Source organism: Metabacillus malikii (assembly GCF_030813355.1).
Lineage (GTDB): Bacteria > Bacillota > Bacilli > Bacillales > Bacillaceae > Metabacillus > Metabacillus malikii.
Genome location: NZ_JAUSUD010000003.1, coordinates 1 through 57,671 on the forward strand (window position 1 = coordinate 1; position 57,671 = coordinate 57,671).

The 57,671-nt window shown below is 37.1% G+C and carries 47 protein-coding genes, 1 other RNA gene and 1 riboswitch (1 of these 49 running past the window's edge); of the genes, 43 read left to right on the plus strand and 5 right to left on the minus strand.

What is annotated here, in order from left to right:
• Window positions 1-681: 681 nt before the first annotated feature.
• From secG to ssrA, 5 genes are all read left to right on the plus strand, one after another.
• Window positions 682-915: a preprotein translocase subunit SecG gene (secG, locus tag J2S19_RS03920; RefSeq protein WP_307337572.1), complete on the plus strand. Its 234-nt coding sequence runs from the start codon at window positions 682-684 to the stop codon at window positions 913-915.
• A gap of 243 nt (window positions 916-1,158) precedes the next feature.
• Window positions 1,159-1,902, plus strand: a complete 744-nt coding sequence (locus J2S19_RS03925; RefSeq protein WP_307337576.1) for an alpha/beta hydrolase — start codon at window positions 1,159-1,161, stop codon at window positions 1,900-1,902.
• Window positions 1,903-1,914: 12 nt separating this feature from the next.
• Entirely contained in the window at window positions 1,915-4,248 is a 2,334-nt protein-coding gene (rnr, locus tag J2S19_RS03930; protein ID WP_307337578.1) for a ribonuclease R, read from the plus strand.
• Window positions 4,249-4,373: 125 nt separating this feature from the next.
• Window positions 4,374-4,844 carry an SsrA-binding protein SmpB gene (gene smpB, locus J2S19_RS03935; RefSeq protein ID WP_307337581.1) on the plus strand — a complete coding sequence of 157 codons (471 nt, stop codon included), beginning with the start codon at window positions 4,374-4,376 and terminating at the stop codon, window positions 4,842-4,844.
• 209 nt (window positions 4,845-5,053) lie between these two features.
• Window positions 5,054-5,416: a transfer-messenger RNA gene (gene ssrA / locus J2S19_RS03940) on the plus strand.
• 389 nt (window positions 5,417-5,805) lie between these two features.
• Here the strand turns inward: ssrA and J2S19_RS03945 are convergent.
• On the minus strand, window positions 5,806-6,615 hold the full coding sequence (locus J2S19_RS03945; RefSeq protein ID WP_307337583.1) for an AraC family transcriptional regulator: 810 nt from the start codon (window positions 6,613-6,615) through the stop codon (window positions 5,806-5,808).
• Between the two features lie 124 nt (window positions 6,616-6,739).
• Here J2S19_RS03945 and J2S19_RS03950 point away from each other — a divergent pair, with 124 nt between their 5' ends.
• From J2S19_RS03950 to phoU, 9 genes are all read left to right on the plus strand, one after another.
• Complete coding sequence (locus J2S19_RS03950) at window positions 6,740-8,668, plus strand: right-handed parallel beta-helix repeat-containing protein (protein WP_307337586.1); 1,929 nt, start codon at window positions 6,740-6,742, stop codon at window positions 8,666-8,668.
• A gap of 205 nt (window positions 8,669-8,873) precedes the next feature.
• The gene (locus tag J2S19_RS03955; RefSeq protein ID WP_307337588.1) at window positions 8,874-9,869 is read left to right on the plus strand and encodes an ABC transporter substrate-binding protein; all 996 of its coding nucleotides are present in this window, start codon (window positions 8,874-8,876) and stop codon (window positions 9,867-9,869) included.
• Between the two features lie 351 nt (window positions 9,870-10,220).
• Entirely contained in the window at window positions 10,221-11,237 is a 1,017-nt protein-coding gene (locus J2S19_RS03960) for a FecCD family ABC transporter permease (RefSeq protein ID WP_370875048.1), read from the plus strand.
• Window positions 11,230-12,270 (plus strand): FecCD family ABC transporter permease, encoded by a 1,041-nt coding sequence (locus tag J2S19_RS03965; RefSeq protein ID WP_307337591.1) that lies wholly within the window; start codon window positions 11,230-11,232, stop codon window positions 12,268-12,270. Before J2S19_RS03960 ends, J2S19_RS03965 begins: the two co-directional genes overlap by 8 nt.
• 369 nt (window positions 12,271-12,639) lie before the next feature.
• Window positions 12,640-13,476: a phosphate ABC transporter substrate-binding protein gene (locus tag J2S19_RS03970; RefSeq protein WP_307337594.1), complete on the plus strand. Its 837-nt coding sequence runs from the start codon at window positions 12,640-12,642 to the stop codon at window positions 13,474-13,476.
• A 51-nt stretch (window positions 13,477-13,527) separates the two neighbouring features.
• Window positions 13,528-14,427, plus strand: a complete 900-nt coding sequence (pstC, locus tag J2S19_RS03975; RefSeq protein ID WP_307337597.1) for a phosphate ABC transporter permease subunit PstC — start codon at window positions 13,528-13,530, stop codon at window positions 14,425-14,427.
• Window position 14,428: 1 nt separating this feature from the next.
• Window positions 14,429-15,253 carry a phosphate ABC transporter permease PstA gene (gene pstA, locus J2S19_RS03980; RefSeq protein ID WP_307337601.1) on the plus strand — a complete coding sequence of 275 codons (825 nt, stop codon included), beginning with the start codon at window positions 14,429-14,431 and terminating at the stop codon, window positions 15,251-15,253.
• 13 nt (window positions 15,254-15,266) lie between these two features.
• Window positions 15,267-16,079, plus strand: a complete 813-nt coding sequence (pstB, locus tag J2S19_RS03985) for a phosphate ABC transporter ATP-binding protein PstB (RefSeq protein WP_370875049.1) — start codon at window positions 15,267-15,269, stop codon at window positions 16,077-16,079.
• 12 nt (window positions 16,080-16,091) lie between these two features.
• Window positions 16,092-16,751: a phosphate signaling complex protein PhoU gene (gene phoU, locus J2S19_RS03990; RefSeq protein ID WP_307337604.1), complete on the plus strand. Its 660-nt coding sequence runs from the start codon at window positions 16,092-16,094 to the stop codon at window positions 16,749-16,751.
• Window positions 16,752-16,880: 129 nt separating this feature from the next.
• Here the strand turns inward: phoU and J2S19_RS03995 are convergent, their stop codons facing one another.
• The 3 genes from J2S19_RS03995 to J2S19_RS04005 form a co-directional block, all read right to left on the minus strand.
• Entirely contained in the window at window positions 16,881-18,260 is a 1,380-nt protein-coding gene (locus J2S19_RS03995) for a Glu/Leu/Phe/Val family dehydrogenase (protein ID WP_307337607.1), read from the minus strand.
• A 57-nt stretch (window positions 18,261-18,317) separates the two neighbouring features.
• Window positions 18,318-18,953, minus strand: coding sequence for a hypothetical protein (locus J2S19_RS04000; RefSeq protein WP_307337610.1), 636 nt, complete (start codon window positions 18,951-18,953; stop codon window positions 18,318-18,320).
• A 68-nt stretch (window positions 18,954-19,021) separates the two neighbouring features.
• The gene (locus J2S19_RS04005) at window positions 19,022-20,650 is read right to left on the minus strand and encodes a Na/Pi cotransporter family protein (protein ID WP_307337613.1); all 1,629 of its coding nucleotides are present in this window, start codon (window positions 20,648-20,650) and stop codon (window positions 19,022-19,024) included.
• 488 nt (window positions 20,651-21,138) lie between these two features.
• On the opposite strand from J2S19_RS04005, the gene J2S19_RS04010 reads away from it, so the two are divergent.
• The 3 genes from J2S19_RS04010 to J2S19_RS04020 all read left to right on the plus strand — a co-directional run bounded on the left by J2S19_RS04010 (window position 21,139) and on the right by J2S19_RS04020 (window position 24,149).
• On the plus strand, window positions 21,139-21,978 hold the full coding sequence (locus J2S19_RS04010; RefSeq protein ID WP_307337617.1) for an undecaprenyl-diphosphate phosphatase: 840 nt from the start codon (window positions 21,139-21,141) through the stop codon (window positions 21,976-21,978).
• A 119-nt stretch (window positions 21,979-22,097) separates the two neighbouring features.
• Entirely contained in the window at window positions 22,098-22,787 is a 690-nt protein-coding gene (locus tag J2S19_RS04015; protein WP_307337620.1) for an AIM24 family protein, read from the plus strand.
• A 744-nt stretch (window positions 22,788-23,531) separates the two neighbouring features.
• Complete coding sequence (locus tag J2S19_RS04020) at window positions 23,532-24,149, plus strand: hypothetical protein (RefSeq protein ID WP_307337622.1); 618 nt, start codon at window positions 23,532-23,534, stop codon at window positions 24,147-24,149.
• A gap of 195 nt (window positions 24,150-24,344) precedes the next feature.
• On the opposite strand, the gene J2S19_RS04025 is transcribed toward J2S19_RS04020, so the two are convergent.
• Window positions 24,345-24,494: a hypothetical protein gene (locus tag J2S19_RS04025; protein WP_307337624.1), complete on the minus strand. Its 150-nt coding sequence runs from the start codon at window positions 24,492-24,494 to the stop codon at window positions 24,345-24,347.
• A gap of 468 nt (window positions 24,495-24,962) precedes the next feature.
• On the opposite strand from J2S19_RS04025, the gene J2S19_RS04030 reads away from it, so the two are divergent.
• The 26 genes from J2S19_RS04030 to J2S19_RS04155 all read left to right on the plus strand — a co-directional run.
• A complete protein-coding gene (locus J2S19_RS04030; protein WP_307337627.1) occupies window positions 24,963-26,366 on the plus strand; it encodes an aldehyde dehydrogenase in 1,404 nt (467 codons plus the stop codon).
• A gap of 26 nt (window positions 26,367-26,392) precedes the next feature.
• The gene (locus tag J2S19_RS04035; protein ID WP_307337630.1) at window positions 26,393-27,373 is read left to right on the plus strand and encodes an LLM class flavin-dependent oxidoreductase; all 981 of its coding nucleotides are present in this window, start codon (window positions 26,393-26,395) and stop codon (window positions 27,371-27,373) included.
• Between the two features lie 38 nt (window positions 27,374-27,411).
• On the plus strand, window positions 27,412-28,407 hold the full coding sequence (locus tag J2S19_RS04040; RefSeq protein ID WP_307337633.1) for an LLM class flavin-dependent oxidoreductase: 996 nt from the start codon (window positions 27,412-27,414) through the stop codon (window positions 28,405-28,407).
• A gap of 95 nt (window positions 28,408-28,502) precedes the next feature.
• Window positions 28,503-28,631 (plus strand): hypothetical protein, encoded by a 129-nt coding sequence (locus J2S19_RS04045; protein WP_307337635.1) that lies wholly within the window; start codon window positions 28,503-28,505, stop codon window positions 28,629-28,631.
• Window positions 28,632-28,852: 221 nt separating this feature from the next.
• The gene (locus tag J2S19_RS04050; RefSeq protein WP_307337638.1) at window positions 28,853-29,152 is read left to right on the plus strand and encodes an iron-sulfur cluster assembly accessory protein; all 300 of its coding nucleotides are present in this window, start codon (window positions 28,853-28,855) and stop codon (window positions 29,150-29,152) included.
• Between the two features lie 53 nt (window positions 29,153-29,205).
• Window positions 29,206-30,123, plus strand: coding sequence for an alpha/beta fold hydrolase (locus tag J2S19_RS04055; protein WP_307337641.1), 918 nt, complete (start codon window positions 29,206-29,208; stop codon window positions 30,121-30,123).
• Window positions 30,124-30,454: 331 nt separating this feature from the next.
• On the plus strand, window positions 30,455-31,627 hold the full coding sequence (locus J2S19_RS04060) for an AGE family epimerase/isomerase (RefSeq protein WP_307337644.1): 1,173 nt from the start codon (window positions 30,455-30,457) through the stop codon (window positions 31,625-31,627).
• 3 nt (window positions 31,628-31,630) lie between these two features.
• A complete protein-coding gene (locus tag J2S19_RS04065) occupies window positions 31,631-32,815 on the plus strand; it encodes a glycoside hydrolase family 130 protein (RefSeq protein ID WP_307337647.1) in 1,185 nt (394 codons plus the stop codon).
• A gap of 348 nt (window positions 32,816-33,163) precedes the next feature.
• Window positions 33,164-34,180, plus strand: coding sequence for a LacI family DNA-binding transcriptional regulator (locus J2S19_RS04070; protein WP_307337650.1), 1,017 nt, complete (start codon window positions 33,164-33,166; stop codon window positions 34,178-34,180).
• Window positions 34,181-34,324: 144 nt separating this feature from the next.
• Window positions 34,325-34,921: a YesL family protein gene (locus tag J2S19_RS04075; protein WP_307337652.1), complete on the plus strand. Its 597-nt coding sequence runs from the start codon at window positions 34,325-34,327 to the stop codon at window positions 34,919-34,921.
• A gap of 500 nt (window positions 34,922-35,421) precedes the next feature.
• Entirely contained in the window at window positions 35,422-36,777 is a 1,356-nt protein-coding gene (locus J2S19_RS04080; protein ID WP_307337655.1) for an ABC transporter substrate-binding protein, read from the plus strand.
• 175 nt (window positions 36,778-36,952) lie between these two features.
• Window positions 36,953-37,831 (plus strand): carbohydrate ABC transporter permease, encoded by an 879-nt coding sequence (locus J2S19_RS04085; protein WP_307337659.1) that lies wholly within the window; start codon window positions 36,953-36,955, stop codon window positions 37,829-37,831.
• 2 nt (window positions 37,832-37,833) lie between these two features.
• Window positions 37,834-38,664: a carbohydrate ABC transporter permease gene (locus J2S19_RS04090; protein ID WP_307337662.1), complete on the plus strand. Its 831-nt coding sequence runs from the start codon at window positions 37,834-37,836 to the stop codon at window positions 38,662-38,664.
• Window positions 38,665-38,791: 127 nt separating this feature from the next.
• Entirely contained in the window at window positions 38,792-39,724 is a 933-nt protein-coding gene (locus J2S19_RS04095; protein ID WP_307337665.1) for a glycoside hydrolase family 113, read from the plus strand.
• Between the two features lie 611 nt (window positions 39,725-40,335).
• On the plus strand, window positions 40,336-42,798 hold the full coding sequence (locus J2S19_RS04100) for a beta-mannosidase (RefSeq protein ID WP_307337668.1): 2,463 nt from the start codon (window positions 40,336-40,338) through the stop codon (window positions 42,796-42,798).
• Between the two features lie 133 nt (window positions 42,799-42,931).
• The gene (locus tag J2S19_RS04105) at window positions 42,932-44,011 is read left to right on the plus strand and encodes a LacI family DNA-binding transcriptional regulator (protein WP_307337673.1); all 1,080 of its coding nucleotides are present in this window, start codon (window positions 42,932-42,934) and stop codon (window positions 44,009-44,011) included.
• A 1-nt stretch (window position 44,012) separates the two neighbouring features.
• Complete coding sequence (locus tag J2S19_RS04110; protein ID WP_307337675.1) at window positions 44,013-45,002, plus strand: aldo/keto reductase; 990 nt, start codon at window positions 44,013-44,015, stop codon at window positions 45,000-45,002.
• Between the two features lie 39 nt (window positions 45,003-45,041).
• Window positions 45,042-46,427 (plus strand): MATE family efflux transporter, encoded by a 1,386-nt coding sequence (locus J2S19_RS04115; protein ID WP_307337678.1) that lies wholly within the window; start codon window positions 45,042-45,044, stop codon window positions 46,425-46,427.
• 182 nt (window positions 46,428-46,609) lie between these two features.
• A complete protein-coding gene (locus J2S19_RS04120; protein ID WP_307337681.1) occupies window positions 46,610-47,575 on the plus strand; it encodes a glycoside hydrolase family 113 in 966 nt (321 codons plus the stop codon).
• Window positions 47,576-47,588: 13 nt separating this feature from the next.
• The gene (locus tag J2S19_RS04125) at window positions 47,589-48,203 is read left to right on the plus strand and encodes an SGNH/GDSL hydrolase family protein (RefSeq protein ID WP_307337684.1); all 615 of its coding nucleotides are present in this window, start codon (window positions 47,589-47,591) and stop codon (window positions 48,201-48,203) included.
• A 61-nt stretch (window positions 48,204-48,264) separates the two neighbouring features.
• On the plus strand, window positions 48,265-49,614 hold the full coding sequence (locus tag J2S19_RS04130; RefSeq protein ID WP_307337688.1) for a GH1 family beta-glucosidase: 1,350 nt from the start codon (window positions 48,265-48,267) through the stop codon (window positions 49,612-49,614).
• Window positions 49,615-50,470: 856 nt separating this feature from the next.
• On the plus strand, window positions 50,471-51,733 hold the full coding sequence (locus J2S19_RS04135; protein WP_307337690.1) for a coiled-coil domain-containing protein: 1,263 nt from the start codon (window positions 50,471-50,473) through the stop codon (window positions 51,731-51,733).
• A gap of 363 nt (window positions 51,734-52,096) precedes the next feature.
• Window positions 52,097-52,287: riboswitch (cobalamin riboswitch) on the plus strand.
• Window positions 52,288-52,447: 160 nt separating this feature from the next.
• Window positions 52,448-54,496 (plus strand): DUF4430 domain-containing protein, encoded by a 2,049-nt coding sequence (locus J2S19_RS04140; protein ID WP_307337693.1) that lies wholly within the window; start codon window positions 52,448-52,450, stop codon window positions 54,494-54,496.
• 166 nt (window positions 54,497-54,662) lie between these two features.
• A complete protein-coding gene (locus tag J2S19_RS04145) occupies window positions 54,663-55,562 on the plus strand; it encodes a DUF4430 domain-containing protein (RefSeq protein ID WP_307337695.1) in 900 nt (299 codons plus the stop codon).
• Complete coding sequence (locus tag J2S19_RS04150; protein WP_307337697.1) at window positions 55,555-56,478, plus strand: energy-coupling factor transporter transmembrane component T; 924 nt, start codon at window positions 55,555-55,557, stop codon at window positions 56,476-56,478. The genes J2S19_RS04145 and J2S19_RS04150 overlap by 8 nt, the downstream gene beginning before the upstream one ends.
• Window positions 56,415-57,671, plus strand: partial view of an ABC transporter ATP-binding protein gene (locus J2S19_RS04155; RefSeq protein ID WP_307337699.1) — the 5' portion only. 372 nt of this gene lie beyond the right edge of the window; the window shows 1,257 of its 1,629 coding nt (coding positions 1-1,257); the start codon lies at window positions 56,415-56,417; its stop codon lies off the right edge, out of view. Before J2S19_RS04150 ends, J2S19_RS04155 begins: the two co-directional genes overlap by 64 nt.

Consider the following 57,671-nt stretch of genomic DNA (forward strand, 5'->3'; position numbering starts at 1 on the left):
GAAAAAGCATCCAAAGGTAAAATAGAACCGTTTTAAAAGCCCGTCGGAGTGGGAAAAAGCATCGAAAGGTAAAATAGAATCATCTTAAAAGCCCGCCGGAGTGGGAATAAGCAACGAGAGGTAAAATAGAATTGTATTAAAAGCCCGTCGTAGCGTGAAAAAGCATCCAAAGGTAAAATAGAACCGTTTTAAAAGCCCGTCGGAGTGGGAAAAAGCATCGAAAGGTAAAATAGAATCATCTTAAAAGCCCGTCGGAGTGAGAAAAAGCATCCAAGGTAAAATAGAATCGTTTTAAAAGCCCGTCGGAGTGAGAAAAAGCATCGAAAGGTAAAATAGAATCGTTTTAAAAGCCCGTCGGAGTGGGAAAAAGCATCGAAAGGTAAAATAGAATCGTTTTAAAAGCCCGCCGGAGTGAGAAAAAGTAGCCAAAGGAAAAATAGAAACATTTTAAAAGCCCGACGCAGCAGAAAAAAGAAGTCCAAGGTAAAATAGAACCGTCATAAAAGCCCGACGCAACAGAAAAAAGAAGTCCAAAGTAAAATAGAATCATCTTTTTAGCAATAATACATACACACAATCATCAACCGTTAAATTAACTTTTTTTATCAACTATTGTGAATAACCACCAATTATGATACATTTAAACTATCTAGTTGTGCGTATTTCAGGAGGTGTCTTTGCATGCATACAGCATTAATTATCCTACTTGTTTTAGTATCAATCGCATTAATCACAGTTGTATTATTACAATCAGGTAAAAGTGCAGGATTATCAGGTGCAATTTCTGGTGGTGCTGAACAGCTTTTTGGAAAACAAAAGGCTCGTGGTCTTGATTTAATTTTACACCGTGCAACCATTATTTTGTCAGTGCTTTTCTTTATTTTAACAGTATTAGTTGCATACATCGTTAAGTGATGATAAACAAAGGGTCTGAGGCTTCAGGCTCTTTTTTTATATCCTTTATTAAAAGGGAGCAGACATTTCTGAGTCTAGTGCGATAGAAGTAGGACGCTTTCTAGTATTCGTCATACATACTTATCATAAGCAGTAATTTGGTAAATTAATTAAACGTTTGTTTAAATGAAAGAGAGTACATATCTTATTGAAAATAGCTAGAAAATAGGTTATACGAAGTTAATGAAGAAGGAGTAATGAGAAATGAAAAGAGTGTTACCGAAACCATTTACTTTTGAGGGAGATGAAGGAAAAGCAATTTTACTTTTACATGGCTTTACTGGGAATACTGCAGATGTCCGGATGCTTGCCCGTTTTCTAAATGAGAGAGGCTATACATGCCATGCACCACAATATAAGGGTCACGGTGTTCCACCCGAGGAGCTCGTTCATACTGGTCCTGAACAATGGTGGCAGGACGTCATGGATGGATACAATCATTTGAAAAACTTAGGCTATGACCAAATTGCTGTTGGCGGATTATCACTAGGCGGTGTGTTTTCCCTTAAATTGGGTTACACTGTTCCTGTAAAGGGGATTGTTCCGATGTGTGCCCCAATGTATATAAAAAGTGAACAGGTTATGTATGAAGGTGTTTTAGAATATGCAAGAAATTATAAAAAATTTGAAGGGAAATCCCCTGAGGTAATAGAAGAAGAAATGAAGGAGTTTGCGAAGACGCCGATGAATACATTAAAAGCATTACAAGAGCTAATCGCAGATGTTAGAAATAATGTCGATATGATCTATTCGCCAACGTTTGTCGCACAAGCTAGACACGACCACATGATTAATACAGATAGTGCAAATATTATTTACGAAGAAGTAGAAACTATACAAAAGGAATTAAAGTGGTATGAAGAATCAGGTCACGTGATTACCCTTGATAAGGAACGTGATTTGCTACATGAAGATGTATACCAATTTTTAGAGACACTAAATTGGTAAAGGAGGATTTAAATGGAACAAGAAATACAAGTACATATTAATAAGCTACTTGATTTCATGAAGGAAGAGGCCTATAAACCGCTAACAGTTCAGGAACTTGAGGAGGCCTTTGGAATTGAGGATTCGGCAGAGTTTAAAGACTTTGTCAAAGCACTCGTTGCGATGGAAGAGCAAGGTTTAGTAGTCAGAACACGTAGCAATCGCTATGGCTTGCCTGAAAAAATGAATTTACTAAAAGGGAAACTAATTGGACATGCAAAAGGTTTCGCATTTTTAGACCCAGAGGATGCGAGCTTAGATGATGTGTTCATTCCTCCTACAGAGTTAAAGACAGCGATGCACGGTGATACGGTTCTTGTGAGAGTTAGTTCTTCTAATAGTTCAGGCTCACGCCAAGAAGGAACAGTCGTCAGAATCATAGAGCGTGGCGTCCAAGAAATCGTTGGAACGTATACAGAAAGCAAAAACTTTGGCTTCGTTATTCCTGATGACAAAAAGATTATAAATGATATTTTTATCCCGAAAAATGCAAAAAACGGGGCGATTGAAGGCCATAAAGTTGTTGTGAAATTAACAACGTACCCTGAAGGCCGCATGAGTGCAGAAGGTGAAGTCGTCCAAATTCTTGGTCATAAAAATGACCCTGGTGTTGATATTTTATCGATTATTCATAAGCATGGTCTTCCTGGCCTTTTTCCTGAAGATGCGCTTAAACAGGCAAATGATGTCCCTGACACTATTCACGAGGATGATTTAAAAGACCGCCGTGACTTACGGGATGAAGTCATCGTCACAATCGATGGAGCAGATGCTAAAGATTTGGATGATGCGGTCACTGTCAAAAAATTAGACAATGGCAACTATAAATTAGGTGTCCATATAGCAGATGTCAGTCATTATGTTACCGAGGATTCACCAATTGACAAAGAAGCGTTAGAGCGTGGGACAAGTGTCTATCTCGTCGACCGAGTTATTCCAATGATTCCACACCGTCTCTCAAACGGAATTTGCTCGCTAAACCCGAAAGTTGACCGTTTAACGCTATCATGTGAAATGGAAATAGATGAAACAGGAACGGTTGTCAGCCATGAAATTTTCCAAAGTGTCATTAAAACAACAGAACGTATGACGTATTCTGATGTCCGGAAAATTCTTGAAGATCGTGATGAAGAAGTCATGAAAAGATATGAGCCGCTTGTACCGATGTTTGAAGAAATGGGCGAGCTAGCGCAAATATTACGTACGAAACGAATGAATCGTGGTGCGATTGACTTTGATTTTAAAGAGGCGAAAGTACTCGTAGATAAAGAAGGCAATCCACATGATGTCGTTATCCGTGAACGCTCTGTTGCTGAGCGGTTAATTGAAGAGTTCATGCTGTTAGCGAATGAAACAGTTGCCGAGCATTTCCACTGGATGAATGTACCGTTCATCTATCGTATTCATGAGGACCCAAATACAGAGAAGCTGCAACGATTTTTAGAATTTATTACGAACTTCGGCTACACGGTGAAGGGGTCAGCAAATGAGATTCACCCACGTGCTTTACAAAGTATCATTGAAGAAGTTCAAGGAACACCTGAAGAAACAGTTATCTCAACAGTCATGCTGCGGTCCATGAAGCAGGCGAAATACGACCCGAATAGTTTAGGTCACTTTGGTCTATCAACGGAGTATTATACACATTTCACATCACCTATCCGACGTTATCCGGACTTAATCGTTCACCGTTTAATCCGTACGTATTTAATCAACGGAAAAGTAGACGAGGAAACACGTTCGAAATGGGGCGAGCTTTTACCAGAAATTGCTGATCATGCTTCTAATATGGAACGCAGAGCAGTTGAAGCAGAACGTGAAACAGATGAATTAAAAAAGACTGAATATATGCTTGATAAAATTGGTGAAGAATATGATGGTATGATTAGCTCTGTTACGAACTTCGGAATGTTCGTCGAGCTGCCGAACACAATCGAAGGACTTGTCCATGTCAGCTATATGACAGATGACTATTACCGTTATGACGAAAGACATTATGCCATGATTGGTGAGCGAACAGGTAATGTTTATCGAATTGGTGATGAAATAACCGTACGAGTTGTTAACGTCAATAAAGATGAACGGGCAATTGACTTTGAAATTGTCGGAATGAAAGGTACGAGAAGACGTCCACCTAAAGAAGCTCCAAAAGTCATCAAAATCGGTAAAAAGGGAAATCATGCAAAAAGTCGCGGTGGCGATAAAGAGTCTAGTGAGGAATGGTCAACACGACCACCAAGGAAGAAGAAAAAGAAAAAGCATTTTGAAAATGCACCAAAAGCTAAGCGTAAAAAGAAAAAACGGTAATCAAAAAAGCTGGCACATAACGTTGTGCCAGCTTTAATACTAGGGTAAAGATTTGAGTATCTGTCCATTATTTGTTAAAATAGAACATACGCAAAAGGTAAGATGCTTGGAGAGGGGGAGTTACAATGCCAAAAGGAATGGGAAAAGTAGTCGCGCAAAATAAAAAAGCGAACCATGATTTTTCAATTGAAGAAACATACGAGGCAGGCATTGTCCTTCAAGGTACAGAGATTAAATCAATCCGTAATGGCCGAGCAAACTTAAAGGATTCCTATGCACGAATTGATAACGGAGAAGTTTTCCTACACAATATGCATGTTAGTCCTTATGAGCAAGGCAATCGTTATAACCATGACCCGCTAAGAACTAGAAAACTATTAATGCATAAAAAAGAAATCGCAAAGCTTGTCGGTGCAACGAAAGAAGAAGGCTATGCACTTGTACCGTTAAAAATGTATTTAAAAAATGGCTATGCAAAGGTATTAATCGGCCTCGGTAAAGGGAAGAAGAAATACGATAAGCGTGAGGATTTAAAGAAAAAAGAAGCAAAACGTGATATCGAACGTGCCTTTAGAGAACGCCAAAAGGATTATTAGGAAAAACCTTACAATTGCATTTTTGTCCACATTTGTTATAATAGATTTTGTAAGGCAGTCACCTACAAGGATGAACGAAAGCAAGTAATCCTTTACTCTTACGTTCTTCCGATTTTAAAATGTTTAACTGATTATACAATTTCATAAGCAATTAAGCTTATTTCTGCTTCATCTCCCGTATTCCCTAGCTGGTATATACGGCTTAACATGGGGACGTTACGGATTCGACAGGGGTAGTTCGAGCTTAGGTTGCGGGCCGAAGGGATCGTCTTCGTAAAAACGTCACGCCAATAATAACTGGCAAATCTAACAATAACTTAGCTTTAGCAGCTTAATAACTGCTTAGCTGTTCCTCCCTCCATCGTCCATGTGGTAGGGTAAGGGACTCACTCTTAGTGGACTACGCCTAATTCCTCCGTCTGGGGATGATGGAAGAGACCAATCAGACTAGCTGCTCCGACGCCTGTCGATAGGCATAAGAGTTAGCGAAACCGCAAATATGTCGACTACGCTCGTAGACGCTTAAGTGCCGATATGTCTGGACGTGGGTTCGACTCCCACCGTCTCCACCAAATACATAATTTTGGTGGTTTTTTTATTTTGTAACATCTATAAAAAATGACCTTATTCCACTCATAAATGGATTTTATAAAAAGTTATTCCTAGTAAACTCATCTTTCGTAATCCTCAAACATCATCTGGACTATTAATTATTCACATCATAAAATAAATGTTCTTATTTCACATTAGGTTATTTAAGTACTCGAAAAAGCAACTGTTTGTTGTAGTGTTTCTACCTAAATGATTTTTAAAGGGAAAGTATAGGCTATTCTTGCGTTCCTAAGCTGAATAATAATTTTTAAAACTAGAGTGTGCTCTACTTGAAAGGTTATTAATCTTCAATCAATAGACTAATAACCTTTTAGGAAATAGTAATACTGTTAAATAATTTTTATTTCCACTAAGGCTTAGAATCAAATCTATGCCCATCACCAATCCCAACATCACCCTCATCCCGATGAAATTCCCGATAACTCCTAGGTGAATCATTCGTTATCATTCTAAAGTTCCGGTTAAAGCTCCGCAAATTAGTATAGCCGCAAAGACTGGCAATCTCGCTAATCGAATGCTCGCTGTTTTTCAATAAATAACACGCTTGGGATGTACGATAATGATTTAAGTATTCGGTAAACGTCATCTTTGTCATTTGCACAAATAGCTTTGATAAATAAGCATAGTCATATTGCAGCTGTTTTGCGATAACCTTTAACGTGCACTCTTCATGATAATGTTTATCAACATAGAGTAATATTTTGTGCAGCACTTTCGTTTTTGTCGAGTGTTCTACTGGAATAAATGTCGTGTTTTCCACTAATGTACCGCAAAGATTATATAGAAAACCTTTTTGCCGATAAATCGAATCAAGCTTCGTTAAGTTAGGGAGCTCATCTAGATGAATGACATTATTTTCTGGGATATACCCTTTATAGTTCAGAAAAAAGTGGCCGATAATTTCGGGTGAGAAAATTGCAATCGAAATATCGGAATTTGTCATCGTTTGAAATTCATGCATTTGGTTATTAAACACAATCGCAGCATCTTGTTTATGCAGGACATACTCTTTTTGGTCAATTGTAACGTACAATTCTCCTTCATTAACGATAATCAACTCGTAAGCATGGTGAAAATGGAGCGGAAACGTAAAATTACTTAGTCTAGATGTATGAAAGGATTCTCGCTTTTCAACTCCGTGATGTTCAAAGAATACCATAAGCTCACACTCCTAAAATAAACACGAATATTGTCTACTATTATACTATTTTTCGAATAGAAAGTAAGCGTTTTTTCACTCTATAATAATCGTAGTAGGACAGATTATATGGGGAGGTTACAAAATGTCATTTGAATACCATGTAGCAAAGAATGGGTCTGATCAAGCAGAGGGAACAAAGGAAAATCCGTTTTTAACGATAAATAGAGCTGCAGCTGTTGCTGTTGCGGGTGATACGATTATTGTCCATGAGGGCGAGTACCGTGAATGGGTAAAACCAAAAAATGGCGGATTAAGTAAGTATCGTAGAATTACGTATCAAGCTGCTGAAGGTGAAAAGGTAGTCATTAAAGGTTCCGAGCGGATTCAAAAATGGGAACAGCATGAAGGAACTGTATGGAAAGCTGTTTTACCGAATGACTTTTTCGGAGACTATAACCCTTATATTGAAGAAATCTTTGGCGATTGGGTAGTCTATAATCCTGGTAGACATCTCGGCGATGTTTATTTGAATGGAATGTCGTTTTATGAAGTTGAAAATGTAGAACAATTACAGAATCCTGAAGTGAGAACAGAAGTGCTAGACCATTGGACGAAAACAACTGTATCTGTCGTTAATCCTGAACAGACAAGATACGTATGGTTTTCAGAAGTAGATGAGCAACATACAACGATTTATGCAAATTTCCATCAAGCAAATCCAAATGAAGAATTAGTCGAAATCAATGTACGGAAAGCTTGTTTTTACCCAGAGCAAATAGGGATAAATTATATTACGGTGAAAGGCTTCGAGCTGTGCCAGGCGGCTACCCCTTGGACACCACCAACAGCTGACCAACCGGGGTTAATTGGACCACGTTGGAGTAAAGGCTGGATTATTGAGGATAATATCATACATGATTCAAAGTGTAGTGCGATCAGTATCGGTAAAGAGGCGTCAACAGGTGATAACTATCGTACAAAACGAAAAGACAAACCAGGTTATCAATATCAATTAGAATCTGTCTTTTCAGCAAAACAAGTTGGCTGGAGTAAAGAAAAGATTGGTTCGCACATCATCCGCAATAATACAATCTATGATTGTGGCCAAAACGGAGTCGTCGGCCACCTAGGCTGTGTATTTAGCGAAATATACAACAACCATATTTATAATATCGGTATTAAGCGTGAGTACTACGGTCATGAGATTGCAGGGATTAAGCTGCATGCAGCAATCGATGTCCAAATCCATAACAACCGTATCCATAATTGCTCGCTAGGAACCTGGTTAGATTGGCAAACGCAAGGAACAAGAGTGAGCAGTAACCTGTTTTATCAAAACAGCCGCGACCTGTTTGTTGAAGTGAGTAGCGGTCCATACATTGTCGACCATAACATTTTAACAGCAGACTACGCGTTAGATAACCATGCCCAAGGTGGAGCTTATATTAATAATCTCATCCGAGGGAAAATGGTCCACCGCAAAATGCTCGACCGTGCGACACCATATCATGTGCCACATAGCACAGAGGTAGCCGGATTCGCAGTTACATATGGTGGCGACGACCGTTTTTATAATAACCTGTTCATCGGTGATGATGCTTTAGATAACGTCGGTACGACTCATTTTAACGGGTATCCTGCGTCACTTGAAGAGTATATTGAAACAGTCCATCAAGATGAGGGTGACCATGAAGCATTTAATAAAGTAGAGCAGCCTGTATATATTAGCAAAAATGTATACTTTAATGGTGCACAACCTTATGAACGAGAATATGAAAAGATCGATGCAGCTCACTATAATCCGCAAATAAACATTATCGATGAAGGAAATGAAGTGTATCTTTCTTTAGAACTTCCTGAAGAGTTTGAAGCATTCCTTGGAGATACTCATTCGACAGATACCATGGAAAGAGCTCGCATTGTCGATGCAGAGTTTGAGAATCCAGATGGAAGTAAAGTTGTCCTTGATAAAGATTTCTTTGGGAAACAAAAGGAAGAAAAAAGCGTAGTTGGACCAATTACGAGTTTAAAAGCAGGTAAGAATTATTTGAAAGTTTGGGATAAAGATTAATTCAATTATATGTTGATAATATTGCGGTTCAATAAGAATATCAGTTGGAAAAGCTAACTCTGTAAGTAGAGATTAGCTTTTTTGCTATTTTATAATAACTTAATGAAAATTATTTTCAATTACCTATTGTCTAAAGGGAAAAAATAGGATAAAATCCGAAAAGTAATGATAACAATTATCATTATCATTTAAGGGAGGAAGAGACATGAAAACAAATACATACAAAGTTAGCAGACGGTTTATTACGATTTTTTTATTAGCAGTTTCTTTACTGATTACGCTAGTAGGTTGTGGGAATCAAACTGAAAAGACAGCTTCTGAGGGCAGCGGAAAAAAAGAAGAAAGTCAAGTTAGAGAAATTGCTCATGCAATGGGAAAAACGAAGATAGAGGGCACACCGAAGAAAATCGTCACTTTATATCAAGGTGCAACAGATGCTCTAGTTGCTTTCGAGATGACCCCAGTGGGTGCTGTGGAATCTTGGTTAGAGCAGCCAATCTATCACTATTTAAAAGAGGATATTGGTGAAGTTCAAATTGTTGGTCAGGAAACCCAACCAAACCTTGAGGAAATTGCAAAGCTAAAGCCAGATTTAATTATTGCTTCAAAAATTCGTCACGAGGAAGTGTATGAACAGTTATCTGAAATTGCTCCAACTATCGTACATGAAACAGTATTTGATTATAAAGGTACTGTTCAATTAATGGGTGAGGCGATGAATGAAGAAGCAAAGGCGAAAGAAATTATTTCTGCTTGGGAGATGCGCGTAGCAGATTTTCAAACAAAGGTGAAAGAAAAGCTTGGTGACAAATGGCCACTCCACGTCTCTGTCGTTAACTTCAGAGAGGACCATGCACGAATATATCTGACAGGCTTTGCAGGGTCAATTTTAAATGAACTTGGTTTTAAAGGTCCAAAAGACTTATCTGATGATTCACAGGATATTTTGCAATTAACAGATAAAGAGAGTATTTCAGAAATGAATGCAGATGTTATTTATCTATTCATGGAGGACAATGAAGCAGTAAAGAAAACGTATGAACAATGGACCGGACATCCGTTATGGGAAAACCTTGATGCTGTAACGAATGACGAGGTACATCAAGTAGATGAAATCATCTGGAACATGGGTGGCGGAATTACAGCGGCAAACTTAATGCTTGATGATTTATATAAGAAATTTGAATTAGAGAATGAATAGATTGTTAAATTAAAAGACTATAGAGGCAGGGAAAAAGGTTATAAATATAAGAAAAGACCGATTTATTAGATGAGATTTCAATTTATTCTTGTTGTTTTTACATGGGAAACGTTCTGGTTGATTGCAGCACGAGTACTCGCTTTCCGCGGGGTGGGTGCTGAGCCTCCTCGGCGCAAACGCCTGTGGGGTCTCACCTCTCCCACGCATCCCGCAGGAGTCTCGCACTTCCGCTCCAATCAACCTTTACAGAATTTGTAGCATAGAATCCCTAATAACAATGTTCGTATTTAACTAGGTTGTATTTAGTTATGTACCAGCCTCTATTTGTCAAAACGGAAAGGAGGATTTGATTTGACAGGAATGCTAAAAAGCGTTCGTTTGAAAATAATAGGATTAATCATCCTTATTCTCCTATTGACCATCTCATTTATAGGTAGCATTGCACTTGGGCAGAGGTCAATTCCTTTACAAACGACATTCGACGCTATCTTCCATTTTGATAAAACAATAACTGAACATATTATTGTTACAACATCTAGATTAACAAGAGCGATTATTGCAACAATTATTGGTGCAAATCTTGCTATTGCGGGAGCTTTAATGCAAGCTTTAACAAAAAATCCTTTGGCGTCACCTGATATTTTAGGAGTAAATGCGGGAGCCTTATTTTTTATTGTCTGCTCAGTAACATTTTTTCAAGTCGAATCCTTAGTCCATTATATGTGGGTCGCATTTATAGGAGCAGGAATAGCAGGGGGACTTGTTTATTTTTTAGGCTCATTAGGAAGGCAGGGGCTAACACCTTTGAAAATTGTCTTAGCGGGTACAGCAATTTCAGCTTTGTTTGTATCCTTTACACAAGGATTATTAGTCATTGATGAGCAAAAACTGCAAAGTATTTTATTTTGGTTAGCAGGTTCAGTTGCAGGACGTAGTCTTGATATGTTGATACCCGTTTTACCATTTATGGTTGTTGCTACACTTCTAGCATTTAGTTTAGGGAATTCTATTAACATATTTATGTTTGGAGATGAAGTTGCAACAGGTTTAGGTCAACAAACAATCATAATAAAAATACTAATTGGCATTTCAATTATCCTTTTAGCAGGCGGTTCAGTGGCTGTTGCTGGTTCAATTGGTTTCGTAGGCTTAATCGTTCCACATATTGTTCGAGGATTAGTTGGACAGGATTACAGATGGGTACTACCGCTAAGTGCTTTAGCAGGGGCTAGTCTATTATTACTTGCAGATACGACTGCACGATTTATCATTATCCCTCAGGAAATCCCAATCGGGGTGATGACTGCATTTGTCGGTACACCATTTTTTATTTACCTCGCACGTAGGAGGTTATCAGGAAATGAATAATGTAATATCGTTAAAAAGAGAGACAAAGCAGCCAGCAACAAGTATCGCGGAAAGTTTTTTTCGAACTATGCTAGTACTGTGCACGATCGCAATTATCCTTTTCATTGTCAGTTTATCAGTGGGGAGCAGTTTTATTCATCCTATACAAATAATAAAAGAGCTCATCGGTTTTAAATCTGGAGAGTTTGATTATGTACTTCATACTTTAAGACTACCTCGAGTTTTATTGGCATTTTTAGTCGGGGGTGCACTAGGAGTAGCGGGTCTTATTTTACAGGCAATTATTCGAAATCCGCTTGCTTCTCCAGATATTATCGGGATAACTAGCGGAGCATCTGTTGGGGCAATCATGTTTATCGTCTATTTGACGGGGACGGTAAGTATCCACTTTCTCCCTGTGGCAGCTATAATTGGTGCAGCAACTGTTTCGTTCGTCATTTACTTGCTGTCCTGGAAAAGAGGAGTCACTCCGTTTCGCCTTGTCTTAATCGGAATCGGTGTAGCGGCAGCAATGAAAGCGATCGTAATGTTGATGCTAGTCGTAAGTGAAACCGCGATTGCTACTAAGTCTTATTTATGGCTTACTGGAAGTTTATACGGTGCGAATTGGAATGATGTTTATGCAATGTTGCCGTGGCTTCTATTATTTATACCAGTTGCTTTATATTTATCTAGAACAGTAGATGTCATGGAACTAGGCGATTTACTAGCAACTGGACTTGGTGTACATGTACAAAGGAAACGAGTTATTCTTTTAGTCGTAAGCGTTGCATTAGCAGGTTCAGCTGTTGCTTTTGCAGGTGGAATTGAATTTATTGGGTTAATTGCTCCACATATTGGACGTAAGCTAATCGGGCGTTCCTTTCGAATGCTTGTCCCTATATCTGGATTATTAGGAGGGATTCTCGTCGTATGTGCGGACATGATAGCGAGAACGGCTTTCTTACCATTAGATATTCCTGCAGGTGTTTTCACTGCAGCTATCGGGGCTCCTTTTTTTATTTATCTGTTATATAAGGGAAGAAATGCTTAGTAACATAAAATATGTTTAACTATAAATAAAATTATAAAAATGTTAGTGGTACTTTGATGAAAGAAGTATCACTTTTTTCATTTGCCTTAATAAGTGTTCTCACTTAACTATTCCATACTCCACATTTCCTATAAAATCCATCCTAGCAGTTTCAAAATCTCCTTTCTTATCTTCACAACATATAATCCTAAATGAAAGGCATATTAAGAAAGCCAATATACTTTTAAATAAAGCCGAAAATTAACTAATTTAAAACGCAGTTAATAAAATTTACAAAACCTTTACATTAAATCCATGTCACCTTTACATTCTTCATTTAATCTTTACATGTCGAAAAAAGTCGTAATTTATCACCTGGAGGTTATGAGTATGTTCACAAATAGGGTAGTGTATGGGTTATTAATCGTAATCCTAACTTCCATCTTATCAGCATGTAATAGCCATACTGATGGAGCAGAATCATCAAATGAAAATGTATCTACGGTTTCTGTTTCTGGATCCACCTCAGTAGGACCTTTAGCTGAAAAATTAGCAGACAAGTTTAAAGATACTGCAAATATTAAAGTTGAAATAAATCAAAACGGTTCATCAGCAGGAATTCAAAATGCAATGAATGGGGTATCAGAAATTGGAATGTCGTCACGAGATTTAGAAGAGGAAGAAAAAGCAAGTGGATTAGTCGAGACAACAATCGCATACGATGGCATTGTTGTCGTCACACACCCAAGCAACAAGGTGAAAACACTAACGATGGAACAAGTGAAGGCTATATTCACTGGTGAAATCAACAATTGGAAGGAACTAGGCGGTGATGATTTAGAAATCGTCGTTGTTTCAAGAGAAGATGGTTCAGGCTCACGTGATGCCTTTCAAGAAATCGTCGGGTATTCTTCTGGTGAATTAGTAAGAAGCGCAATTATAGCGAGTGGTAACGGAAATATTAAAACAACTGTCGCCGGGAATAAGCATGCGGTAGGTTTTATATCGTTTGAATATATTGATTCATCTATTTCGACTTTAAATATCGATGGAGTAGAGGCAACAGTTGAGAATGTTTTACAACAAAGATATAAATTATCACGCCCATTCTTATTTGTACATAGAGTCGACCAAATTACCGATGCTGGTAAGCAGTATATCGATTATATTTTGAGCGAAGATGGACAAGCAATTATTACGAAAGCAGGGGCTATACCAATTAAATAACGTGATAATGTTAGTTGAACCGTTGTAAAAGAGATGCATGGAGGAATGAAGATGTCTCGGGAACCAATAAAGGTAAACAATAAAAATAAGCGGAAATACATGTTAGAGAAGTTGTCATCTAGAGTCTTTCAATTTTGTGCACTTCTTTCAGTCGTAAGTTTATTATTAATCGTTGGATTTGTATTTTATAAAGGGGCTCTGCCATTTATTGTCGATGGGTATAGCTTTTTTGATTTTCTACTTGGAGTGGATTGGGTTCCTAGTGAAGATAAGTATGGGATTTTGCCGATGATTGTTGCATCGATATATGCGACGATAGGTGCATTAATCATTGGAGTACCAATTGGATTATTTACTGCAATCTTCTTAGCTGAATTAGCACCAAAAAGTGTAGCAAAATTTATGTCTCCTGCAGTACAGCTATTGGCTGGGATTCCATCTGTGTTATATGGTGTATTTGGACTCGCATTAATAGTGCCATTTTTGCAAAATCAATTAAATCTAGTTAAAGGTCAAAGCCTCTTCGCAGTTATATTAGTTTTAGCGATTATGATGCTTCCTACCATTGTGACGGTTGCTGAAACTGCGATCCGAGCTGTTCCGAAAACATATCGCGAAGGGTCATTAGCGTTAGGGGCCTCCGAAATTGAAACAATTTTTAAGGTTGTTGTACCAGCAGCTAAATCAGGAATAATGGCTGCAATTGTTTTAGGTTTAGGGAGAGCAATCGGTGAAACAATGGCTGTTATCTTAGTGGCAGGAAACAGTTTAATCTTACCATCAAGTCTTTTCGATAGTGTACGACCATTGACTACAAATATTGCATTAGAAATGGGCTATGCATTCGGTACACATCAAAATATGCTGTTCGCGACAGGAATTGTACTTTTCTCATTTATTTTGATTTTAAATTTTGTATTAGCGAAAATTAGTGCAAAGGGTGGTAAGTAAGGTGAGAAAGCTTAAGGATTATTTTTACCGAGGTCTTCTATGGGGAGCGGCCTTTTTGACAGTTGCCGTACTCTTCATAATCGTAGGTTTTATCTTTTCTAAAGGTTACAATTTAATTAGCCTTGATTTTATCTTTGGTGATTATTCCCCTACAGGTGGTGGTGGAATTTGGCCAATGGTGATTACGACAATCTATACAATTGTTATCTCATTGCTTATCGCTACACCAATTGGAATCTTTGCCGCTGTGTACTTGCAGGAGTACGCAAAACAAGGCCGATTAGTAAGTATTATTCGTTTTGCAACTGAAAGTTTAACAGGGATTCCATCGATTATTTATGGACTTTTTGGCGCCGTGTTTTTTGTGACGACGTTAAAAATGGGAATGTCTATTATTGCTGCCTCCTTAACATTAACGATTATCGTCTTACCTGTTGTCATCAGAACGACGGAAGAATCACTCAAAACAGTTCCACCTTCATACCGAGAGGGTTCCCTAGCACTAGGAACGACAAGGCTGCAAACTTTATATAAAGTTATTTTACCAAGTGCAATGCCAGGAATTTTATCAGGAATTATTCTCTCCATTGGTAGAATTGTCGGGGAATCTGCTGCCATATTTTTAACAGCAGGTACTGTTGCTAACATGCCTTCTAGTATTTTCTCATCGGCACGGACATTAACTGTTCATTCCTTTTTAGTTACCCAGGAGTCAGGTGACATCGAATTAGCCTCGGCAGTTGGGATTGTCCTAATTGTGATCATTTTAGTATTAAATTTATCAGCTATGTTTATCTCAAAAAAATTAAATAAATCAAATTACTAAATGAGGTGTTGACATGAGTGCAACTGGAATTAAAGTAAGGATGAATCATTCTACAATACTGAACGAACAAGAAAAAGATGTGAAAATCAATGTTCAAAATCTTGATTTGTTTTATGGTGAGAAACAGGCGTTATTCTCGATATCAATTGATATATTCGAGAATGAGGTAACAGCTCTTATAGGACCATCTGGGTGTGGGAAATCTACATTCTTGAGAACGTTAAACCGAATGAATGATTTAATTGACGGAGTGAAAATCAATGGTACGATAAACATTGATAATGAGGATATCTATAAATCCACTGATGTGATCAAACTGCGAACAAAAGTAGGAATGGTATTTCAAAAAGCAAATCTTTTCCCGATGAGTATTTATGATAATGTTGCATATGGTCCAAAAATGCAAGGCATAAAAAGTAAAAAAGAGCTAAATGAAATTGTTGAAAAAAGTTTACGGGGTGCCGCTATTTGGGACGAAGTGAAAGACCGTTTAAAAACTTCGGCGCTCGGTCTCTCCGGTGGTCAACAACAACGTATTTGTATTGCACGTGCCATCGCAATGAAACCGGATATTATCTTAATGGATGAGCCTACGTCCGCATTAGACCCAATCTCTACATTAAAAGTAGAAGAATTAATAGAGAATATGAAGAAAGAATATACGATTGTCATCGTGACCCATAATATGCAACAAGCAGCAAGGGTATCAGACCGAACAGCATTTTTCCTTAACGGGGAAGTAGTTGAATACGACTTAACGAGTAAAATTTTTTCAGTACCAAGTGATAAAAGAACGGAAGACTATATTACCGGCAGATTCGGATAAGGAGGGATGTAAATGGTTACGCGTGAAAGCTTTGAGAATAGTTTACATGAACTACAGGAAAAAATGAAGACGATGGGCGATATGGCGATTACATCAATTGAAACAGCATTTGAAGCTTTTAAAACAAAGGATGTCGAAGTCGCTTTAAAGGTAATCGAAGAAGATGAGGATGTTGATGACCTTGAAATCGAAATTAATCATTTCATTATCTGGTTGATGGCAAAGGAGCAGCCTGTTGCAAGAGATTTGCGCAGAATCATCGGTGCATTGAAAATAAGTTTGGAGATTGAACGAATTGCAGATTTCGGGGTGAATATTGCGAAATCAACAATTAGAATTGGCAATGCCTCTTCACAAGTAGATATATCCAATCTCGACAAAATGAAGGACATCTCGATTACAATGCTTCGTAAAAGCTTAACTTCATTCATAAATGGAGATATTAATCTTGCCAAAGAGGTTGGAGACTTAGACGATGAAGTGGATGCATACAGTGTTGAACTGTATAAAATCATTACGAGTTACTTAAAAGAGCATCCGGAGGAAACCGAGCAATTAATCCAATATTTATTAATCAATCGCTACCTTGAGCGGACAGCTGACCATATTACAAACATCGCTGAAAGTGCAGCATATTTATTAAAAGGTCAAATGTATGATTTAAATCAATAATAAGTAAATTGCAACATTAAATAATGACGATGGGCTGTCTCTATAATCGGTAATACTATGTTGAATAATTCAGCATTGGAATGTTGTTTGCCGGTTATGTTTAGACAGCCCTTTGCCAGTTAAATGAACTTAATATAATTTACCTTGTCGATATAAAATCGTACATAGCTTCATGACCGCATGGATATAACAGTTTTGACGTAACGGAAACGGGTCATTGAAGTATTGGGGGAGAATCGTTTTTAATGTTAAGCTCATTTTTTCGTAGAGAAGTTGGTATACTTCTTTTTCGGTATAGAACTGTGTTTCTCTACCTTGGAGCCATTCAAAATAGGAGACGATTACTCCACCGGCATTTGCAAGTATGTCAGGGATGATAATGACACCTTTATTGCTTAAGTATGCATCTGCTTCACCAGAAATAGGGGCGTTTGCTCCTTCGACAATCAATTGTGCTTGTATTTTGTTCATATTATCTTTATGAATTTGGTCCTCTAATGCGGCTAAGATTAAAACATCCACCGATAAAGTGAGAATCTCATCACGTGATTTTATTTCAGCATCTATTTGATGTGTTTGCAATTGTTCTAAGGTTGTAGGTAGTTCACCATGATTACTTGATGTATAGGTGATAAGTGCAGGAATATTTAATCCTGCTTCATTGTATAAGGTAACGTTGCGGTCACTGACAGCAATGATTTTATTCGTTAACGATGTACATTGATATGCTTCAAGAGCTGCGATAGATCCAACATTTCCAAACCCTTGAACAGCTAAAGTTAAAGGTTTATCTGCTAGAGCTAGCGCTGTTTTTGCAAATTTGTTATTACGTGATGCTAACCACTGTCTTTGTTCCTTCAGAAAATCGTATAAAAGATAACGAAACGTAAAATAAACCCCTCTGCCAGTAGCTTCTCTCCGGCCAAGTGAACCTGCATTTACAATGCTTTTTCCTGTAAAGCTGCCTCGGTATGGTTTCCCAGGATTGATGCTTTTATATTCAGCCATCATCCAGTCCATTTCTCTATCGCCTGTTCCTACATCAGGGGCAGGGATATCTTTATCAGGACCTATAATATCGCTAAAATAACGAACATATTTCTCACAAATTAAATGAAGCTCCCTTTCAGAGTAATCTCTTGGATTAAGAACGACTCCGCCCTTACCACCGCCAAACGGAACTTCATGAAGGGCATTTTTTAATGTCATTAGTGCTGCTAGATTAATGACTTCTTCTTCATTGACAGATTCATGAAAGCGAATCCCGCCTTTATAAGGACCAAGTGTATCATTATGCTGGACCCGAAAAGCAGGGATGCGAACGACTTTTCCGTTGTCTAACGGCACACGTAGAAACGATTTATGAATGTGGTTTGGAGTGGATAAAATTGCTGCCAGTGATGTAAAAGCCTGCTTCCTGGACTGACCGTGTAAATTCGGTAAAAAGGTATGATCTTCTAATAATGCATGTAATGACTGTTGGACGATGGCACCTGTTTGACTAGCCATAATAATAACCCCCTTCTTCTAACAAACAATCATATGTTAGGGGAGGCGGGAATATAACTAGATTCTATTTTTCGTGTACCAAAGTGTAATGAGGAAAACAAATTCAAAGATATTCATCGTAGCAGAACTAGGAAATGGTAGTGGGAGTGCTCCGCCAAGGGTCATGACAATTGTCCCAATAAACATCCAAATGAATCGCTTCTCCTTCATTAGTAGAAAGCTTGAGATTAGCATCCAAAGCGAAATGCCGATTACCATGTAAGGAATGCTCGGTTCTCCTGAATAAGTGTAGTGTAATACTCCATATTGATTGGAAGCTTTGAGGGTTAAATGGAAGGTGACTGTCGCTAGCTCAATAAATATAATCGTTAGGAAATAACCCCATGTAAAAAGATGGAATGTCCGTGTTTTTACCCATTTCAATGAGGTTTTTGTTAAAACTCCATAGCCAAATAGAACGAGTGTAGGGGTTATGAAGGCATGAAGCCAAAATCTAATTGTGCTAAGTGATTTTAGTAAATTTCCCTCGCCGATAAAAGTTCCGATTGCAATGATTAGGTTATCGTATATTAGACCAAGCGTGAGTAGAATTAATACATTAGCATATGGAAACGGATTAGATGAACGCATGACTCCCCAGATAAACAAGAGAACATATCCAATAAGTAGCAATGTGTAAATGTAAACATCCATCTCATACTCCTCCTTAGCATTATTTTAGCGCATTAAAGCGGTGGGGGACTGTCCCCACCGCTTGATTGTTATTTTGTATTTATGACGGCTTCGACAATGTTTGAAGCGTGGTCTCCGATTCTTTCTAGGTTGCTAATAATATCGACATAGACGATTCCGGCGTCACCTGTACATTGACGTTCGTTCAAACGTAAAATATGTTTCTTTCTTAATTGACGCTCCATTTTATCAATTTTGTCTTCATTCTCTAGCGCTTTTTTGGCTAATTCAACATCTTCGTTAAAGAATGCGTCATAAGCCATTTGTAATGTTGTAGTCGTTAAGTTATACATTTCTGCTAATTCTGTTTGTGCACTTTCTGATAGTGTCACCTTTTTATTTAATTTATAATCAATAAGCTCGACGATGTTTTCCATATGGTCACCAATTCGTTCAATATCACGAATCGAATCGGCTATGTTTGAAAATTCATCTCGTTCCGTATTTGATAACGATTTTGAAGAAATATCTAGTAAATATTGCGTAATCTTTTTATCTAAATTATTAATGCCTGATTCATATTGAAGCGAGTTTTCCCGATGCTTTTTATCGCTATTATGAAAGTAAGTTAGTGCTTCATTCAGTCCGTTTATTGAGAATTCACACATTCTCTTTAGTTCCTCTTTTGCTTGTCCTAATGCAATAGAGGGGGATCGTTCAATAAACATTGGATTTAAGTGATGTGGCTTCGTATCAATAAATTCATCATCACCAGGGATAATCTTTGTCACAATCCATGCTAAAGCAAAGATAAATGGAAATTGGATCACCGTATTTGAAACGTTAAATATCCCGTGCGCAAAAGCAATTGTCATCTCAGGATTTAAGCCAAGTACGCCTTGTAAATAGCCAATGAGATTCGTAAAAGGTGTAAGAATAATTAAGAAAATAATTGTACCAATTAGATTAAACATAACATGAACTAGAGCTGCACGTCTTGCGGCGATTGAAGCACCTAAAGCAGCAATAACAGCTGTAATCGTTGTTCCGATGTTGTCACCAAACAGCACAGGTAAGGAGGCTTTTAAATTAATTGCTTCTTGTGAAAATAGTTCCTGTAAAATACCGATTGTTGCACTAGAACTTTGAACAATCACTGTAAAGATCGTTCCGACAACAACACCTAAAATAGGACTGTTACTCATACTTAATGTTAATTCTTGAAAGGCATCAAGTGAGCGTAACGGCTTCATACCACCACTCATCAATTCTAAGCCATAAAATAACGCTCCAAAGCCAAAGACAACTTGACCAATCGAGGTAATCTTTACATTTTTAAAGAAGAATAAAAGAATTGCACCTAGCATGATTATTGGTAAAGAGTATTCACCGATATCAATTCCAATAATAAACGCAGTGACGGTTGTCCCGATATTTGCTCCCATAATGACACCGATCGCTTGTCTTAGTGTCATAAACCCAGCACTTACAAGACCAACCGTTAAAGCCGTTGTCCCGGAGCTTGACTGAATCAGAACAGTTACTAGTACACCTGCTAATACGCCCATGAATGGATTTGTCGTGAACCGGTCTAAAATATCCTTTAATCTGTCTCCAGCCGCATTTTGTAGACCATCGCCCATGTATTTAATCCCGAATAAAAAGATCCCTAGTCCCCCAAAAAATTGAAAGAGCATCTCTTGATAGTTTAAATCCAATGTGGAACACACTCCCTTTTATGTATGTATAAACACTTTGCTATAATAACAATTTTAGACACGAATTTACATTATTTTTACGCTTCTTTTACATAAATTTAATAAAATCTTTACATTAAATTTACAAAGTGGAAATAGTTTTACTTTAGTTAGTAGAAAAGGGAGAAAATACAAGTATATTATTGCCAATTAGGTTAAAATTTTAGCTAAAATTTAATGCCTTTCATCTTACAATTGAATCATTCTGACACACTGTCTGTTGTTGTTGGTATACCCGAAAAGACACAAAATTATCCGATGAGAATTCAGTTAAAACTTAGGATGAAGGTAGGGGACTGGAAGGTAGGGGGACTGTCCCTGTATTTTGGCGTGGGACTAAGGTAGGGGACTGTCCCCTATTTCCTTTTTATTTACATTGTTTCTATATACAACGATTTAGTAATAACGTATAATTTTTAAGTTAATGTATTGAAAAGGGAGATTAAAGAATGGATATCATTACACTGATAAAAGCGTTGATACTAGGTATGGTCGAGGGGTTAACTGAATTTGCTCCGGTTTCTTCAACTGGTCATATGATTGTCGTCGATGATATGTGGCTACAATCTGGGGATACTTTAGGAAAGTACGTTGCAAATACCTTTAAAATAGTTATCCAATTAGGTTCGATTCTCGCAGTCGTCGTTGTTTTTAAAGACCGATTTATTGACCTGTTAGGCTTAAATCGTCTCAGCAAAAAGAAGCGTACTACTGAACAAGGCGGTCAACATTTACGTTTGACACAAGTCATTGTAGGTTTAATTCCTGCAGGTGTTTTAGGTCTTCTTTTCGAGGATTATATTGATGAATATCTATTTTCAATAGAAACAGTATTAATCGGTTTAGTAGTAGGGGCTATTTTAATGATTTTTGCCGACATCTATGGTGGGAAGAAGCCTAAGGTTGATACTGTTGATAAAATAACGTACAAACAAGCTCTATCAATTGGTTTCATCCAATGTTTATCACTTTGGCCAGGGTTTTCCCGCTCCGGTTCAACGATATCTGGTGGTGTGCTTTTAGGATTGAGCCATCGAGCAGCAGCTGATTTTACATTTATAATGGCAGTTCCGATTATGGCAGGCGCGAGTGGTATTTCGCTTTTGAAGAACTGGGAGTATTTCACGCTTGAAGCAATGCCATTTTTTATTGTAGGATTTATTAGTGCTTTTGTTTTCGCATTAATCTCAATCCGTTTTTTCCTTAAGTTGATAAATAAAATTAAGCTAATTCCATTTGCGGTTTATCGAATAGTGCTAGTTATTATTATTTGCATCGTTTATTTCTAGGTAACTGCTAACGAGAAAAGTGAAAAAGTCCCGTCTTATTAAGGCGGGACTTTTTATGGTAAAAAATGAAACAAATACCATTGCTTCATCGTAATACTAGTAGAAGGGAAGTGTTACGGATGAGTAAATATTCAATCTCTGAATTTTTAAAGCAAACAGAACAAGTGGATAAAGACCAAGGTTTATTTGAATTAGAAACACAGCGAATGCTTGAAGTTAATCTTGATGGTCAAGTTTGGGCAAAAGCGGGTTCAATGATTTCATATAACGGAAAAATCAAATTTGAACGCGAAGGAATGTTTGAACATGGACTGAGTAAAACATTTAAAAAGGCATTTACAGGTGAAGGGACCTCGTTGATGAAAGCGACGGGACGAGGGAAACTCTACCTAGCGGACCAAGGGAAAAAGGTTACAGTGCTTGATTTGAGAAATGAAGTCATCCATGTAAATGGGAATGACTTATTAGCATTTGAACCGAGTATTAACTGGGATATTAAGCTTATGAAGCGAATTGCAGGGATGATGGCAGGTGGATTATTTAATGTCCGCTGCGAAGGAACCGGTATGGTCGCAATTACGTCCCATTATGAACCACTAACATTACGGGTAACCCCAGGAAATCCTGTCATAACAGATCCAAACGCAACGGTAGCATGGAGCGGGGGATTGCAACCGGAATTCCAAACAGATATCACATTAAAGACCTTTTTTGGTAGAGGAAGCGGTGAATCAATCCAAATGAAATTTGCAGGCGATGGCTTTGTTGTCGTTCAGCCTTTTGAGGAAGTCTATTATCATTCTAAATAAGGATCGATTGTAAAGAAAATAGAGATGCATGGTCATCATTGTTACTCTATATTGAGTCGTCATTTTGGGTTGACTACCGTAAGTACTCACTTTCTGAAATCTTTTTATAATAGAGCGATATTTATCAACAATGAAGGTACCATAACCAATAGATGAATTGTCCTAAAAGAGATTAAAGTAAAAGGGCGAGGTATCGTCCTTTTTAACGTGAATAGGTAATTTTACTTGTGAAAAAATTAGAGACTATATATTTAGATGAAATCTAAGAATCTTTTACTATACTAATAAGAGATTAATCGTTTTTATAACTCAAAGTGAAAATTAAGACATTCTTCAAAAAATAATTGAGCCTTTTTTTTAGAATATTGATATACTGAAAATAATAAACAGTTAAGACATATTTTTCTAAAGAGTAGGACGAAATTATTATCACCTGCTTTAATTAGTGTAGAGGACGTGGGACTTTAAGGACTTGTGAAAAATCGCATCAACTAAGTCCATGTAAAGCAGTAAAGATACTGCTCAAGCCTTAGAAAGAATTAAAGCTTAAGAACGTTATCGTACCTGTGAAAGTATTAGATAATGACTAACAGAATCTTCATAACGGATACGGGGCTAAAGACAAGCTTTGTAATTATAAAGACATTGAATTGACTTTATGAAAATCACTTCCTAATATAAAGCGTAGAAATGCATTGCTGTACTTTTTTATTTGCCAAATAAATACTAGATTGGAGGTATATTATGCACGTTTATATTATTCTATCAGACACTAAATCAGTACTTACTAGAATCATTAAAGTGTTTACAAGATATCCTTATAATCATGCTTCAATATCCTTCACTAAAGAACTAGATGTTGTATATAGCTTTGGGCGCAAGAGACCAAATAATCCGTTTATAGGCGGCTTTGTAAAAGAGGATTTAGACAGTTCCATTTTCAAGGGGGCATCTTGCGCAATTTATAAATGTACGGTCACAGAGAATCACTACCTGGAAATGTTGTCTAGAATCCAGAAAATTGAAGAAGAGAAGGAATTATACAAATACAATTTTATTGGTTTATTTGCTGTTCTATTAAATAAAAAAATGAATAGAGAAAAGGCCTATTTCTGTTCACAATTTGTAGCAACGATCCTGTCAAATGCCGGGATTGCAATTAAAGATAAACCTGCATGCTTAGTTAAGCCTAACGACCTTACAGATTGTGGTCACTTTGAGTTTGTCTATCAAGGAGAACTGAAAGATTATCTTTTAGTCGTTCAAGGAAAAGAGCGTGACGAGCAAACCGAAAATAGTAATCGACGATTCTATTATCTATCTAGCATTTATTCTAAAATAACAAGAACGATTGCAAACTAATATAGAAGCCTTACGCTGTGACAGTAGGCTTTAACATACACAAACCCGAACTATGTTTTGGAATTTGGATAGATCCATCCTATTAGTTCTGGTTGTATTTTGAAACATTGTTACTTGCTTTTACTAGGTAATTCCGCTGGTGTATTGGAATTAACTCCCGCTTTTCGATGTGTTCGTTTTCGTATTCACCTGGGCTTATGAAGCTGATTTTGGTGCTGACAATGCTAAATTATCGTCTTCATTGATTTTTGAAGCCGTTTTTGGATCTGATACTGCAAAATTTCCGTCTTCATTAGACTTATGAAGGCGTTTTTGGCGCTGACTTTGGTGAATTTTCGTCTTCATCGGTTTTATGAAGCCGAATTTGGCGGTGGCTTTGGGAAAAAATCGTCTTCATCGTGCTAATGAAGCCGTTTTTGATGCTGGCTTTGAAAAAAAACGTCTTCATCGCCCTTACGAAGACACCCTAAGCGAAACTCCTTTGAGTCTCACCTCTAGCTCTACCTCTCCCACGCATCCTGCAGGAGCCCCGCACTTCCACCACAACAATTAACCTTATTAAAATTACACATCAAAACTCCTAGTAAACTATGTTCGTTGTTTAACAAGAGTTCTTTCATCATGTCCTAAAATCGTCGTTTAGTCTGACCTTTAATCCAATCGTTTTTATTTAAGAATCGAATAGGCTAAAATAATAACAATAGAATGATTATTGATAACGATGTGTAATCTATCAATGAGATTTTTCATAATTGTCGTTCCGTTATGTCAAAGTAACTAAGCGATTATTTCCTATAAATGAGGTGTTAATGCTTGAAAGAAGAAATCGTTATAGAAGAATCATCGGTAGAAGCAGTCGAGGATGCCGTTCAGCGACAAAAGAAGTTCTTTGCTACAGGGCAGACCTTTGCTAAAGAAAAAAGGATTAATGTGCTTAAACAATTGGCTCAGCTAATCCGTTCAAATGAACGTGAGATTGTTACTGCGTTAAAGAATGATTTAAACAAATCGGAAACGGAAGCGTATATGACTGAAATTGGTTTTCTATTAGAAGAAATCCGGTTTGCGATAAAGAAAATCGATTCATGGATGAAACCCGTGAAGGTGAAAACAGCAAAAACACATATCGGCTCAAAAGGATATCAAGTTGCTGAACCGTACGGTGTAACACTTATTATTGCTCCTTGGAATTATCCATTTCAACTTCAATTAGCTCCACTAATCGGCGCCATTGCAGCAGGTAATACGGCTATTTTAAAGCCGTCTGAGCTAGCTCCTCATACATCTCGATTACTTAGCAGGCTTATCAAAGCTGAATTTGACCCAAATTACATAGCTGTACTTGAAGGTGGCATTGAAACAACGAATCATTTGTTAGAGCAACCGTTTGATTATATTTTCTTTACCGGCAGTGTCCCCGTTGGAAAAATCATTATGCAAAAAGCGGCAAAGCAATTAATACCTGTCACACTTGAATTAGGTGGGAAAAGTCCTTGTATTGTCGATGAAACAGCAAATCTTACGCTTGCAGCAAAGCGCATTGCTTTCGGGAAATGGACAAATGCGGGACAAACATGTATTGCACCTGATTACTTATTTATTCATCATTCCGTACGAGATCGCCTAATCGAGGAAATGAAAAAAGTAGTAAAAGACTTTTACGGTTCGGATGCAAATCAAAATGAAAGCTATCCAAAAATTATTAATCAAAAGCACTTCAATAGGTTGAAACGGTATCTGTCTGATGGGGACATTCTTTTTGGTGGACAGGTTAATGAAGACAAGCATAAAATGGCACCGACCTTGATGAAGCCTTTCGAGATGTCCAGTTCGTTAATGACAGAAGAAATATTCGGTCCAATCCTGCCAATACTAGACTATGAAACACTTGACGAAGTCATTTCGTTTGTAAAAAAACGACCTAAACCATTGGCTCTCTATTTATTTACAACGAATAACAACACGGAGAAACGAGTGCTAAAAGAAATCTCGTTTGGTGGAGGATGTGTTAATGATACGTTAATGCATATTGCAACACCATATCTTCCATTCGGTGGTGTAGGTGAAAGTGGTATCGGTTCGTACCATGGTGAATCGAGTTTTGTTGCATTTTCTCACTACAAAAGCATTCTTAAGCAAACAAATCGTTTTGATTTAAGCCTCAAGTATCCAAATGCAAAAAATAGCCTGAAATTAATGAAAAAGCTCATGAAGTAAATTTGTGGAGAAAGCTGGGAGTAGGAATGAAATTAAGTGTACTTGACCAATCTGTTATCCGAATGGGTGAGACAGCAAGTGATGCCTTTAATAAGACTGAACAATTAGCAAAGCTGACAGATGATTTAGGGTATACAAGATTTTGGGTTGCAGAACATCATAATACGAATGGACTTGCCGGCACTTCTCCAGAAATATTAATCAGTCATTTAGCTACAATGACGGATAGAATCCGGATTGGCTCAGGTGGTGTGCTCCTCCCGCAATACAGTCCATTTAAAATTGCAGAAAACTTTAACGTATTACAAACCTTATATCCCGACCGGATTGATTTAGGGATTGGACGGTCACCAGGTGGACCTCCAACAACGAGGTTGGCGTTAACCGACGGAATCCGCAAAAGCCTTAATGAGTTTCCGAGACAAGTGAGTGAACTACAAAGTTATCTAACAAATCAGCACACAGAAAACGATGTTATTGCATACCCACTTACGAAACAGTTGCCTGAGATGTGGATGTTAGGTGTATCACAAAGAGGGGCAAGACTTGCTGCTGAAAAAGGGACGGCATTTACTTTTGGCCATTTTCTTGTACCTACATCTGGTCAAGTTGCGATTGAACAGTATAAACGTGATTTCAAACCTTCCCCTTTTCTTGCGGAACCTAAAGTGAATGTTTGTGTATTCATCGTTTGTGCTCCGACAAGAGAAAAGGCAGAGGAAATTGCCTTGACACAGGATTTGTGGCTATTAGCGGTTGAAAAGGGGGAGAATACGAAAATTCCTTCAATAGAGCAGGCGAAAAGTAATCGTTTAACGGAAAAAGACAAAGAGAAGATTAAACAAAATCGTAAACGAATGATGATTGGAACGCCTGAAGATGTAAAGGAGCAACTACTATTGTTAAGTGAAAAGTATCAAGTTGAGGAATTTATGGTGATTAACAATGTTTATAGCTTTGAAGATAAATTGTATACATACAATGTACTAGCAGATATGTTTCTTTAAATCTCTCTGAAATGTTCGCTTCAAATGGAGGTGAAAGGATGAAGTTAAGTATTTTAGACCAAGCACCGATTTCAAAAGGTCAAACAGCAAAAGATGCGTTAGAGGCAGCGGTCAAACTAGCTCAAATTGGTGAGGATAATCGATATACCAGATATTGGATTGCGGAGCATCACGATTTACCTGGATTAGCCTGTTCAGCTCCAGAGGTTATGCTTGGGTATATCGGTGCGAGAACAAATAGGATACGAATCGGATCTGGAGCAATTTTACTCCCTCATTATCGCCCGTACAAGGTGGCTGAAACACATCATGTATTAGCAACGTTATTTCCTAGTAGAGTTGATTTAGGAATCGGTCGTTCACCAGGAGGTTCTGCTGAAGCATCGTTGGCATTATCGAAAAACTTTTTAGCTAATGTGAAGGAGTTTCCGGAAGCCGTAGATGAACTGAAACATTTCCTTGCAAATGATTTTGAAAATGACCACATGTTTTCAAAAGTGAAAGCATCGCCAATACCAGTTGTACCTCCCGAGTTATGGCTTTTAGGGATGAGTAAGAAAAGTGCACTTCTAGCTGCAGAGAAAGGGCTACCTTATGCATATGCTGACTTTATGAGTGAGCAAAGCGGCGGCGAAATTGTCCGGCTCTATTACGACAATTTTAAATTAACAAACATAAACAAGCCTGAATCAATTGTTGCCGTCTCTGTTATTTGTGCCGAATCAACTGAAAAAGCTGAAAGAATCGCTTCTAGTTGGATATTATGGAATGTTTTAGCGGCAAAAGGAGAAGCTAGAGATGGAATTCCTTCCATTGCTGAAGCTGAATCATACTCTTATTCCTCGAAGGAACACGAATTAGTCAGCAATATAAAGCGCAAAATGATAATTGGCAATCCAAAAGAAGTTAAACAGAAACTACTAACGGTAAAAAACTCGTACAGAACTTCTGAATTAATGATACTAACAATAACATATCAGCCTGAAGATAGATGGGAATCGTACAAACTGATAGCAAATGAATGTTTTAATTAATGCTCCTTTTTAAAAGATTGTGGCTTTTTTGCACTAACTTTTTTTAGGGCTTGTTGGAGCGTAAGTGCGAGACTCCTGCGGGATGCGTGGGAGAGGTGAGACGTGAGCAGGCGTTTACGCTGAGGAGAACGAAAAGCGTAGGCGGCTTGCCCATCGACGTACAAACTGGAGGGGCATCGACTAAGACCAAAGGAATCACGATGAGCCGAATGGCGAATCAATGATGACTTATCGTAGGGAGAAGACCTGAAGTTTGCTTGTTCGTGCGCAAGGAGCTATGAAGCTCACCACCCCCCCCGCGGAAAGCGAGTACTGCAAGAGGAGACAAACCCTAAACGACAACCCAGATAAAAGAAACAAAGTTTAGGAAAACAGGCTTAATTAATTTGTAGAAAGTTCACTATTACTAAATAATCGATAATATAATAGAAAGAGGTTCATTTAAATGAAATGTAAAGTAAACCGTAATGCAGCAAAGGTGCTTCAAAGAATGCTCGATAAGGATGCGAAGGAAGGGGAAATGATTCGCGTCTACGTCACGCATCACCACGGAGATCATGCACATTATGAAATCTCGCTTGATACTCCAACTGAACATGATGAAATTGTCAGCACAGACAAAGGAATTAATGTATTACTAGACAAACGTGATGAATTTCTTGATGGTGTTTGGATTCAATACTTCTATGTTCCAAGAGAGGAATTTGTGATTACAAATCCATCTAAAGGAAGCCATCATCACTAAAACAGGGGACAGTCCCCTAATTGGGGGTGGGGAAAATCGAGAGCTGGCACAAAATGAGCGATGGTCATGAAGTATTTATAAAAAGCTGGGGAGAGGAAATTAAAACCCCGCGTGCAATTGTTCAACTATCACATGGGATGGCAGAGCACATAAAGCGCTATGACTATGTTGCTGAAAAGTTGGTTTCAGAAAATATCGTCGTGATTGGGAATGACCACCGCGGCCATGGGGAAACAGGTAGAAACAGTGGGAAATTAGGATTCATTGCTGAAGAAAACGGCTTTGAACGGATTGTATTAGACGTGAAAGAATTGAATGAGCACATTCATCACAAATATCCAACTGTGCCAGTTTTTTTATTGGGACATAGTATGGGCTCTTTTTTAGCTCGGCGTTTTATTCAGCGTTTTCATGGACAAGTTAATGGGGTTATCATTGTTGGCACAGGTGGAAATCCAGGCATATTAGGGAAAATTGGAAAAACACTTGCTGCTGTGCAAAAGAGAAAACATGGCTCGCAAATGGAAAGTCCCTTTATGAATAAACTTATTTTTGGTAGCTACAATAAACAATTTCCGGATCAGCAAACAAGCTTTGATTGGTTAACACGTGATAAAAATGAAGTGTCAAAATACCTCGATGATGAATTTTGCGGCTTTGTAGCGACAACAAGCTTTTATTATGATTTACTAGAAGGTCTAGAAATTATCCATCGTAATCAAGAAGTGGCCAAGATAGACAAGAACTTGCCGATCTTCTTTGTCAGCGGTGCGAAGGATCCTGTTGGTAAGGCCTCAAAAGGTGTATCGGATGTCATCGAACAATATAAACGATACCAAATTTCCAACATTGAATATAAATTTTATGATGAAGCTCGCCATGAAATACTTAATGAATTAAATCGTGATGAAGTCATTCAGGACATTCTTTCATGGCTTAATAAACAATTACTTCATCTCAATAATTATTAGTAGGATAAAAAAGAACGAACTGTTAAATAACATATACAGTAAGTTCTTTTTTTATTTAACTTTCTTTTATTTACGTGCAATTTCGGGTGCTTTCTATCTGCAAAATAATCAGTAAGTCTCCAATTCTTCTGCTAGTAACAAGTCTTCGTGCTGATATAAACCTAATAGGATCTTTTTGAAAGTAAGCAAAAATATAGATTTGTTACCCTTCAAATGACTATATTCATTAAAAATACCTGAAACCGCTTTATAAATAATTGACAAACGACAACTAAATAAGTAACATGTAATTAAGTTATCGGTAAACTAAAAGTTTGGGGGTTACTTTATTTTGAGTAAACTAAAAAAGGAAATAGAAAATCATTTAGTAACTCATATTTTACCTTTTTGGATGAAGTTAAAAGATGAACAACATGGTGGTTTCTATGGAACTGTGAATTACGACTTATCCGTAGATAAGCAAGGAGATAAAGGTGGAATCCAAATCTCGAGATTTTTATGGTCTTTCTCAGCTGCTTATCGTGTGACAAAAAGACAAGAATATTTAGAGATGGCACACCATGCCTATCAATTTCTAGTTGGGAAAATGTATGACCATGAACATCAAGGTCTATATTGGCTTCTAGATTACAAAGGTGCTCCGAAAGAAACGCAAAAGCATGTATATACTCAATCATTTGGTATTTATGCGTTAAGTGAATATTATCGTGTAACGAAAAATGAAGAAGCATTACAATATGCAAACAATATTTTTAACTTAATCGAAAGCTTAGGATTTGATAAAGAATACAATGCGTATAAGGAAGAATTTGACCGAAAATGGAATGAGCTTCCAAACGATAAATTAAGTCAAAATGGAGTAATTGCAGACATTACGACAAATACACATCTCCACGTTTTAGAAGCATACACGAATCTTTATAAAGCGAATCCGACTGACCAAATGAAAGAACGCTTAACAAATCTAATTGAGATTTTTTATGAAAAGATTTTTAACAAGGAAACAAAGTATTTGCGGGTTTTCTTTGATAAAAAGTGGAATTCATTAATTGAGATTAAATCATTTGGACATGACATTGAAGCGAGTTGGTTGATTGATGATGCTATTAAAGCAGTCGGCTTAACAGATGAGCGTTATATTCAAATGGTCATTGATATTGCATATAACATCGGAAATTCCCATGCAATCTTAGAAGATGGTTCTCTGGCAAATGAACAGGTGAACGATGAGATGGACCTAACTCGTGTATGGTGGGTTCAAGCTGAAGCAATCGTGGGCTTCCAAAATGCATATGAAAGAACAAAAGATGATAAGTTTTTAACACTAGTAGATGGTTTGTGGGCATACACGAAGGAGCATATCGTTGACCATCGTGAAGGCGGCGAATGGTATTGGTCTATTGAGGCTGATGGAAAACCGACAGAGCGGGCAGTTGGAGAACCTTGGAAAACACCTTACCATAATGCAAGATTTTGTTTAGAAATGATTGAGAGGATGAACTAAGAAATGATCCATGATAAATATTTTGAATTATTAAAGAAGCAAAACGAATTATTAAGTAAGAAAAATAAGAAAAAAGCTGATTTTTACAATGGCGTTTATGACCGTTATGAAAATCCAGTTGTAACACGACACCATGTACCGCTGCATTGGCGTTATGACTTAAATAAAGAAACAAACCCACACTTCATGGAAAGACTGGGGATTAATGCAGCGTTTAATCCTGGAGCAATCTATTTAAATAATAAATACTATTTAGTTGTTCGTACTGAAGGATTAGACCGTAAATCAATTTTTGCACTAGCTGAGAGCGACAACGGTATCGATAATTTCCGTTTCATTGATACTCCTTTAGTATGGGATGATATCGATGAGAAAGAAACAAATATTTATGATATGCGCCTTGTTCAACATGAAGATGGTTGGATTTATGGAATTTACTGTTCTGAAAGTAAGGATCCTGATGCTCCTGAATTTGATACATCGAGTGCAGTTGCTCAAGCGGGCCTCGTTCGTACAAAAGATTTAAAGAAGTGGGACCGTCTTCCTAACATCCAAACACCATCACCGCAACAACGGAATGTTGTATTACATCCTGAATTTGTTGATGGGAAGTATGCATTCTACACTCGTCCGCAAGATGGCTTTATTTCAACTGGTTCTGGCGGTGGAATTGCATTTGCACTTTGTGATGACATTATGAATCCAGTTGTTCACGATGAAAAAGTCATGCACGAAAAACGTTACCATACAATTTATGAAGTGAAAAACGGACAAGGACCTGCACCGATTAAAACAGATAAAGGCTGGATTCATATCGCACACGGTGTGAGAAATACAGCAGCGGGTTTACGTTATGTTCTTTATACGCTTGCTACTAGCTTAGAGGATCCAACGAAAGTTATCGCGACTCCTGGTGGACATTTTATTGCACCATATGATGAAGAAAGAGTCGGAGACGTTTCAAATGTTGTGTTCTGTAATGGTGCTATCGTAAACGAAAACAATGAAGTATTCATTTACTACGCATCAAGTGATACACGTATCCATGTAGCAACGACAACGATTGAAAAATTAGTTGATTACACATTCAATACACCGGAAGATCCATTCCGTTCATTAGATTGTGCGAAGCAACGTAAAGCTTTAATTGAAAACAACTTAGAATTATTAAAAAGTGTGAATAAATAAGAGGGTATTGACTGAGGATGGGAAATAACAAAAACTAACCTAGTTAAATACGAACATTGTTTTTAGGGGTTCTATGTTACTAATTCTGTAAGGGTTGATTGGAGTGGAAGTGCGAGACTCCTGCGGGATGCGTGGGAGAGGTGAGACCCCACAGGCGTTTACGCCGAGGAGGCTCACCACCCACCCCGCGGAAAGCGAGTACTGCAACGGAAATCAACCAGAACGTCTACCCTGTAATAACAACACGAAGATTAAATGGAAATCTAATTTAGTAGTTCGGATTTTTCTATTATTTAAAACCTTTTTGTCCCAACCTCTATTAAGTCGGTTAACTCGGGGGAATCGATAATGAAAAATAATGTAACAATGAGGGATATTGCCGACAAATTAAGTGTAAGCAGTGTAACAGTATCAAAGGCGCTTAATGATAAAGACGGTGTAAGTGATGAGCTAAAAGTAAAAATAAAAACTCTTGCTGAAGAAATGGGCTATCGTTATAATGCGTTGGCAAAGTCGATAAAAGAAGGGTTATCGTATAACATAGGTGTCATCATACCGGAACGGTTTGCAGGGATGGACCACCAATCGTTTTATTTAAATGTCTACCAAAGTATAACAAGAGTGCTAGAAGAGTATGATTACTATGGGATTCTCCACATTCTTAGTAAAGAAGATGAAAAAAACCTACAATTACCACGTATATATCATGAGAAAAAAGTGGATGGTTTTATTATTCTTGGCCAAATAAGTAAAGAATATATCGAGAAAGTTCAAAGTATATCAATCCCGAAAATCTTTTTAGATTTTTATGATGAAAACTCTGATATCGATTCGATCGTGACAGATAATTTTAATGGTGCTTACGAGATAACGAATTTTTTAATCCAAAATGGCCATAAAGAAATTGGTTATGTAGGAAATTTATATTCGACAAGTAGTATTCAGGATCGCTATTTAGGTTTTTATAAGTCACTGCTTGAGCATAATCTAGAATTGAATCAAAATTATATCTTAAATGACCGTGATGATAATGGTACGTATATTGATATCGATATTCCGAAAAAAATGCCAACAGCATTCGTGTGCAATTGTGACCAGGTTGCACATAATTTAGTTCAGAAATTAACAAAGCTAGGGCTTAATGTTCCTGAAGACTGTTCCGTTGTTAGCTTTGATAATGATATATATGCAACGATTACGTCACCACCTCTAACAACTGTTGAAATTGATATTGAAGAAATGGCGAATTATGCTGTTAACTTTATGCTTGAAAAACTGAAAGACCATCAGAAATCATTTGGACGGATTTTAGTAAAAGGAAAAATTGTATATCGACATTCTGTGAAAAATATTAAAACAAGGTAAAGATACCTTGTTTTATTTTTAGTAAATAATCGTATGTGCGCTGATGTCTCTTAAATAAGAGGTATAGTTATTTCCCTTTATTTCATGGATAAAGCATGGGTATAATAGAGCAAAATCTCAAAATGTAAGAGGGTAGAAGTGTTAATGAATAATAAGATTGTGATGTTCTTTCAATATTTATATAAGTATTTTCAAGTGAGCTTATATTTTTGGTTATATTTATTAAAGGGGATTTTCATTTATAGTTTAGTTCCTGCTGTTTCAGCCTTGTTTATCGTCTTAAGGGATATTAATAGCGGGTATGATGAAGAACAAGGGAATAAAATTAATGAATTGTTTAAGCGATACTATAACCTGTATAAGCATCATCGCCTTGTTTCCTTCATCTATACGATTCTTATCATTATTTTATATACAGGTCTATTTTTTATAAACAAACAAGGTGATAGTCCAGTTACTTTATTACTTACGATATTATTCATATATTTCTTAGCGTTGACATTACTAATGCTAATTTACAGCACCGTGTTATTATCGTTTAAAAGCCTGGAAATAAAGAATGCAAATATGGTAGCTTTTGTGTCAATTATTAAAAATATTGTTAGTACAGTAGCGGTAATCGTTGTTATCGTTATCATGTACTTTATTGCGGATTACAACTTTGCGATTTTTGTTATTTTCGGACCGTTTTTATTTGGTTTAGGCGTCATGTATTCTCTTTATAAAATCATTGAGGAGTAATTAGACTTACTCGGCACCCTATCATCAAAGGGTGCTTTTTTAATTGATATTTAATATAGTTTCTTTTTTAAAAGGTTTTGTCTTTTATGACAATAACGTTAAAAGAAGTGATGTAGGGAGCATTGCCCGAAAAAATGTATATTCTCGCATTGTAATTAAATAATAACTTTGTAATCCCGTGTACATGTATATGACATCTTAGTGCGTTTCCTTTTGTAACTTACCGTTAACTTAAACAGGTTAAAAACGTACGGTTGAAGTCGCTTACTATTAGTCGAATTCACCGTCTTTTTTTTATTAGGTTGCGGTGAAATAAACTATATTGAATCCTTTAATTACAACGGTTTAACGTCTGAATTTGATGATGCAATGAACTTATCTGTAACTTTTTTGAAGAAATTTATCGAAAGTCATTGACAGGAAAGCGTTAACATCATACAATTACTTTGTAACCTACACGGTAACTTTAAAAATAAAGAATAAAGGAAGGGGTCAGTAAGATGAAAAAAGGTAAATTGTTAAGTTTACTTATGGTTGTTATGTTGGTACTTCTAGCAGCTCTTTCGGGTTGTGGTAACAAAGATGAAGGTTCTGATAAAAAAGAGGGCGGCAATACAACTGAAGCAGACACAAGCTGGAAAGATAAAGATCCTGAAGAAATAAAAGGTGAAATTACAGTTATCAACCAAAGAACAGATATCGTTGATACAGTTTTCCCTGAATATGCGAAAGAATTCCAAAAGAAATATCCTAACGTTGAAGTGAAATTTGAAGCGTTAACAGATTACGGTGGTCAAATTACACCACGTATGAACACACAAGATTATGGTGACGTTTTACTTATTCCGACTCAAGTTCCAATTGAAGATATTCCAAACTTCTTTGAGCCACTAGGTAAATTAGAAGAAATGAAAGAAAATTACATGGGTGTTGAAGAAAGAGCAGTTAATGGAACAGTTTACGGTATTCCGATTGCTGTAACATACACTGGTGTTGTTTATAACAAAAAAGTTTTTGAAGAAGCTGGTATTGCTGAAACTCCAAAAACAATGGATGATTTCTTAGGTGCCCTGCAAAAAGTTAAAGATAACACAGATGCAATTCCATTATATACAAACTATGCAGCTGGTTGGCCTTTAACACAATGGGAAGGTGCTTTCACAACTGTAGCGGGTGACCCTGCTTACTATAACCAAACGATGGTTAGTGAGAAAGACCAGTTCGTTGAAGGTAAACCACAATATGAATTATGGAAACTTATGTATGATGTTGCAAACAAAAAGTTAATTGAAGATGACCCATTAACGACAGATTGGGAAACTTCAAAAGCGATGTTAGGTAAAGGTGAAATCGGAACAATGGTATTAGGTTCATGGGCTATAGACCAAATTAAAGGTGTAGCTGAAAATCCAGATGATATCGGTTATATGCCATTCCCAACAAACGCTGATAAAGTGATTTTCCCACTTGGAGCTGACTTCCAAATTGGTGTTAACAAACATAGTGAAAACAAAGATGCTGCATTAGCATGGGTTGATTGGTTTATTCATGAGTCTAACTACTCTGTAGAGCAAGCTGGTGGTATTAGTGCAGCGAAAGATGTTCCGCTACCAGAAGAATTAAAGCAATATGAAGAGCAAGGTGTTGCGTTTGAACTTCTTGTACCAGCAAAAGAAGGTCAAGAAGGTTTACTTGATAGAATTGATAAAGAAGCAGAAGTAGGATTATGGCTTGAGGATACGCCGAAACGTATCGTAGAGGCTGCAATCGGTAACCGTAAAGAATCGTTTGAAGACATTATGAAAGAAATTAATGCTGAATGGAACGAAGCTTACGATAAAGAAACTGCTGAATAATCGAATTGAATCCAAGAAAAGTGCGATTTTAGCACTTTTCTTGCTTTCTTAAAGCTTATCAACTGCTAATTATTATACTATGGTGTTTATTCACCGCCGAAATACAACCATTACTTATATAAAGTACGAAGAAATTATTTTATTGTAATCTTATTACTACCGGGAGGTGTAGTCCGTGTTTAAATTCTCAAACTTATCATACGATGCACAACGACGGGTTATTATTATTTTATTCTCAATTGTGCCGGTAGCGTTGCTGTTAACATTTGCGTATCTACCTGTGATGAATATGTTTTACTATAGTTTCACTGAGTGGAATGGATTTAGTGATAAAGAATTTATCGGATTTCAAAACTATATTGATATTTTTACTGACCCTGAATACTTTGTTGTTTTTAAAGTAAGTTTATATTATTTTGCTGCAACATTTGTGCAAATGGGATTGGCGTTATACTTTGCAACAATTTTAACATTTAATGTGCGCATGAAAAACTTCTTCAAAGGAGTCATCTTTTTCCCTTACCTATTAAATGGTGTGGCAATTGGTTTCATGTTCCTATTCTTTTTCAGACCTGATGGTACATTGGATACGGTATTAAATGCGATTGGTCTTAGTGGGATTATTACACATTGGTTAGGAAATCCTGATGTTATTAATATTTCTCTTGCTGGTACATCTGTATGGAGATATATGGGCTTCAACTTTATCATTTTCCTAGGTGCGATTTCATCGATACCAAAAGAAGTATATGAAGCTGCGGAAATAGATGGTGCAAATAAGTGGCATCAATTTAGATATATTATTATGCCGAGTATTAGAAGAATAATAGAGTTAAACTTAATTCTAGCGATTAGTGGAGCGCTATCAGCGTTTGAAATTCCATACATCATGACTGGTGGTTCGAACGGAAGTAAAACGTTCGTTATCCAAACAGTCGATATTGCTTTCAAATACGGAAAAATAGGCCTAGGATCTGCAATGGCAGTTGTATTATTAATTATCGTGTTAATTGTAACTGGAATTCAGAGAAAGTTTTCAAAGGAGAGTGACTAAACATGTACCAGCTTAAATATACATTAGGGAGTATCGGAAAGTATGTTTCATTACTGTTAGGTGCTTTCGTTGCCTTGCTTCCAATTGCCGTTGTGTTTTTCGCCTCCTTTAAGACAAGTGATGAGTACACAAGTACAGGGCCGTTAACACCACCTGAAAATTGGTTAAATTTCGAAAACTACACACGTGCCTTTACAGAAGGTAATATGTTGATGGGTTTTGCGAATACGGCATTTATTTTAATTTTATCGATTATCGGTGCGACATTAACAGGTTCAATGATTGCGTTCGTGCTTCACCGCTTTAATTTTAGAGGTAGTAAACTACTAATGGGTGCTTTCCTTTTAGCAACTTTAATTCCAGCGGTAACAACTCAAGTTGCGACATTCCAAATCATTAATGATATGGGATTATTTAATACAAGATGGGCTGCGATTATTTTATATATGAGTACAGATATTATTGCAGTATATATCTTCTTGCAATTTATGGATTCAATTTCTGTTTCGTTAGATGAATCTGCAATGTTGGATGGTGCATCGTATTTAACGATTTTCACCAAAATCATTTTGCCGTTATTAAAACCGGCGATTGTGACAGTAATTATCGTTAAAGGTGTTAATGTTTACAATGACTTTTATACCGCCTTTCTCTATATGCCGAAGTCAGAGCTGCAGGTTATCTCGACAGCCTTGTTCAAATTTAAAGGTCCATATGGTTCGCAATGGGAAGTTATATGTGCGGGGATCATCATTGCGATTATCCCAACTTTAATCGCATTCATTACATTACAAAAACATATTTACAATGGTATGGCGGGATCTGTTAAATAGTTTAAAGATGAGGGGGCTGAATTTACTTCAGAACCCTTTTTTAAAAAGGTTCATGGTTAACAATAGTCTGTTCTTGTTCGCTTTAGTCGAGGTGTCAGGAACATTGAATATAAAGGAGTTTGTTGGAATGGATTTTATTAATGGGTTTACCTTTGGTTGGATGAGTCGCAGAGGAGACTTCGAAAAACCAGAAGCAAAGGAATCGTTACGAAAGTTAAAAGAACGAACAAATACGGACTACGTCATTATCTCACTAGCTGCACTTCAAGATGGAGCACATACAACGGTTGTAGATTATCAAGGTAAGCATATGGTTTCAGATGAAGAGCTTGTTCAAATGATCGACTATTCAAGAGAGTTAGGGTTGAAAGTAATCTTGAAACCAACTGTTAACTGTAAAGATGGCACTTGGAGAGCGCATATCAATTTCTTTGATTTAGATGTTCCTTGTGAACCAAAATGGAGTGAGTGGTTCAAGAGTTATACAGAATACCAAGTTCATTATGCAAAAATAGCTGAAAAAACAAAGTGTGAAATGATGATCGTAGGCTGTGAAATGGTTCAAACTGAGCGTCGTGATAAAGAATGGCGTGCATTAATTGATGATGTTCGTGTTGAATATAAAGGGCCGATAACGTATAACACCGATAAATATCAAGAGGGTAACGTAAAATGGTGGGACGCAGTCGATGTCATCTCATCTAGCGGATATTATCCGATTGATGACTGGGACAATCAATTAGCGAGAATTGAAGAAATTATAAAACCGTATAATAAACCATTCTTCTTTGCTGAAGCGGGATGTCCTAGTCGTTCAAATTCACCGTATGTGCCAAATGATTGGGGTTTAGAAGGTGAAATTGATATGGAAGCTCAAGCGAACTATTACAAAGTGATGTTTGAAAAGGCTGGACAAAAGGATTGGGTTCAAGGGTTTGGTCTATGGGATTGGAAAGCTTTATTATACAAGGAAGAAGATGCGTTCACAGATGATGAATATGCGGTTTATGGAAAGCCTGCAGAAAAGGTCATCAAAGAATTTTATGCGACGAAAAAATAAGGATGAAAGGGTAGTGGTGATTTTTATACTACCCTTTTTCTTTGTTTAGGAAATTATAAAATCTTGAAATGTGGATAAGCGCTTCGACGTCCAGCTCCAGCGCCTAGCCCCTCGAGGTCATAAGCCACAAATGAATCGAAGACAAAGAGCGTCTTCTATTCATTTGCGTCTTATGCTTGTCGGGGCTGATCAAGGCGCTTGCGCTTTTGTTCTGTGTGTATGAATCACTTAACTTTATTAGCGGTTCGTACAACGATGGAATATGGATGTGTAAACTAAATAAATTATGTGGGAAAATTCAGAGTAAAGTTACGGGTTGTGTAAAACTATAAAAATATAAGGTAATAGATAAAGTAAACCTTTACTATTTGTTGTTATTATAATAAAGTATAAATATACTAACAAAACGCTAACAGAAATAACATATTTGAAGTATTAGCTTATTATTGAAATGTTAATTGGCTTGTTAAGCTGCTTACTGAAACACTAATGCGATTATTTAGTGACTTATCTTAATTTACGAGATAGTAGTATATGATTATTACTAAAAATCATACACATTATTAAAATTCGATAATAACAAAAATAACAAAGGCGAAGGGGATGCAGAAATGAAGAAACTAGATTTAAATGGCTTGTGGAAAATGAGGAGCACAAAGGCACATGAATGGATGAATGCTACAGTTCCAGGTTCGGTTATGCATGATTTATTTTCACAAGGGGAAATTGATGACCCGTTCTATCGTGACAACGAAGACCAAGCCTATGATATTTCATCAAAGGATTATGAATTTACACGTAGCTTTACAATTGATGAAGCAATCGCTAATCACCAGCATGTGATCATCCGCTTTGATGGATTAGATACGATTTCGAAAATAACCTTAAATGGTCATGTAATCGCACAAACAAACAATATGCACCGGACGTATGAGTTTGATATAAAGCCTTATATCACGGTAGGTGAAAACACGTTACACATTACACTATATTCACCAATTCAATATATTACTGAAAAGCAGAAGGAAACGAAACTTTGGGGAGTGACTGATGCAATCGAAGGGTTTCCGCATATCCGAAAGGGACATAGTATGTTTGGTTGGGATTGGGGTCCACAAATCCCTGACCTCGGAATATGGAGAGATGTTTCAATCCTTGCTTGGAATAAAGGCCGTATCGATGACGTGTACATTACGCAACAACATAATCACAACGAAGTAAGTTTAAATGTCAGAGTAAACGTACAAGGAACCGAACGCGAGACATTAGGATTAGAAGTAAAACTAACAAGTCCAACCGGAGAAGTTGATACAACTAAGGTTAATCATCTATCTAAAGAGGAGAACATCACAATTAATGTGAAGGAGCCGAAACTTTGGTGGCCAAATGGCTATGGTGAACAGCCGTTATATCAAGTTGAAATCAAAACAGTTAATGAACAAGAGCAATTGGATCAAAAGTCCCTAACGATTGGACTTCGTACAATTGAAGTGAAGCATGAGCCAGACGAGTGGGGTAAATCGTTCGAATTTATCGTAAACGGGCTGCCGATTTTTGCAATGGGAGCAAATTATATTCCTGAAGACAATCTATTGGCGAGAAATTCACGTCAAAGAACAGAAACATTAATTAATGATTGTGTAGATGCGAACTTTAATATGATTCGTGTTTGGGGTGGCGGTATTTACCCTGAGGATTATTTCTTTGATTTATGTGACCGCAAAGGGTTAATTGTCTGGCAGGACTTCATGTTTGCATGTAGCATGTATGATTTGAATGATGAATTTAGAGAAACGGTTGAACATGAAGTAATTGATAATATGAAACGAATTCGTCATCATGCAAGTCTTGGTATTTGGTGTGGAAATAATGAAGTTGAAGAAGCATGGGTTCACTGGGGAGATATGCCTGATGATGATTATAAACATAAGGCTGACTATATTAAACTATTTGAATTTATCATTCCAGAGCTTGCGAAGAAACTAGATCCACAAACATTTTATTGGTCGTCGTCACCATCTTCAGGCGGTGGATTCAATGAACCACGTAATCCGAACGAAGGAGATATGCATTATTGGGAAGTTTGGCATGGTTTAAAACCATTCTCAGAGTATGAAAAATTCCATTTCAGATTTTGCTCTGAATTTGGATTTCAATCATTCCCATCAATGAAAACGATTCAAACATTTACAGTGCCAGAGGACCGCAATATTTTCTCATATGTAATGGAGAAGCATCAAAAAAATGGGGCAGCAAATGGGAAAATCCTGTTCTACTTGTCAGAGAACTTCCTATATCCTAAAGACTTTGATTCATTGCTATATGCGTCACAATTATTGCAAGCTGAAGCAATTAAATATGGTGTTGAGCATTGGCGAAGAAACCGTGGACGTTGTATGGGTTCTCTATACTGGCAATTAAATGATTGTTGGCCTGTTGCTTCATGGTCAAGCATTGATTACTATGGCCGATGGAAAGCATTACATTATTTCGCGAAGAAGTTTTATTCTCCAATCCTATTATCGCTACGTGAGGACGGTACGAATGTTGAAATTCATGTAACGAATGAAACTCGTGAAAACGTAACAGCACGCATCGAGTGGACATTACGTAAAAACACTTCAGAAATTGTGAAACAAGGCACTCTTTCAACAGAAATTGCGAGCTTAACTGCTAATCAATGCGAGAAGCTTGATTTTGCAGATGTTCTAACAAAAGAAGCAAAGCGCAATACGTATGTAGAATGTACATTATATATAGATGATAAAGAACATACGACAACGACATTGTTATTTGCAAAACCAAAGCACTTTGAGTTTTTAAACCCGGAAATTATGACAGAAATAACAGAAACGGAAGAAACGTACGATATTACGCTTCAGACCGCAACATTTGCAAAATATGTTGAATTAGAATTACTTGAAGCTGATTGTAAATTTAGTGATAATTATTTTGACCTCTCTTCAGGAACAAACAAGGTCATTACAGTGAAAAAGGATTCATTGAGCGTAGAGCTTGATATCACTTCATTCAAACAACAGCTGAAAGTAAGAAGTGTTTTTGATATCGCATAAGCTACTATGCTCAAGGGAAATAAACTAGTTGAGAGCCTCTTTTGTCTTGTGCAAAAAGAGGCTCTTACAAAGTAAAGTAGGGCAGTCTTTTTAAACTGTCAAAAAAGTAGCATAGTTGGAGTGAAAAGACAGTATGGCTAAAAAAGTAACAATGCAGCAAATTGCAGATTACTTAGGTGTTTCAAAATATGTAGTTTCGAAATCTTTATCTGGAAAAGAAGGTGTTAACCCGGAAACGAGGGAGAAAGTATTCAAAACGGCTGCAAAGTTAGGATACTTTTCACAAAAGGGACAGAAAATTGATGACGAAACGATGAATGTTAATGTAGATAAAGTAGATACGGCAACGTTAAAAAAACGTGTTGTATTAGTTCTTATGCCGAATATCCGCTTTCAAAATAAAGAGTCCCAGTATTGGGGCCGTATATTAGATGGAATTAGTGAAAGTTTAGAAAGTATGGGCTTAGGGATGGTTGTTTTAACCGAAAATAATGTTGAGACACTTGATACAGTGTTAAATCCAAAAGGAATTGTTGGTGTTATTAGTATTGGTGTTGTATCGACAGCTATATTACTAGAAGTGCATCGATTTAATATTCCAATAGTCATGGTAGATTATGAAGAACCTTTAATTCCGAGTGATATGGTATTTAACAATAGCTTTGACAGCAGCTTTCAATTAACGTCACATCTCATTGGTTTAGGACATACACGCATTGAATATATAGGGAATATTTCATATTCTCGTAGTTTTTACGATAGATGGCTAGGTTATCGCAGCGCTCTTGAGAATAATAGCTTAGTCGTCCCGAAAAATGATATTGATTATGAAGAAGAAGAAATATTAACTCCAGAAAAAATTAAAAAATGGTTTGAAAACAAAACAGAACAGACAATGCCAACAGCATTAGTTTGCAGCAATGACAACGTCGCAAAACAGATTATTACAGTGTTGCAGCAATGTGGCGTAAATATACCTGGAGATATCTCTGTAACTGGATTTGACAATATGGATTTCTCTTATGACATGTCACCAACAATAACAACGGTCGATTTTCAAAAGAAAGGCCTAGGAAAACGTGCTGTTGAAATGTTAATGCGACGTGTTGCGCATAAGGACGATCCATATGAAAAAATTCTTTTAACAGGATCAATTATTTTGCGTGAATCAACGATAGCGATTAATCCAATCGAAAATAGGGGAGGGAAATAATATGTCGTATATACCAAATCAATCCAGATATGAAAACATGCAGTACAATCGTTTGGGTAAAAGTGGACTGAAGGTTCCAGCAATATCACTAGGGCTCTATCGTAATTTCGGTGATACAGACCATTTTGGTCATGCTAAACAAATGATAACGACAGCCTTTGACATTGGGATTACTCATTTTGATTTAGCGAATAATTACGGTGAGCCATCCGGAAGTGCTGAAACAAACTTTGGAAGAATATTAAAGGAAGAGTTATCTGGTTTCCGTGATGAATTGTTAATTGCAACAAAAGCAGGGTACGATATGTGGCCAGGTCCATATGGTGAATGGGGTTCGCGAAAATACATGCTTTCAAGTCTCGACCAAAGCCTAAAAAGGTTACAGCTAGATTATGTTGATATTTACTATTCACATCGTTATGACCCACATACACCGTTGGAAGAAACAGTTCTTGCACTTGATACTGCTGTGAAACAAGGTAAGGCACTCTATGTTGGTGTATCTAATTATCCTGCAGGTGTAACAAAGCAGGCGATTGAACTATTTAAGCAATTAAGAACACCTTTCGTATCCCATCAGCCAAATTACTCGATGTTTTTAAGAGATGCTGAAGATAATCTTTTTGAGGTACTCGAAGATGGCGGGGTTGGAGCAGTTGTTTTTCAGCCACTTTATCAAGGGTTATTAACGACTAAATATGTAGAAGGTATACCGAAGGATTCGCGAGTAGCAAAGGGTGTTGATTCAATTTCCGCTGACCAGGTGACAAAGAACAGGATTGAAATGGTTCAGAAGCTAAAGGAAATTGCTGAAGAAAGAGGGCAAACTGTCGCCCAGCTTGCAATTGCTTGGTCATTGCGGCATCCAGTTGTTGCCTCAGCATTAATAGGGGCAAGTCGTGTTGAACAAATCATTGAAAATGTAAAAGCGATCGAAAATCTGTCTTTTACAGATCATGAGCTTAAGGAAATTGACGAGATTCTACTATAATCTTTGCACTCTTTTAAGTACTAGAGGGGAAGACATACGGTGAAAAGACATCGAAGGGATACACAATTTTATAAAAAAATGTTTGGACTCGCTATCCCGATTGCGCTACAAACTTTATTGATTTCTTCATTAAATATGGTTGACTCATTAATGATCGGTCAACTAGGTGTAAAAAGTATTGCGGCTGTTGGTGTTGGCAATAAAATTACGACGATTTTAATTTTAGTTTTACAAGGTTTTGGAACAGGTGCAGCTATATTTACAGCGCAATATTGGGGGAGAAAGGATTTAAATGGGATTAGGAAAATCTTATATATTACCTTTCTAATCGTGACCGTTTTTTCATTACTATTTACATTATTAACGTTACTATTTACAGAAGCATTTATTGAAATATTCACTAGTGACTTAGCCGTTATTGGTCTAAGTGCAGAATATTTAAGAATTATCGCGCTCAGCTATTTTGTAACAGCGTTAACAGTCCTATTCTCAACGGTTTTAAAATCAATGGGTGAAGTGAAAAGACCGCTATACGTCGCCATTATTGCAATCTTAATGAATACGGGATTAAATTATTTGCTTATATTCGGTCATTTAGGCTTTGCTGAACTTGGGGTAACAGGTGCGGCAATCGCAACTGTAATTTCTCGAATTGTACAAGCTCTGCTCCTATTCGTAATGCTAAAAAAACACCTATCACTAACAAAGTCGTCAATGAAGCTTCATGATATTTTTGATAAACAATTAGTGAAACGATACTTATCGATTACAATTCCTTCTATTATAAATCATGCTCTATGGACACTCGGTGAGACATCATACTTCTGGGTTTATGCACAGATGGGTACAGACCAATTAGCAGCTGTGACCTTGATTGATCCGTTGTTATTTGTTTTCATGGCATTATTTATCGGATTAAGTGATGCTTCAACCATTATGGTTGGTAATAGTATTGGTGCAAACAAGGAAGACCAAGCCGTTCATTATGCGAAACAATTTCTTATGATAACGTCTGGGCTATCAATTATCGCAGTCGTTGGAGTAATCCTGTTAACACCTGCTTATCTCTCTATTTATAATGTGACAGACGTCGTTTCAAAACAAGCAACATCGATTCTCATGGTATACGCATTTTTATTAACCGGTAAAATGCTGAACATGGTCAATAATATTGGGGTATTACGTGCCGGCGGGGATACAAAATATGTCCTTTACTTAGATGTTTTAGGTGTTTGGTTAATTGGCTTACCGTTAGCATTAGCTGGAGCTTTTGTTTGGGATTTACCGATATATATCGTATTTGGTCTCGCAAACTCACATGAATTTGCCCGTGCCTTTTTCGGTATTAAACGTACATTCTCAAGAAAATGGATAAACAATGTAGTAGACAATAAAAAAGGAAAATCAGACCCATCGGTTGCCTGACAAGGTCGTTGTTTTTTAAGTTATTTTTTTTTGTTTTTGAGATGGGTTCCGCTAGATTTATAGATCATTTTAGAGGCTATTTTCTAAAAGATTGTGACTTTTTGCACTAACCCTAAACGACAACTCAGTTAAAAGCACAATTTTTATGAAAACTGCCTTTTAAACAGAAGGGGGAAGTAAAATTGAAAGAACTATTTGTAAAAGGAATGACATATGGTTGGGATACTTCACGCGGTGCATACCGTACACCTGAAGCTGTTGATTCACTAGAAAAGCTACATGCAACAGGTACGGAATGGATCGCATTATCATTTTTCACATATCAAAAAACATATGTTTCCACAGAAATTACCTTTGATTACGGCTATACAATGACAGATCGTGATATCGAATTTGCTGTAAAAAAGGCAAAAGAGCTAGGAATGAAAGTGTGTCTAAAACCGGTTGTTAATTCAAAAGACGGTTTATGGAGAGCAAGAATCGGTTTCCCTGAGGATGCTACAAATTATTGGAATAAATGGTTTGCGTCATATGAGAATTTCCTATTACATTACGCAGAGCTTGCAGAAGAACTAGGCTGTGAAATGTTCTGTATCGGCTGTGAAATGATTGGCACAGAAGCTCGTACAGTACAATGGGAGCAAGTGATTGAAAAGGTGAGAGCAGTATATACTGGACCAATTATTTATAATGCAAACCATGGAAAAGAAGAAGGTGTTGAATGGTTCGACAAGGTCGATATCATTGGTACAAGTGCCTATTATCCAGTAGCTGAAAAGCCGAATGATAGTGAAGAAACGATGATTAAAAACTGGGAAAAGGTAAAAACAAAGTTAGTGAAGCTTCACGAAAAGTTTAATAAACCAATTTTATTTATGGAAATTGGCTGTCGTAGTGCAGAAGGCTGTGCTACAATGCCTTGGGACTTCGAGCATAAAGAGCTCCCATTTAATGAAGAAGAGCAAGCACGTTTTTACAGCTCTGTTATGAAAGTGTTTTGGGATGAACCGTGGTTTGCTGGATTCTTCTGGTGGGATTGGAGTACAAAACTATACCCAATAGAAGAAGCGAAGACGAATACGAATTTTGATATTTACGGTAAAAAGGCTGAATTAGTAGTGAAAGAATGGTATTCAAAACAAAGATAAGGTGGTAGGCGACATGAACATTCTTTTAATTGGTGACAGTATTACAGAATGGGGAAGACATGGAGACCCTGAGGACTTAGGAACTGGCTACGTACGATTAATCCATGACTATTTTGTTACGACATTTCCAACGAAAAAATATATGTTTTTTAATAGAGGTGTTGGGGGAGACCGCATCACAGATTTAGCTGCAAGATGGCAAAAAGACGCAATCGATTTGCAGCCAGATATTATTTCCATTTCTATAGGGATTAACGATGTGTGGAGACAAATTGATAATCCTGACATGGATCAGGTTAGTCCTGAGCAGTTTGAACAACTATACAATGATTTATTAACAGAAGTGAAGGAAAAAACAAATGCGGCGATTGTTCTGATGGAGCCAACTGTCATTGAAGAGGACAGCGAATCACGTGGGAACAAGCTTTTGCCTAACTATGTATCAGTTATTCATAGTGTAGCAGAAAAGTTTGGAGCTATTGTCGTTCCGACACATAAAGCATTTATCGATTATTTACAAGCTGATAACGGCTATAAATTAACAACAGACGGCGTTCATATGAATCCGGCAGGAAACATGCTGATGGCAAAAGCTTGGATTCAAGCAGCGAAACAGCTTTTAAAATAGAACAATTTCTAGAATGTACGACAACATTCGGTAACAAATAAACCACATAGGAGGAATACACATGGCAATTGTACAATTTTCTAAAGACATGAAATGGGGCGCAGCAACTGCTTCATACCAAATTGAAGGTGCTGCTTACGAAGATGGTAGAGGATTATCAATATGGGATACATTTTCACATACACCAGGTAAGGTGAAAAACGGAGACAACGGAGATATTGCTTGTGATAGCTACCATCGCTATGAGGAAGATATTGAAATATTAAAAGATTTAGGCGTAGATGTTTACCGTTTTTCTGTTGCATGGCCCCGAATCTTTCCTAATGGCACAGGGGAAGTGAATGAAAAGGGCTTGCAATTTTATCACAATTTTGTTGATAAATTACTAGAAGCTGGTATCGAGCCAATGTGTACACTATATCATTGGGATTTACCGCAAAGCTTACAAGATAAAGGCGGCTGGGCTAACCGTGAAACGATTGATGCATTTGTCGCTTATTCGGAAACAATGTTTAAAGAATTCGAAGGGAAAATTAAACATTGGATTACATTAAATGAACCTTGGTGTATTTCTTTTCTATCAAATTATTTAGGAGAACATGCTCCCGGTAATCGTGACCTTCAATTAGCAGTTGATATAGCGCATAACTTGTTAGTAGCACACGGAAAAACGGTTAAAGCTTTCAGAGCATTAGGAGTTAAAGGTGAAATTGGCTATGCACCGAATACAACTTGGATGGAGCCATATAGTAACAAGCAAGAAGACATTGACGCATGTCGTCGCGAAGTTGCCTATTTCATCGAATGGTTCATGGACCCGGTATTCAAAGGCGAATACCCGCAATTTATGGTTGATTGGTTCAAAAATAAAGGGGTTGAGCTACACGTTGAAGAAGGCGACCTTGAAACGATTCACCAGCCAATCGATTTCCTAGGAATTAATTATTACAACGGTCAAGTAGCACGCTACAAAGAAAACAGCGGCTTATTTGACTCAGAAGGAATCGACATGGGCTACGAACGCACAGACATCGGCTGGCCAGTATTCCCTGAAGGCTTCTATAAAGTGTTAACATACATTACAGAACGCTATGGACAAGTTCCAATTTATATTACAGAAAACGGTTCATGCTACAATGATGAACCTGTAAACGGCCGCGTAAAAGACGATCGCCGTATTAAATACTTAAAGCAGCATCTAACAGCACTAAGCCGCAGCATTGAATCAGGTGTGAACATTAAAGGTTACCTAACTTGGTCATTAATGGACAATTTTGAATGGGCAGAAGGCTATAGCAAACGCTTCGGTATCGTTCATGTCGACTATAGAACGCTAGAACGTACAAAGAAGGATAGCTTCTACTGGTTTAAGCATACGATAGCAAATGGATTCTTTGAAAACGAATATTAAAAATACGCCCCTCTCGCGTTGCGGGAGGGCTTTTTTAATATGGAAAAGAATTCGATATAAATTTATACATTATATGTATAAAATACGGTTTACTTGGAGACAATGGGTTAAAAAATCTAGTTTCTCTATATATTTAAATTGTATAAATCCGCTTTCTTAAAAGGCTATTATATAATGAGCTTAATTTTTGTTGTTCCTAGGTTATTAGAGAACAGTAAGACATATTAAGATGTGTTACATTATGCAAGATGCTAATAATTTGAAGTGTGCTTAAAATCTACCACTAATCTATTTTGTATAACACGACAAAATTCATGAAATAGAAAAACTATACGAAATCCGTCTTTTGTAGTATGATAGCGTTATCAAAAAAAGGTAATACATATATCGCTTTAAGAGATTGTGTTTTTAGTACATATTTTGTAAGTTGATTGGAGCGGAAGTGCGAGACTCCTGCGGGATGCGTGGGAGAGGTGAGACCCCACAAGCGTTGCGCCGAGGAGGCTCACCACCCACCCCGCGGAAAGCGAGTACTGCAGCGAAAATCAACTTTAATCGACACTAAGTGAAATACACATATCTTAAATAAATAGCACTAACAAGGAAATTATTAATACTAGTAATCAAAATGAATATATGGTAGAGTTTTAAAGTATCTAATTTAGTAGGAATATAAGGGCTGATGTTATAATTGAAATATAATTGTAATATAACCAACATATTTTTGTCACTTTTTGATGATATACTTCTAATTGTGGCATAACTAAGAAAATAGTAGTAGAAGTTTGAATATAATAGACAATATATAGATACATAGACGGAGAATATGTACAAGAATGGAAAGTAGGGGAAGAGAATGTCGAAAAAGAAACTAGTTGTCATGAACTTAGCTGTCATGATCGGATTAGGTAGTTCATTTGCTATTCCTTCAGCAAACGCTGAAACAGCAGGTAGTGTATCTGAGATTCAGCAGGAGCGCACACAAGTCCAAGCAAATTTACAAAATGCTGAACAAGAACTTAAGAAGATACAAGAAGAACTTGCAAAGTTAAACGAAAAAGCAAAAAATGTCGATCAAGCTATTGCAGATAATAACAACAAAATAAAAGAAGTTGAAGCTCAAATAAAAGCTGCAAACGAAGAAGTGACTAAATTAGAAAAAGAAATCGCAGTTTTAGAAGAGGCAATTAATAATCGCACAGAAATTTTAAAACAACGTGCTATATCTTATCAGCACAGTGGTGGAAGTGTAGACTACTTTGAAGTATTAGTTGGTTCTTCTAGTTTCAGTGATTTTGTCAACCGTGCCATTGCCGTTGGTAAAATTGTCGAAGCAGATAATGAGCTTATCGAGCAACACGAGGCTGACGAAAAAGCGGTAAAAGAAAAACAAGCAGATAAAGTAAAAAAACTAGCTGAACTTACTGATATGAAATCAGAAATGGAAGCTATTCAAGACCTTGTTCTAGAACAAAAGAAAGAAAATGATAAATTAAAAGCAGAACTTCAAAATGAAGAAACAGCACAATTAGCAGCTAAACAAAGCTTAGAGCAAAAAGATAAAAATCTTTCTTTACAGGAAGAAAGTCTAAAAGCTGCTGCGTTAGGTTCAAGTAGTGCGGATTCTAGCAGTACAAGCTCAAGTGATAATTCTAGTTCAAACTCTAGCAGCAAATCAGATAATAAGAGCTCAAATAAAACATTTGCACCAGTAGCACCAAACTCAAATGGTAGTGTTCAAGACTTAATTTCTGCAGGATACAGATATATCGGTAACTCTGTATATGTATTTGGTGGCGGAAGAAGTGCTTCTGATATTGCAAATGGTCGTTTCGACTGTTCTGGCTTTGTTAGTTGGGCATACTCTACTGTTGGTGTAAGAGTTGGAGCAAGCACAGAAGTATTAAAAAATACAGGAACTCGAGTATCTACTAGTGATATGCAACCAGGTGATATGGTCTTCTTTAATACATATAAGACAGACGGTCATGTTGGAATCTACGTTGGTGGCGGTAAATTTATCGGTTCACAAAGTTCAACAGGTGTTGCAATTGCTGATATGAGTTCAGGTTATTGGAAATCTAAATTTAATGGTCGCGTAATGCGTGTGAAATTATAATAGAGAAACTAGAGACTAGGCATATTGCCTGGTCTTTTTTTGTCTTTCTTTTGAATGATTGTTGTTTTAAAGTCTCATTCAGTGATTAAACTAATAAATAAACGCTCATTTGCTGTCAAAAAAAATGTGATGTCAAAGCATGTCAGTTCTTCTGTTGTTTTTTTATTCCCTACTAATAATACGTTTAAACATCACGAAAGGTTTCATTGAAACAAAAGAAATATATAAATTATTTTTTGAACGATCGTTACTCTTACAAACATTATGTCAATGTTGAGAAATATATGTTTTTAACACACTATGACAAATGTTGACAATATCTTTATCCTAGTCTATGATTGATTTGGTCATAATATTACAAATATTTTAATAGTAAAAATAGGTTGATAGTTTGTACTTTCTATCATTAAAAGGGAAGACCGGTGTAAATCCGGCACGGTCCCGCCACTGTATATGGGAGCTCTTTACGTTTATACCACTGTTTTAGTTAACGGGAAGGTTGTAAATGAGTGTTGATCATGAGCCAGGAGACCTGCCTATTTTTTTATCACCAATTAACCTACGCGGATAGGGATGGTGTTTGAGAACAATATCAAAATAGACTGTTATGTCTATATATATATGTTGTAGCAAACACACCTCTCTGCGTAGAGGTGTGTTTTTTTGTTTTACAGCTTTCTTTTAAGAAGGTAAAAAAATTAGGAGGAATTATCAATGAAACAGCAAAATATGATTCAGCGGATGATAACAGTTATGATGATTGTCTTACTCGCAATTTTTCAAGTTATCACTATTTCACCGCAAGAGGTAACTGCAAAGGAATTAACGAATGGTGCAACGATTACAGCACTAGACAATAATGGAGAAGTCCTTATTTCTACAACAGCAGCTGAGATTGAAGCAGGTGACACGGCATTTGATATTCTACAGGACGTTACCGAAGCAAAGGGTATTGAGTTTTCATACAATATCCATGAACAATGGGGAGCAGAAATTACTTCAATAGCTGGAACAGAACCTGATAATGGTAACTATTGGTGGTATACCGTGAATGGAGAGGATGCACCTGTAGGTATATCAAGCTATGAAGTTGAAAATGGCGATAGTTTACTTTTTAAGGTAGTTAGTTATCCAGCTGAAACAGTTCAAACACGTGTTACGGCTAATGATGACACTGGAGAAATAATATTCGATGAAACTGTAAATGTGTTAACAGGTTCAAGTGCCTATGATGCTTTGAAAAAGGCTGGGAAAAATGCAGATAGACCTGTTACAGCGAATATTGATGATACATACTTCGCATCACCAAAGACTGTTGGTCCTGTTGAATTAGGGGAATATGATTATTGGAGTTTTTCAATCAATGGTGAAAGCAGTTCAGTCGGAGTTTCTTCATACTCTGTAAAAAATAATGATCATATTAATTTAACATTAACATCTTGGAAAACACCTTCACCAATAGATGAACAAACCGACCCTAAACAAGACGAGGAAACAGAACTAGAAGATGATGATAAACCGGCTAGTCCAGAGCTTAATGTAAACGAGGCTATATCTGATGCATCTCAATATATGCTTAAAAATGGCGTTTCAGATGGTTTAGGCGCTGTAGCTATTAAAGCATCTGGTCAACAGGTCCCAGCATCATTTCTTGAAGAGCTTCGTCAGGATATCGTTACAAATAATGGTGAATATAGAAAAATTACAGACTATGAAAAAATCGTTCTCGGGCTAGCAGCAGTTGACGAGGATGCTACAAACTTTGAAGGCTATAACTTTATTGAAAAAATTTATAATAATGAGCGATTAACGTTCCAGGGGAATAATGGTGTTATCTTTGGCTTACTTGCTTACGACAGTAGGGATTATGAAATTCCAGAAGACGCAACATGGACAAGAGAAAAATTAATTAATTATTTATTGGATCAACAGAACGAGTCAGGTGGATGGCCATTATTCACTGGTTCAGTAGAAAGTGTTGACATAACAGGCATGGCTCTTACTGCATTAGCACCATATAAAGAACAACAAGCTGTGGCAAATGCTATTGATAAAGCAGTCAAATGGATTTCAGAAGTTCAAGACCCTACAGGTGGATTCACAAATGAATTTAACGGTGGGGATTCCAGTGAGTCAACAGCACAAGTAATAATTGGTCTATCATCAGTTGGTGTCGATTCAACAGGAGCAGCCTTTACGAAACAATCTGAAGGAGGAACGGTCAATCTTCTTCAACATTTATTAAAATTTAAGCAAGCAGATGGAGGTTTTGCTCATTTACTTGATGACGAAAGCTCAAATGGCATGGCAAGTTTGCAAGCTTTAGCAGCATTGACTTCATATCAATATTTTAATGAAGGTAGAGGGTCAATTTATCGGTTAGTATCTACTTCAGAAGAACCAGGACAACCAGAACAACCAGGACAACCAGAGGAACCAAAGCCTGAAGACCCAAAACCGGAAAATCCATCATCTACAAATCCAGTGCAACCGAAACATGAAGAACCGACAAAAGTGACTCCTGTTGATGGTAATCATGATACAAATGTAAATGAACAACCGACAAATACATCAAAGAACAAACCAACTACTAAACTAACAGATTCTCCAACTCTAACAGTGGACAAAGTAGTAGCTTCCGATAATGGTCATGTACTTCCAAAGACAGCAACCTCACTATACAACTGGCTATTAATTGGAGGGCTTATAGCAATCCTAGGATTTGCTGTTCAGCTATATTCAAGACGTAATGTAAAAAATTAGTAAATATAAGTGAGGGTGACTCAAAAGGTGTGACCTCTCTAACAATATAGATAGAATCAAAGTCTTCTTTTAATCTATATATTTTGTTCGAGGGGTATACCATTTTGTTTTGAGTTACCCTCGTTTTCCTATTTCGTAAGCACTTATTATGATTGGAGGTTTCGCCATGCGTGTGTATAAATATTTTTCCATTGTAGGTTTAGCAATTTTCATTTTTTTATCAGGATGTGCCAAGGATGAAGTCGTTCCAATGACTAATCAGACACAAGGTTCAGAACAACAAATAGATAGCGAGGACCTTGTGAAAGAGATAGAGCATAAGGAAGAAAAAGAAAAGGACAGCTCCGAAAAGACGGATGATACAAAAGAGCCTGAAGCTAATTCGAATTCGGATGCACAAGATACGACTAATTCAATAGAAGAGAATACTGGTCCTAAGAATAAGTCGCAAGAACAAACAGTGGCAACATCTGAAGACAGCAGTTCAGAATCGGAAACAAATGTTAATAAGGCAACTGCTCATAAGGAAACGAACAAATCACAAGCAACACCATCTACAAACAAAGAAGCGAAAGCAACAAGTACTGCAAAGACAGAACAAGAGAAACAAACAAATCAACCGACAACTTCGCCTCCGCCAAATAAAAAGGAAGTATCACAACCTACAGAATCAAAGGAAACAGAAGCACCGAAACAAAAGGCTCCAGCTCCAGCGCCTAAAGAGGAGCCAAAACAAACGGTAACGGTACAAATTGTCGGGGATAGCGGGACAATCTTACCGTCAACAAAAGTTGAACTGAAAGATAACCAGACAGTATTAGACGTTACACTATCGATTTTAAAACAAAAGGGCATACCGATTAGTGTAAGAGGGAGTGGTGCAACAGCTTATGTTGAGGGCATTAATAATTTATTTGAATTTGACCGTGGACCATATAGCGGATGGACAGTGAAGCTTAACGGTTCAATGATTCCGAAAAGTTCAGGGGTTGTTAAAGTGAAAAATGGCGATACAGTTCAATGGAGATATACTACAAATTATTTAGAAGATGAGAAAAATGGTTAAAGCGTTACATCGATACCATCCTTTTGTATTGCTTTTATATTATCTAGGGGCGACAACACTGGTTATGCTGTACAAGCATCCGGTGTTTTTGCTTATTGGTGTCTTAATCTTGGCCTTCTTTAGCTTTCAAGTAAGTAAACAGTGGAAGTTTAGAAGTTGGTTTGTCATGTTGATTTTATTAGTCGTTATGTTTCTAATTATTAATCCGTTAGTCGATCGCCGAGGGACACATATTCTATTTTATCTTCGCCATAATCCGATTATGCTCGAAGGGTTCATTCATGGATTGATTTTAGCTTTATCGATCTTTACGTTGATGGTTCTCTTCAGTTCGTACAATGAAATCGTTACTGCTGACAGGTTTTTATTTTTATTTTCAAAATGGCTGCCGCAATGGGCTTTATTGACAATGCTAGCGATGAGATTTGTACCACTTCTAAAAGCTAGACTAAAAGAAATTGAGACTGTCCAACAGGGAAAAGGCTTATCTGTTAAAGAAGGCAAGTTGAAAGAACGAATGAGACATGGGTTGTTGCTAGTCCAAATTTTATTAACATGGTCACTTGAGGATGCTATTCAAACAGCTGACTCAATGGCTGCAAGAGGATACGGATTGAATAAGCGAAGTAAATATACACCGTATTACATGACTGCTAGTGATTGGCTTGCAGTTTTTATCATTGTTGTCATTTTTGCAATAGGAGTCTTTGGCTGGTGGTTGGGGGATGGTGTCTTAACCATTTACCCAGTATTAGAGACAATGATTATTCAAGGTAGAGAGTGGTTTTACTTAGTTATCTTTAATGTATATTTAGGTTTACCACTTATCGCTGCAGGAAGGGAGGCAATGAAATGGCGTACTTGGAAGCAAAAAACATCTTTTTCAAATACCCAGATTCAGAACAGCACGTATTAAAAAATGTTTCGTTTTCCACTAGTAGAGGTGAGTTCATTGTGTTATGCGGCCCATCTGGAAGTGGGAAATCTACACTGCTTCGTCTCATTAAACGAGAAATAGCTCCTCATGGTAAGCAGGATGGTATTTTCCAACTAGATGGGAAACTGCTCGAACATACATCTGAAGAAACTGCCAAAGATATTGGGATGGTCTTTCAGGATCCAGAAAATCAAATTGTTATGGACCAAGTTTTAGAAGAGCTTATTTTCGGTATGGAAAACCTCGGATATTCGACTGATGAGATGAGAAAGAAAATTGCTGAAATTGTTCACTTTTTTGGCTTAGGGGATTTATTGCATCGAAAAACACACGAGCTCTCCGGTGGTCAAAAACAGTTAGTGAACTTAGCATCCATATTAGTATTAGAACCAAAATTATTATTGCTGGACGAGCCAACAGCGCAGCTTGACCCTGTTGCCGCAAGAGACTTTATCGGTATGCTGCAAACAATGAATGATGAATTCGGTATCACGATAATAATTGCAGAACATCGTCTGGAAGAACTTTTTGGCATTGCTGACAAAGCAATTGTGTTAGTTGATGGCGAAATATCAATTCAGGGAAACCCACGTGATGTAATCGCGACAATTGGAAAAGACGATAAACATCCCTTGTATCCCTATTTACCGAGTCCTGCACGGCTTTATCTCGAGCATGAAATAAATACGAATCATCCTCATATTCCGATTAACGTAAAAGAGGGGAAAAGTTGGTTGTTGAAGCAACAAGTTGAATTGCTTGCAAATATTGAGGAAGAAATCACAACTTCAGCAGAATTAGTAAAGTTGAAAAATATAGAATTTCAATATAGTAGAGAGTCAACAAAAATTCTTGACCGGTTGTCGTTATCAATCTTAAAAGGTGAATGGCTTTCAATCGTAGGTGCTAACGGTACTGGCAAGTCAACACTGTTAAAAGTGATTGCCGGACTTGAAAAGCCGCAACACGGTTCAATTTATTACGAGAAGAAAAAACTTAAAAAACATAATCCCGGTAAGATAGGTTATTTGCCACAAAACCCAAAGCTATTTTTTATTCAAGATACAATTGAAGCTGAACTAAAGCAAATTGCAAAGTTCCACCAACTCCAAACCGGTGATGAGGAAATCAATTATTATGTTAAGTTATTTCAGCTAGAAGATATTTTACAG

Bases quoted from the DNA above. Each gene is read 5' to 3' on its own strand.
- J2S19_RS04055 (WP_307337641.1), top strand. From the start codon at position 29,206: ATGAGCGATGGTCATGAAGTATTTATAAAAAGCTGGGGAGAGGAAATT.
- J2S19_RS04025 (WP_307337624.1), bottom strand. From the start codon at position 24,494: ATGAAGACGAAAATTCACCAAAGTCAGCGCCAAAAACGCCTTCATAAG.
- J2S19_RS04140 (WP_307337693.1), top strand. From the start codon at position 52,448: ATGAAACAGCAAAATATGATTCAGCGGATGATAACAGTTATGATGATT.
- J2S19_RS04080 (WP_307337655.1), top strand. From the start codon at position 35,422: ATGAAAAAAGGTAAATTGTTAAGTTTACTTATGGTTGTTATGTTGGTA.
- phoU (WP_307337604.1), top strand. From the start codon at position 16,092: ATGGTTACGCGTGAAAGCTTTGAGAATAGTTTACATGAACTACAGGAA.
- J2S19_RS04075 (WP_307337652.1), top strand. From the start codon at position 34,325: ATGAATAATAAGATTGTGATGTTCTTTCAATATTTATATAAGTATTTT.
- J2S19_RS04035 (WP_307337630.1), top strand. From the start codon at position 26,393: ATGAAATTAAGTGTACTTGACCAATCTGTTATCCGAATGGGTGAGACA.
- J2S19_RS04050 (WP_307337638.1), top strand. From the start codon at position 28,853: ATGAAATGTAAAGTAAACCGTAATGCAGCAAAGGTGCTTCAAAGAATG.
- J2S19_RS04150 (WP_307337697.1), top strand. From the start codon at position 55,555: ATGGTTAAAGCGTTACATCGATACCATCCTTTTGTATTGCTTTTATAT.
- J2S19_RS04020 (WP_307337622.1), top strand. From the start codon at position 23,532: ATGCACGTTTATATTATTCTATCAGACACTAAATCAGTACTTACTAGA.
- J2S19_RS04105 (WP_307337673.1), top strand. From the start codon at position 42,932: ATGGCTAAAAAAGTAACAATGCAGCAAATTGCAGATTACTTAGGTGTT.
- J2S19_RS04040 (WP_307337633.1), top strand. From the start codon at position 27,412: ATGAAGTTAAGTATTTTAGACCAAGCACCGATTTCAAAAGGTCAAACA.
- J2S19_RS03995 (WP_307337607.1), bottom strand. From the start codon at position 18,260: ATGGCTAGTCAAACAGGTGCCATCGTCCAACAGTCATTACATGCATTA.
- J2S19_RS04070 (WP_307337650.1), top strand. From the start codon at position 33,164: ATGAAAAATAATGTAACAATGAGGGATATTGCCGACAAATTAAGTGTA.
- J2S19_RS03965 (WP_307337591.1), top strand. From the start codon at position 11,230: ATGAATAATGTAATATCGTTAAAAAGAGAGACAAAGCAGCCAGCAACA.
- J2S19_RS03945 (WP_307337583.1), bottom strand. From the start codon at position 6,615: ATGGTATTCTTTGAACATCACGGAGTTGAAAAGCGAGAATCCTTTCAT.
- smpB (WP_307337581.1), top strand. From the start codon at position 4,374: ATGCCAAAAGGAATGGGAAAAGTAGTCGCGCAAAATAAAAAAGCGAAC.
- J2S19_RS03950 (WP_307337586.1), top strand. From the start codon at position 6,740: ATGTCATTTGAATACCATGTAGCAAAGAATGGGTCTGATCAAGCAGAG.
- J2S19_RS04110 (WP_307337675.1), top strand. From the start codon at position 44,013: ATGTCGTATATACCAAATCAATCCAGATATGAAAACATGCAGTACAAT.
- J2S19_RS04135 (WP_307337690.1), top strand. From the start codon at position 50,471: ATGTCGAAAAAGAAACTAGTTGTCATGAACTTAGCTGTCATGATCGGA.
- J2S19_RS04145 (WP_307337695.1), top strand. From the start codon at position 54,663: ATGCGTGTGTATAAATATTTTTCCATTGTAGGTTTAGCAATTTTCATT.
- J2S19_RS04065 (WP_307337647.1), top strand. From the start codon at position 31,631: ATGATCCATGATAAATATTTTGAATTATTAAAGAAGCAAAACGAATTA.
- J2S19_RS04125 (WP_307337684.1), top strand. From the start codon at position 47,589: ATGAACATTCTTTTAATTGGTGACAGTATTACAGAATGGGGAAGACAT.
- J2S19_RS03925 (WP_307337576.1), top strand. From the start codon at position 1,159: ATGAAAAGAGTGTTACCGAAACCATTTACTTTTGAGGGAGATGAAGGA.
- J2S19_RS03955 (WP_307337588.1), top strand. From the start codon at position 8,874: ATGAAAACAAATACATACAAAGTTAGCAGACGGTTTATTACGATTTTT.
- pstB (WP_370875049.1), top strand. From the start codon at position 15,267: ATGAGTGCAACTGGAATTAAAGTAAGGATGAATCATTCTACAATACTG.
- J2S19_RS04015 (WP_307337620.1), top strand. From the start codon at position 22,098: ATGAGTAAATATTCAATCTCTGAATTTTTAAAGCAAACAGAACAAGTG.
- J2S19_RS04090 (WP_307337662.1), top strand. From the start codon at position 37,834: ATGTACCAGCTTAAATATACATTAGGGAGTATCGGAAAGTATGTTTCA.
- J2S19_RS04130 (WP_307337688.1), top strand. From the start codon at position 48,265: ATGGCAATTGTACAATTTTCTAAAGACATGAAATGGGGCGCAGCAACT.
- J2S19_RS04095 (WP_307337665.1), top strand. From the start codon at position 38,792: ATGGATTTTATTAATGGGTTTACCTTTGGTTGGATGAGTCGCAGAGGA.
- rnr (WP_307337578.1), top strand. From the start codon at position 1,915: ATGGAACAAGAAATACAAGTACATATTAATAAGCTACTTGATTTCATG.
- J2S19_RS04000 (WP_307337610.1), bottom strand. From the start codon at position 18,953: ATGGATGTTTACATTTACACATTGCTACTTATTGGATATGTTCTCTTG.
- J2S19_RS03970 (WP_307337594.1), top strand. From the start codon at position 12,640: ATGTTCACAAATAGGGTAGTGTATGGGTTATTAATCGTAATCCTAACT.
- J2S19_RS04100 (WP_307337668.1), top strand. From the start codon at position 40,336: ATGAAGAAACTAGATTTAAATGGCTTGTGGAAAATGAGGAGCACAAAG.
- secG (WP_307337572.1), top strand. From the start codon at position 682: ATGCATACAGCATTAATTATCCTACTTGTTTTAGTATCAATCGCATTA.
- pstC (WP_307337597.1), top strand. From the start codon at position 13,528: ATGTCTCGGGAACCAATAAAGGTAAACAATAAAAATAAGCGGAAATAC.
- J2S19_RS04010 (WP_307337617.1), top strand. From the start codon at position 21,139: ATGGATATCATTACACTGATAAAAGCGTTGATACTAGGTATGGTCGAG.